The sequence below is a fragment of the Sphingobacterium spiritivorum ATCC 33861 genome, from assembly GCF_000143765.1.
Taxonomy (GTDB): Bacteria; Bacteroidota; Bacteroidia; order Sphingobacteriales; family Sphingobacteriaceae; genus Sphingobacterium; species Sphingobacterium spiritivorum.
Window position 1 is genome coordinate 1 of record NZ_GL379774.1, and the last position, 57,671, is coordinate 57,671.

The following is a 57,671-nucleotide window of genomic DNA, read 5'->3' on the forward strand; positions in this document are numbered from 1 at the left end:
CGCTATAAAATACGTTATAACAAAGAAGAGCGGGGCTAACCCCGCTCTTCTTTGTATAATTATGTCTTAATCCTGCATTATTTAAAAACCCAGAATCTTTGCAAAGGATAATTAAATCCTAGAGAAACGATCAGCTCTACCGCCAATCTTCCGATTTTATAATCAATATGGAGTAGATTAGAAACTAACGGGGTTCCTTCGGATTTAAGAAAGATACTACCTAATACAACCAAAATAAATTTCCAGATTTGGTTACCGACAGGACTGTCGCTCTTTTTGAATGCCCAATACCGGTTTAAAGTAAAATTGACAACTGCTCCGAGACTTCCGGATATACGAATAGCATTCTTGACATCAATACCGATTACTTCTTTACAAAAAACCATGACAGCATAATCGAATGCTCCTCCGATAAAAGCTGATGCCTGCGCTTTAATAAACGCTCCTATTTTTTGTTTCATCTCCAACAGAAGGGATTAATCAACCTTTTTCAAACGTTCCTGCTGCTCTTTGGCAGCTCTCTCTTCCATGTCTCTCACATCCCCCATCTTTAACAACAACCCTGTATCTCTGAAATTAATAAATACCAGAATCGCACAAATAGCTGCAACCAGATAATTGATTACTCCAGGAAATACAACTTCAAGTACCAGCACAAGGCTAATAATAACACGAATCTCAGTTGGGCCAACAAATCCGGCATCTATCGTATATTTATCGGTGACCTTATATCTCAATTGGGAAATAATCATACTCCAGCCATAACAGGCAACCAGAATATAGCCGATCACCTCAAAAACACCGGTTGCATATATAATATAACCGAATCCTATCATGACCGTACTTATCCAATCCATAATAATATCCAGAGAAAAGCCATACCATCTGCGGGATTTGTTACGGTAGAATGCCAGACGTCCATCCAGTGAATCGCCCAGCCAGTTGATCATAAAACCCAGAATTCCTAACAGTAAATATTCAACAGCAATATGTTTGGCTAAGATAAAGGCTAGTAAGATGAGTGCTGATCCAAATGTCCCTATACCCGTCAGCATGTCAGAAGAAATCCAGGAAGGTATTTTAGGCACTAAATAGGTAATCAACTTTTGTTCAGGATCGCTCAGAATATTTGTTCGCTTACGATCCTGAAACAATTTTTTATTTATTTTCAATTCACTCATACAACCTCAAATTATAACCACTTATGCTCTTTATACCAAAATAATGTTTCTTCCAATCCTCTTTTCAAATCGAATTGCGGATCAAATCCCAGTTCTCTTCGTGCTGCCGTAATATCACAAGCCCAGTTTGCAGCCGTGAGTTCGTTCAATCGCTCCGGATATAAGACTGGTATTTTTGCAGAACGTTTATATGCCCACTCAAATAATCGTGCCACTAATCCAACTACTCTATTAGGAAGATGAATCCTAAAGGTTTTCTTTTGCAGTACATTATTAAAAATATTAGCCATTTCATAACGATCATAAACCTGACCATCTGTTATGTTATATATTTTAAACTGCGCATGAGTTGCAAAACAGGATTGAAGGATGGCTTGTACCAAATCCTTCACATAGATAAAACTGAGTTGCTGTGGAGATCGTCCGATATAAGCATCTACTCCACTGTTTAATGTCTTGAAAAGAACATATATATCTTTTTCCCGGGGCCCGTAAACTGCTGTAGGCCGGATAATCGTCAATGGTTTATCTCCGAATTGTTCTTTCACAGCCTTTTCAGATTCACGTTTACTGCGTCCATATGCAGTTACAGGATGATACGGAGATTGTTCAGAAATAAGACCTTGTTCGATAGAAATAGGTCCAACCGCAGCCAGGCTGCTTACAAAGGTAGCTCTTTTTAAAGGAATAGCTGCTTTGAAAACAGCGGAGAATAAGTTTAGCGTGTATTGTTTATTGACCCGGACCAGGTCTTCTTCCTGTTTAGCTCTTGTCATTGCCGCGGCATGAATCACATACTGGTATTGATGTTCTTCCAACAAGGCTACTAATTCGTCTGTATTTTCATAATCCGGATAAACGAATTTGTCAACAGCATGCTCGATTTGGGAAACGGCACTGGATTTACGTACTGCCGCATGAACCTCAAGGCCGGCGGATTTGGCTGCTTCAACTAAGTGAAACCCGACAAATCCGCTAGCCCCGGTTATTAGGACTTTTTCTTTCATATCGCTTTCTCGTAAAAACGATAACGCTTATATAATTTACCATTGATTTGCTCAATGGCATGATTCATCATGTAATTATGCTCTAACATCCAGGAACATTCCGCTCCTTTGATACCTGCAGGTGATGCATTTTTAATAATGCGTCCATACAGACAGGCTTCAATACCCATTTTTCTGTAATCATCTAAAACACCTAACATCAGTACGCGAAGAGTTTTAAGCTTACTTTTTCCAAAAAGGAGTTTGAAAATACCAGTAGGAAGTAATCTTCCACGTTTGACCTTGATCTGAATTTCATTGATATTTGGAATTCCCACTGCAAACCCTACCAGTTCATCCCCTTTCTCGGCTACTAATGCAAATCTGGGATCAACAATCATTTTCAAGTCTTTTGCCACATAATCAAATTCATCATCAGTCATAGGTACAAATCCCATATTCTGATCCCAGGCTTTGTTATAGACTTTTCTTATTTTGCTTGATTCGTTTTTAAAATCCTTAAGATTAATCTGGCGCAAAATAATACCTGACCGTTTTAAACGCTCTTCCAATTTATCCAGCAAGAGTACTGATCGCTGATCTGCTTCTGCAGTATTAATGTAATACGCAAGAAGATCTACACGCTTGGAAAGTCCGGCCTTTTCAATCAGATCGATGTAATAGGAAGGATTATAAGGCATCATGGCCATCGGCGGACGGTCAAAGCCCTCAATTAACAATCCACAAACATCGTTGGTAGAAGGATTAAATGGTCCGGCAATACAATCACCCCCTTTTTCTTTCACCCAGGTAATAACGGCACCAAACAACTTATCAGCGACTTCCTGATCATTGATGCAATCAAAAAAACCAAATGCGCCTTCGTTTACTTTGTTAAATTCATTGTTACGTACATTCCATATCCCAGCTATACGACCTACCAGCTTATTATCGCGATACGCCAAAAATGGTTGAACCTGTGAATGTTTGTAGAAAGGATGTTTGCCCGGGGTGAGTAAGTCCTCCTGACCTAAAAAGATCTCGGGGACATAATTTGGATCTTCCGCATGAAGATCATGCGGAAAATCAATAAAGATCCGTCTTTGTTTCTTTGTTTCAACGGGAATAATCTGAATCATAGGAGATTAGATTAAAGATTCAATTTCTGCCTGTTTAAAAACGCGAACCATTTTCTCTACGGCCTCATCGATCTGATCGAAAGTATGTGTTGCCATCAGGGAGAACCGGATTAAAGATTCTTCTGAAGGAACAGCCGGAGATACTACAGGATTAACAAAAACACCGTCGTCCTGCAACATTTTAGTCACCCAGAATGTTTTCTCATTGTTACGGATAAAGATCGGCAATATAGGGCTTTCCGTTGCTCCCAGATCAAAACCGCTCTCTAACAATTGTTGTTTCGCGTAATTTGTATTTTTCCAAAGATTTTCCATATGCTCCGGCTCGCTGATCATAATCTCTAACGCTTTTAACGTTGAAGCAACAGAAGCTGGAGTCATACTTGCACTGAACATTACAGAACGTGCATTGTGCTTTAAATAATCAATAACATCTGCATCACCGGCTACAAAACCACCCAGAGAAGCTAACGACTTACTAAACGTTCCCATAATCAGATCAACTTTATCTGTCAGCCCGAAGTGAGAAGCTGTACCTGCACCATGTTCTCCGATTACACCCAGACTATGCGCATCATCTACCATTAAAGCGGCATCGTATTCATCAGCAATCTTGACCATTTCAGGCAGGTTGACGATGTCACCTTCCATACTGAAAATACCGTCAGTGACGATAAGTTTAGCACTTTCTGAAGGAAGACGTGATAATTTGGCACGAAGATCGTCCATATCATTATGACCGTATTTTATTACTTTGGAGAAAGACAGACGGCTACCGTCAATAATAGATGCGTGATCTCTCTCATCCAGCAAAATATAATCATTACGTCCCATCAGACATGAGATCGGACCCAGATTGGATTGAAATCCTGTACTGAAAAGGATGGAAGCTTCTTTACCCACTAATTGAGATAATTTATGTTCCAATTCAATGTGAATATCCAGTGTTCCATTCAAAAAGCGAGATCCGGCACAACCTGTTCCATATTTTGAAAGAGCGTCTTGAGCCGCCTCTATAATACGCGGATCAATTGTCAATCCCAGATATGAATTGGAGCCAAACATCAGCACCCTTTTGCCGTCAATCATCACCTCTGTATCTTGTTTCGACTGGATAGGTCTAAAATAAGCATACAGACCTTTCGACTTCAGCTCTTCGACAATATTAAAATGCGAAATTCTCTCGCTTAACTTTCCTTTGCTCATGCGAATAAAAGGCTTTTTCTATTTTAGTAAAATCTATATAATTCTTATTTTTCTCTTTGATAATTTACCATTTTGGACAAATGTTCAACAAATAAAACAGTTTATTTGAAACAAAAATCTCAAAAAATAATGACATTTCCCTCTTTAAAACCCTCATTATCAATAAATTAAAAAGAACGGAGCTCCCTGAAGGAACTCAAAAACTCGTGCAAACATACGAAACTAAATCCAGCATTCCTTGTTTGTAACTACAATTTTTTGACATGTAAATATCATAAATTTAATTTTATTTTAACACTACGTACATAAATAATCTCGTCAGGTCTCGAAACGGTTAGGCCGTAATTGATTACCTTTGTAAAGCAATTAATAAGCAATATACAAAATAAAATGACATTAGCAGCAAATATAAATATCAAAAATAAAAGAGCATCTTTCGAATATCATCTATTAGATAAATATGTCGCAGGACTTCAACTCCTGGGCACAGAAATTAAATCTATACGTGAAGGGAAAGCAAATATTAATGACAGTTTCTGCGCTTTTTTCGAAAAAGGCTTATACATCCGCAATATGCACATTGCAGAATACTCCCATGGCTCATTCTATAATCATGAAGCAAAGCGCGATCGTCAACTGTTACTTACAAAGAGAGAACTCAAAAAGCTCAGAGCAAAAGGTGATGAGAAAGGATTTACTATAGTTCCTTTACGTATTTTTGTAAATGAAAGAGGATTTGCAAAAGTGGAAATCGCACTGGCACAGGGTAAAAAAGACTTCGATAAACGTGACACGATCAAAGACAGAGATGCTAAACGCGAGCTTGACCGGGCTATGAAAAGATAAGAACTTACGACATCGTTAAAAAAACTCCCGGAGTGATACCCTCTTGTTTTTTAAACATACGTACAAAATAGTTGATATTACTGAAGCCGCTTGCATAGCAGGCTTCTTTAATACTTTTTGAGTTTTGCAGTACCTTTTTAGCATTCTTTATACGCTCCCGGATGACATATTCCATGGGGCTTATACCTGTTTCCTCTTTAAAGGTCCGGTAAAAACTAGGCTTACTCATATTCGCTTTTTTACTCAGGTGTTCTACCGTAATATTTTCGTGAATATTGTTCTGAATAAATTCTGTCACTGCCTGAAGCCTGTTATTGGAAGACAAAACGGGCCCGTCTACGACCAACAGATTCTGGGTCTGCATAATACGGATTAGCAGTTCTTTAAGTGTCAGATCGGCCAGTACATCTTTGTGTAATTCTTTACTTAAAGATATATCAAAGAGTTTATTAGTCAGATAAGCAAGCTCGGCATTATTATAAAAGTGATATTGGTCGTAATGAAATCTCCACTCCTGTTCACCATACTGCCTTGGAAAATACTCATTCAGGTAGTTAATCGTTTCCTGTATTTTTTGATGTCCGATGGCCAGAGCTGTACATTGGGTAGGATCACTTTCCTTAGCCTCCGGAAAATCAATCTTCATTGACAGTGACGGGGGCACTACAATCGTTTCGCCCGGGAGATAATCAAAATGAGGACGATCAAAAAGGTGCATTACCTTTTTACCTTTCAGCATATTGATAATCACCAGATCATTAAATTTAAGGGGCACAAGCTTACTTTCCTGATATGTCTCATATACATTCAACTCAAAATTATTTAAGGTGAAGGCACGTCTGTTTTCTACCAGAGTAGTAATTTCTTTTTTATCTGTAAATGGCAGATGATTGAGAAGATGTTTCATGCCTGTAAGATTTATAATCCAAGAATAACAAGTTAATTAAAATAACGATCAAAACCAAACTCTGGTATCCCGACCGAGTGATTTTAAGATCAGCGTATCTTCCCTCCTCTTTAATTAAAATTCTTCTGTTATACCATACATTTCTCCGGATGATAGCATAGTGCTAAAGAATGATAGCATAATGCTAAAACACTGAATACCATATTTATATATTTGAAAATAGCCAAATATAAGTATTTATTTAAAATCATAATTAATATGAGTGTAATAGAAAGACCTGCGTTCAAAGAGCGCTATGACAACTACATTAACGGAAAATTTACCGCTCCCGTTCAGGGCAAATATTTTGATGTTATCTCTCCCTTAGACGGTAAAGTTTTTACACAAGCCGCCCATTCGACTAAAGATGATCTGGAGCTGGCTGTAGATGCCGCAGCAAAAGCATTCGAATCATGGGGTAAAACTTCTTCTACCGAACGTAGTATTATTCTTAACAAAATAGCGGATCGTATAGAAGAAAACCTGAATTACATTGCCGCTGTTGAAACAGTTGATAATGGTAAGGCTGTTCGTGAAACGCTAAATGCGGACATTCCCCTCGCTATTGATCATTTCAGATATTTTGCAGGAGTAATCCGTGCCGAAGAAGGTTCGTTATCGGAACTGGACGCAAACACGGTATCACTGATTGTACATGAACCGATCGGTGTGGTTGCTCAGATTATTCCCTGGAATTTCCCTATTCTGATGGCTGTATGGAAACTGGCTCCAGCATTGGCAGCCGGCAACTGTGTGGTGCTGAAACCTGCCGAAAGTACGCCTATCTCTATTCTGGTACTATTAGAGCTTATCGGAGATTTGTTGCCGGCCGGAGTTGTTAATATTGTAAATGGATTCGGGTCTGAACTGGGGCGTGCTCTTGTGACTAATCCAAAAGTCGCAAAAGCGGCTTTCACGGGATCTACAGCAACCGGACGTCTTGTTATGCAATACGCCACTGAAAACATTATTCCTGTAACATTAGAACTGGGTGGTAAATCGCCTAATATTTTCTTTAGTTCGGTTATGGATGAAGATGATGCTTTTCTGGACAAAGCCATTGAAGGAGCTGTTCTGTTTGCACTCAATCAGGGCGAAATCTGCACCTGTCCTTCCCGTCTCCTTATTCAGGAAGATATTTACGACAGATTTATTGAAAAAGTAATTGACCGTGTGAATAAAATCAAGGTCGGAAATCCGCTTGATCCGACAGTAATGATGGGTGCACAGGCATCACAGATACAAAAAGATAAGATCGTATCGTATATCAAGCTTGGTAAAGAAGAGGGTGCTGAAGTATTGACTGGAGGGGATGTAAACCATCTGGGCGGAGATCTTGAAAACGGTTATTATATCAAACCTACACTATTCAAAGGTCATAATAAGATGCGTATTTTCCAGGAGGAAATCTTTGGTCCTGTACTGGCTGTCACCACCTTTAAAGATGAGGCCGAAGCGATTGCTATAGCAAACGATACGATATACGGACTGGGTGCGGGTGTATGGACACGTGATGCACATCAGCTCTACCAGATACCTAGAGCGATTCAGGCCGGACGGGTATGGGTCAATCAATATCATAGTTATCCTGCAGGAGCTCCTTTCGGAGGCTACAAGCAGTCTGGTGTTGGTCGCGAAAACCACAAAATGATGCTGGGACACTACAGACAGACAAAAAATATGTTAATCTCCTACAGCAAAGAGAAATTAGGTTTTTTTTAAGAAGCTTTTTAAAATTAGGCTCTTTTTTATTTATCTGATAATAAAGAATTATGATTCCAAAAACCATGAAAGCGGCAGTGGCCAGAGGTTACGGTCAGCCATTAAGTATAGAAGAGGTTCCGGTCAAACAACCTGGGCGAAATCAGATATTAGTCAAAGTAGTGGCATGTGGTGTCTGTCATACAGATCTTCACGCCATCGAAGGTGACTGGCCTGTAAAATCAAAAATGCCACTGATCCCGGGGCACGAAGGAGTAGGATATGTGGTTGCTACGGGTCCGGATGTGCAGAATGTAAAGGAAGGAGATGCGGTAGGCGTGCCCTGGCTCTATAGTGCCTGCGGATGTTGCGACTTTTGCATTACGGGATGGGAAACCCTTTGTGAAGCTCAGCAAAACGGAGGATACAGTGTTGACGGAGGATTTGCTGAATATGTTATTGCGGATGCCCGATATGTAGGCCATTTAAAATCCAATGTCAACTTTTTAGAGATTGCTCCTATCTTGTGTGCCGGAGTGACAGTATACAAAGGACTCAAAGAAACGGAAACAAAACCTGGTGAATGGGTAGCGATATCCGGAATCGGCGGACTGGGACATGTAGCTGTACAATATGCAAAAGCTATGGGTATGCATGTGGCAGCAATAGATGTAGCCGACGATAAGCTGGATCTGGCGAAAAAACTCGGGGCTGATATTACAGTAAATGCAAAAACTACAGACCCGGGCCAATATATTCAGAAAGAAATCGGTGGAGTACACGGTGCGCTTATTACTGCTGTATCTCCCATCGCATTCAAGCAGGGGATAGATGTCTTACGACGCAAAGGTACGATTGCTCTCAACGGACTTCCTCCCGGGTCATTTGAGTTACCTATCTTTGAAACTGTACTCAAGCGTATTACCGTCAGAGGATCTATTGTTGGTACACGAAAAGATTTACAGGAGGCTTTGGATTTTGCAAATGAAGGCCTCGTTAAGGCGACTGTCACAGCTGCAAAATTAGAAGATATCAACAGTGTATTTGATCAGATGAAAGCCGGAAAAATAGACGGACGAATTGTATTAGATATTGCAGGTTAAACCTATGGAGAGGGATGTGGCCATTTTTCATCCCTCTTTTTTTTACTTTACAAAACTCTTCAGCAATGACAAATCGAATAGATGTAACGGATACAGCAAAAGCACTTATAAAACAGCTTGCTGCTCAACATGGTGATCTGATGTTTTATCAGGCAGGAGGATGCTGTGAGGGAACACAGCCTCAGTGTTTTGAAAAAGGAGGATTCTTTCCCCGGATGAATGATGCGATGATCGGACTGGTGGAAGGATATGAATTCTGGATTGACCGGGACTTGTTTGAATACTGGCAATACTCACATTTCACCCTGGATGTACTGGATGGATTTGGTCCGGGTGGATTCTCACTCGAGACACCTTTAGGTAAGACATTCAAAGTTCATTACAGGCTTTTTACAGCAGAAGAGCTAGATAAACTAGCTCCTGTAATTCGAAATGAATAATATAATATGATATTGAGTATTAAGCCTCAATGGCGATACCTTGCAGGACAGGCACTGGTTTTTTATTTTCATCCAGAGCCACAAATGTAAATAATCCGCTGATAGCCAATTCGCGTCCCTCTTTATACATATCTTCAAGGTAGATTTCTACCTTCACCTTTAGACTTGTCCTCCCTATGCTATCGACACGCGCAATGGCTTCAATAATACTTCCGGAAGGAATAGCTTTTGTAAAATCGATTCTATCTGTTGAAACGGTTACCAGGGTTTTACGGCAAAAACGGGTAGCTGCCATAAAAGAAACTTCATCCATGATGGCCATTGCCTTTCCTCCAAAGAGTGTGTCATGATGATTGGTGAGAAATGGAAAAACAGTTGTACAAACACGGGTCTCTGCTAGATTTATACGTTCTTCTAAAGTCATGTATTAGTTATTGTGAATATTGAAATAAATTAGTTTTCGATCTCAACTCCTATGCCTTTCAGCAACATGGAGGCATTAAATACTTTACACTCTCCATCTTTCAGTTTATAGTCGAATAGCATTTCTCCTTCCTTTACCTGAATATCGAAATGATAATTCCGGACTATACCGGGATACTCTGCTTCCAATGTAGATAATTGCAGGTCATGCGTAGCGACCATTCCTTTTCCATCCATGCTGATCAATTTTTTAATAATTGCACGTGACCCCAGATATTTATCTACAGAATTGGTTCCCCGAAGCATCTCGTCAATCAGAAAGAAACTGTCTTTATCCTGGTAAACTGTATCCAGGATATATTTCATACGGTCAAGTTCGGCCTTAAATGTGGAGGTACTTTCATTAAGATTATCTTTGATCCGCATATACGTAATCAGTTTATAAATAGGAAGCTCTAGAGAGCTTGCGCATACAGGAGCTCCGGAATATGCCAGCACAGCATTAATACCTATCGTCCGCAGGAATGTACTTTTGCCGGCCATGTTGGAGCCTGTCACAAGGGCTATCCTGTGTTCATTTGCATCATAATTGTTGGCGACAGCATATGCTTCATTAATCAGGGGATGATTGATAGCCTCACCTGTAATTTTATTTTGCTTTGTATCTTCCAGAATCACCGGGAAAGCCCAGTCCGGATAGTTACGCTTTAATGTCGCAAAACTCAGTAATGCTTCATATTCGGCTATAACATCAAAAGCTTCCAGAATATTCTCTTCATACCTGGATTTCCACTTGACAATAGCCATCACCTGTTTGAAATCCCACAACAGAAACATGTTAAGAACTGTTCCTACCAGAATATTATTGCGTGCATCCAGTTTATTGATTAATCCTCCCAATTCTTTAAATGCTGCAGATAATTTTCCTTTATTCCCTTGTACTGATACTCTTTGCTGTAATGAATTCGTAAGTGCGGATGACCACTGACGCTCTTCTACCAAACGTATTCCATCAGCGTACGCATTTAGTATTCCACCTACTTTGTCGATCTTGCTGGAAAATACAGATACCCTGCCAGCCATCGCTAATGTCCAGAAAATATGTACTAATGCAAGAATAAAGACATAGCCAATAACTTTGACTCCTGATAATGCAAGGATAATACCTGCAAGCATTACAAAAGGTACTATTGTCACATAAATCCGCATAAAGGCATTGCCAAAGGAGAAGTCTCCGCTTTGAAAATACTTACGAAGAAACGCTTTGACTTCAATTTGCTGATCCAGATTAAAGATAAGTGTAGTCTGTAGTTGCTGACACCAATGGAGTTCGGCGGACAGTTCTTTTACAGCATCCTGGCGTTGCTGAATAATCTCCTTATCTGCCGGGGCTGAGAGCCATTTCGCCAGCTGTTGTATTCCCAGCTTAGTAGCAGCACGATTAACCAATGTAAACAGTGAATACCGGCCAAATATATCCAGGTCAGAAAGATAGGGATGCCGCCCATCTTCAAACTCCTGACCTTCTGAATAACAGTTTATACGTTGGTCACGCAGGAGGATTTCGTTCTCATTGACCCGCAAAAAAGCCTTGAGATTATCCCTCTCTTTCTCCAGACGGCTTTGTCTTCGGATAAGAAAGGCAAATAATAAAATAATAAGAGCAAACAGAAGGGATACCAGCCAAATCTGCTTCTGCTGAAAACTCCAGAAAAGAAGCCCTCCTCCTCCCAGAATAACGGCCAACCGGCCAAAACTATTACTATTAATCTTTTTATCTAAAATCTGTGTTGCGACTTTTGTCTGCTCCACAGCATTTGCATACGTGGAGTAAATCGATGTATCCATAAGGCGTCAAGTTATAAAAAAAGCCTGGAATTTACCAAGCCTGATCTCCTACTAAAGGAACAAATCTAAATGTATCTAATTCTATTCGTTCAAAATCATTCTCTCCTACCCGAAGAATGGTCACCATCTTCTGGGCTTTCTCATCTCCTACAGGGATCACAAAAACTCCTCCGATCTTCAGTTGCTTCAGCATAATCTCCGGAACGAAAGGCGCACCTGCAGTCACAATGATTTTATCATAGGGAGCATTTCCGGGAATACCTTTTGAACCGTCTCCCAAAAAGAACTTTGGATTATATCCCATATAAGGCAGTACTTGTATGGTACGGTTGTAAAGACTTTCCTGGCGTTCTATTGTATAGACATCAGCGCCTAGCTCCATCAGAATACAGGTCTGATAACCGGATCCTGTACCTATTTCCAATACTTTATCTCCTTTTTTCACGTGGAGCAATTCGGATTGGTATGCAACAGTATAAGGTTGGGAAATCGTCTGACCATCACCTATAGGAAAAGCAATATCCCGGTAAGCCTGATTCCAAAATGTCTCATCAAAGAAAAAATGCCGGGGTACTTTACCTATTGCCTTTAATACCTGCTTATCCTCGATCCCTCGTTTTTCTAAATGTTTGACAAGTTGTTTCCTTGCTCCTCTCTCTCTGTAATTATCTACGAATTTGTACGCCATTGCTGTCCAAAAATACCGTTAAAAACGCATATTTAAGCTATTTAAATGCAAAATGTTTGCACTCAAAGGAATACCAAATCAGGAAGGATCCACATCGATCTGTATGCGAACTCCTGTATGAGATTTGTCCAGTTCAAAACTCAGAATAGCTTGCTGCATGAGTTCCTTCACTTTAGCTATACTGACATTATTACGTTCGATCTTTAACGTGATTGTTTGAATAAAATAATTACGTACCCGGCTTACAAGGGGTGGTTCCGGACCAATGACTCTGCTACCCAGTGTACTTCTCAATCCCGAAGCGAGATCCCTTGCTGCATCAAAACACTTTTGAATATCCGGATGTTTGACATCAATCTTAATCAACCTGTAAAACGGGGGGTATTGATAATTTTTACGTTCTGTTGCTTCTTCCAGAAACATAGCATCGTAGTCGTGTGCCACGACCTGTTCTATCACCCTGTGATTGGGTGTATAGGTTTGTATAATTACTTTACCGACCGAATCTCTCCGGCCAGCTCTTCCGGACACCTGCGAGAACAGCGAAAATGCACGTTCATATGCCCGAAAATCGGGGAAATTTATAATAGTGTCTGCATTAATAATTCCGATAAGACTTACTTTTCCAAAATCCAGTCCTTTTGCAATCATTTGGGTTCCTATCAGAATATCATATTCATGTTCATCAAAAGCTGTTATAATCTTATCAAATCCATGCTTTCCTTTGGTTGAATCGAGATCCAGCCTTCCGATACGGGCATCAGGCATCAACAGTTCCAGTTCTTCTTCTATACGTTCGGTACCGAATCCGCGGCTTTCCATATGTGTGGTACCACAGGCAGGACAAATTTGTGGTGGAGCTTCATGATGTCCACAATAGTGACAATGCATTCTGTTTGTGGTCTTATGATAGGTCAGACTGACATCACAGTTTACACATTTCGCTACATATCCACATGTATTACACTGAATAATCGGCGTATGTCCCCTTCTGTTCTGAAAGAGTATAACCTGTTCTTTGCGTGCTATAGTTTCTGCAATTTCTTTCAGCAGAATACCACTGAAATAAGAGTGCATATTATCTTTCCGCTTTTCTTCGGAGATATTCACAATTTTTATTTCCGGTAACTGTGCAGTACCATATCTTTTCAGGAGCTGAACCAACCCGTATTTTCCGGCTTTTGCATTGTAATAACTTTCGATAGAAGGCGTAGCTGAACCGAGAAGTATTTTAGCCTGATGAATATAACCTAAGTATATCGCTGTATCACGGGCATGATACCGTGGAGCTGGATCATATTGTTTGTAAGAACTCTCATGCTCCTCATCTATAATTACTATTCCGAGCTCATGAAAAGGGAGAAATAAGGAAGAGCGGGCACCTATAACAACTTTATATTCATTCTTCAATACTTTATGCCATACTTCTGCTCTTTCATTATCATTGAATTTGGAATGATAAACGCCGAGCTGATCGCCAAAATATAACTTGAGCCGTTCTGTTATCTGGGCTGTGAGCGCAATTTCGGGCAATAAATAAAGTGCACTCTTTCCCTCCGCAATAGCCTGCTCAATCATACGTATGTAGATCTGCGTTTTACCGGAAGCCGTTACTCCGTGTAAGAGCACTACATCTTTATTATGAAATAACTTATTGATCTGATCAAAGGCCTCCTGTTGTCCTTCATTAAAGGTAAAAGAAGCTGTGAGTTCAATATCTTCTCCTTCGAAACGGCTGACGACTTTCTCCTTTACCAGAAAGACACCCTTATCAATAAGTGCCGTAATACTTGCAGGTCCGCAGCCTACAGCCTCCATAATGGCCTGACGTGTAATCTCAGAACTGGTTTTGGAAAGCTGAAGATAAGCCAACACCGCATCCTGCTGTTTCGGGGCTCTGTTCAGCGAATCCAGCAGTTCCCGTTTCCCTTCTGTATCTGTGTATTCTGCATTCAGAATAAGGTAGTTTTTTTTCTTCGGCTTATACCGCTCGGAGATTTCTTCGGAAATCATCAGGAAACCATTATCGAAAAGTTGCTTGAGGATAGGAAATACCGTTTTCTGCCCCAGCAATTTGACAATATCGCTCACGCGTAATTCTCCGGCAATCTCCAGCGCTTCCATAATCATATACTCTTTATCCGAAAGTTGGCTTTTATCCAATCCTTCCTGATCTGAAGCTATGATTTTAGTTTCACTGGCTAATTTCAGCGCTGCCGGAAGAGCGGCCTGCATCACTTCTCCCAGCGTACACATATAATAGGATGCCATCCATTCCCAAAGCTTGAGCTGTGCGCCGTCTACAATAGGCTGCTGATCTAAAATATCCAATACATATTTTGCTTCATAGCGTTCAGGAGCCATTTCAGTGACTTCCTTTACTATGGCAGAATAGATTTTATTCTTTCCAAATTGTACAATAACACGCATACCTACAGCGATCTTATCACTCCACTCATGCGGGATACGATAGGTATATGTCTTGGAAATAGCCAAAGGCAGGATAACATTCACAAAACACGTATTGCGTACAGCTGAAAATAAAGATGGGTCCATAGACATATTGCAAAAATACAAAAAAGCCCCCGAAAGGACATGCTTTCGGGGGCTTGATATTTTATTATCAAAAAGGTTCTATGATCTGTTTTTCAGAGCTGCGACAAAGAGTCCAACCCATCCTATCATATAACTGAGTCCTCCTAATGGTGTAATGGGACCTAATATTCTAGGATTTCCGAAACCTGTTATTTCACGCACACTCAATATATACAAAGAGCCTGAAAAAAGTAAAATACCAATTGTAAATGCAAAGAAAGCAACGCGTATAGATGTATTTTTAGCTCTGGAAAATGTGGAAAGGAATAAGAGCGCAAAAGTATGGTAGAAATGATACTGGTTTGCGGTTTTCCATGTACCGATATGATCTTCACTGATTTTCCCCTCTAATCCATGCGCACCAAAAGCCCCCAATGCCACAGCTATTAATCCAAAAAAGGACGCTGTGAGAATAATTTGTTTGTTCATGAGTTTAAGTCAATATTTTTATGCTCAGTATTACGTTTATAAAAGTATAAAATATACTCCACAATGTTGATTTTTTTATGGAAATAAAAGGAAGAGAGCCCCGTCAACGCATAAAAGTTTCTATTTGAATGTTTTTTTAGTAGGTTTGTTTAGTCATGAGAAATACGATTATTGTTACTGTCTTGCTCTTCATTGCCGTGATCGGAGCGTCTATATATTACTTTTCAGATTTGAATCAGGATCATAAAGACGCAGTAAAACCGCTCAAATTTTTACCTAAGGAAACCTATCTGATCAGCTCTTTCAAAAATGATGAAACTACCGATAATATTTTCAAGGATTTCGAAATCTTTGATGCGCTATTGGGAAAGAAAGAAACCGGTGAGATCCGTAAATTAAAAAACGTATTATTAAGAAGCGCCTCCATACAGCCGTATACGCTGAATGAAGAAATTTATATTTCTCTGCATCCTGAAGATAAAGAAATCAAACCTGTCTTTATTATTCCCTTCTCTGCAGACCTGAAAAAAGAAGAATTATCCACCCTGTTCAGCGGACTCAGCAAACAATTTCGTGTAAGTAAACAAGATACACTTGGTAAGACCATTTATGCTTTTGACGAAGGAAAGAAGGATACGGTATTGTATGCAGCGTATGATCATCAGATTGTATTTGCAAGTTATTCGAAAAAACTGATAACGACCATATTGGATGATAAGGTCGTCAAAATGGATCAACACCAGATTGACTTTTTTATCAAACACAATTCTAAGAACTCACCAATGAGTGTGTATTTTGACCACAGACAGATCAATCCTATCGCAAAACAACTGACAAATCGAAAATCAGGATTTTATGTGAATATGTTTGCTGATCTGAGAGGAGAATCAGCCTGGAACATCAACTATAAGAATGATGCCCTCATGCTTGTCGGAGAAAGTGAAATAACCAATGACTCTAGCTATCTCGCTGTATTCGCAAGTCAATCGAAAACAGACCAGACACTATACAACTATTTCCCGGCTAACACGGCTACATATATCGAATATTCCATTAGTGATACCGCTTCCTTTGGTGAAAAACTCATGAAGTTCTTTGAGAAGAAGGATGATGTAAAAAAATACAACAACCATATCCGGAATATAGAAAGCAACACGAAACTGACCTACGCAAAGGATATGCGACAGATCTGGGGAACAGACTTTGCAACAGCAGAGCTTGACAATGGAGATCTGCTGGGATTTGTTCAGATTGCAGATTCCGTATCTTTCAGCAAGACTATTTCCAGGCTGAGCAAAGCTTTAGGAGATTCCATCTATCAGTTAGATTTTTCCAACACGCTGTATTTTGCTTTCGGAGACGCTTTTAAACAATTTCAGCGGCCCTACTTTACCATTATTGATAAACGTACACTTGTCTTTGCCAATAGTCAATCTAATCTGCAGGAATATCTGCGATCATGGAATGCACAACGCCTGCTTACGGGAACGCTTGGTTTCAAAAACTTTGAAAAGCTTCAGGGAAACAAAGCTAATGTTACCTTTTTTCTGCATAGCAAAAATGCCAGCGGTATTATCGCTAATTCTCTGGCCTCCTCTTATTTAAAAAATTACAGAGAAAAAGAGAATTTTGGATTTCAGGATTTCTATTCCTGGTCCATACAGCTTGGTGGCAACAACGGAAGCTTTCAATCCAGCATCTATGGTATCTATAAAAGCAAAAATGCTCTTGGAGGAACACCAGACTGGACTTATCAATTTGACGGGAAGCTGATTGGTCACCCCTGGGTATTTGAACATTCGGATACCAGCAAGATGATTCTGGCACAGGAGCAAAATCATACTATACATGCTATTCATCCTAAAGGCACAAAACTATGGTCTGCAGTCTTATCCGGGCGTGTAATAGGCTCTCCTATTCAGCTTCCTGACCGGTCAGTTGTACTGGTAACGGACAACCGCAGGCTATACAGATTTGATACATCCGGTAAAGTACACAAAGGTTTTTCGCTTGGCATCCCTCAACAGGCAAATGACGGACCTTCAGTAGCAAGTTTTGACAATAATATACTGCTTATTCCTGCCGGAAACACCATTCTGGCTTATGACCTGGAAGGAAAGAGTTTAGCAAACTGGAAAAATGTGGACCTGGATGGAGAACTATTGTTTGACATCAAAACTATACATTTCAAAAACACAGATTACCTCATTACTTCCACTAAAACAGGTTCGGTGTACTTTATAGGGAAAAATGGAGAAACTATTAAAAAGATGCAGAACCCAACCGGGTCTTCTTTCCGGAATCCTATACACATCACCGCAAGTGCTGATGGTAATGATTTGCTGGTAATGGCAACAGATGCGGGTGGTAATTTGGTGACATTCAGTCTTAACGGAGATGCTAAAAGCAGAAAAATAGGTGACTGGTCATCCGAATATTATGCCGATATAAGAAATATCACTGCAGATAGTAAAGCCGATGTTATTATCATTGATAAGAATAAGCTGGCGGTATACAGTACCACAGACACGACGATGTATTTTCAATATACATTCACCAGAGACATTGAGGAGAGACCATTATTTTTTCCTCTGGAAAAGGATAGGTTTACATTGGGTATAGGTTCCCGGAATAACTATCTGATTGGCCTTTTTAATGAAAACGGAAATCTGATGGAAGGGTTTCCTTTGGAGGCTTTACCAAACTTTTATTTTGGCAAGATTAACTATGCCGGCGGCAACTTTTTACTCTGTACAAAACGGGATCATAAGTTGTACGCTTTTCCTTTTTAATAATTTGATTTCCATTATTTTAAATTCATTTATTAAAAAAGGTTAAAATCAAATAAATCATTCAAAAAATAGTTCCAAATACTAATTTTTTATAGTAGGTTTGCAATCTTAAATTGGCTATGCTGACACGAAACGAGAATAAGGAAATACTATCCAAATCAGATAAAATAATTATCACGACCCATCATAAACCCGACGGAGATGCACTAGGCTCTTCATTAGGATTATACCATTGGTTAAAAAGCCAAAATCATGATGTCCATATAATTGTATCATCTGACTTCCCTACATTTTTGGACTGGTTGCCCGGTCGGGATGCGGTATTGATTTATCCCGATGATATGGCATTGTGTCAATCTCTTATAGATGAGGCTTCTCTTATCTTTTGTCTGGATTATAATGCGCTTTCACGTACTAATGTTATGGAAGGCGTACTTCGTGCATCTACAGCAAAAAAATATATGATCGATCATCATTTAGATCCTGAGGGATTTGATGATTACCGGTTATGGGACCCTCAGGCTGCTGCGACAGCTCAATTAATCTATACATTTATTGAAGATTGTGTTGATGAAGTTTCCGAAATTACTCCTGAGATTGCAACCTGTCTTTATGCAGGGATCATGACAGATACCGGTTCTTTCCGATTCAGATCGACCACAGAGCAGGTACATGAAATCATTTCCAAACTGATCCGCTCAGGCGCCCGCAATTGGGAAATCCACGAACAGATCTATAACAGTTCTACTGAAAACAGATTAAAATTTTTGGGACATTGTTTATTGAACCGTTTAGAAGTCATTCATGAGTATAATACAGCTCTTTTTGCGGTTTCAAAGCAAGACCTTGAGCAATTCCAGGTAACAACTGGTGATACCGAAGGATTGGTTAATTATGCCCTTTCTGTAAAAGGAATTCGTTTAGCTGCATTAATTATTGACAGAACTGAATTAATAAAATTATCTTTGCGTTCAATCGGTGATGTGCCTTGCAATGAGATCGCAAGAAAACACTTCAACGGAGGCGGTCACTTTAATGCGGCAGGCGGAAGTTCCGAGGGAGATTTGCAAAGTGTAGTACATAAGTTTAAATCCATATTAACTGAATACAACGAAATATTAATAAAATAACTATAGTGAATAAACAGAAATGAAGAAATCAATTCTATTATTATCAGCAGTTGCATTATTATCAACTGCTTGCCAGAACTTTAAAAAAGGTGACGGTGGTCTTGAATACAAAATAGTAAAAGACAACGCTGGCGACAAAGCCAAAGCAGGTGATTTGTTATCTGTAGATATAGTCGTTACTTCTGACAGAGACTCTGTATTAAACAGTACGTACGAATTAGGTTTACCGCAAATCATAACTATTGCACCAGATAGTATCCCTGGACTTTACAAAGGAGATTACAACTCCATGTTCAAATTCTTAGGAGAAGGTGACAGTGCAGTATTCCGTCTGAATGTAGACACTATGGCAGCTAAAACAAACCAGCCTAAAGTTGAATTTGCAGATAAATATGTAACATTCACAATCAATGTCAGAAAGCATTTCAAAAAGGGTACCCTGACGGATTCTGCTCTTTACGCACAAATCAACAAATACTTTGAAGGTGAACTGGAAGGTTTGAAAAAATCTGAGGAAAGTAAAATTGCCGGATACATCAAATCTAACAAATTAGAGCCTAAGAAATCTGCTTCCGGTCTTCAGTACGTAATCAAAGATCAGGGTAAAGGTGTTAAACCTGCTATAGGTGATACTGTAGTTGTAAACTACACAGGATCTCTGACTTCAGGAAAAGTATTTGACACAAACAATGCTGAAACGGCTAAAAAGAACAAACTTCACAATGCAATGCGCCAATACGAACCCATCCGTTTCCGTATTGGTCATGATCCGGTAATCCAGGGTTGGACAGAAGGATTGCAGTTATTGAATAAAGGTGGTAAAGCTACTTTCATCATTCCTTCTCAATTAGGATATGGCGAGCGTGGTGGTGGCGGTGCTATTCCTCCATATGCTCCTTTGATTTTTGAAGTAGAGTTAGTAGATGTTGTACCGGGACCTAAAACAGAACCGGCACCTGCACAGGCAGCCCCTATAAATGGTGCTCCTGCTACACAGGCAGCTCCAAAAACAAAATAGAAATTTAAAATTTTATTAATAAAAACACGATTTGGTTAACCAAATCGTGTTTTTTCGTTTATAATTAGGTCTTCTGTTCACAAAATGCTAAATTTAGTCCGATTTAACAGCATCTTAACATGCCTACTCCTTATATTTTAACAGACACACATACCCATCTTTATTATCATATTGGAACTCCGCTAATGGAGGAACAGATGCAACGATGCTTCGACCGTGGTATTGAACGTATATTTTTACCGAATGTAAATACCGAATCCATTCCAAAAGTAATGGATACAGTGCATGCTTATCCTCAAAACTGTTTTCCAATGCTGGGTCTTCATCCCTGCGATGTAAAGAAAAACTATAGAGAAGAATTGTTGTCCATTGAAAAGGCATTATCCACACATAAAGTATATGCTATAGGCGAAATCGGACTTGACTTATATTGGGATAAAACGACACTGGATATTCAGAAAGAAGCATTCCGTATTCAGGTACAATGGGCCAAAGATTTGCGATTGCCTATAGATATACACTGCAGAGAAGCCTTTGATGAATTATTTGAGTTACTCGATGAACTTAAAGATGATAAGCTCTTCGGTGTCTTACATTGTTTCACAGGCACTTTAGATCAGGCCAAAAGGGCTATTGATCTTGGATTTGCATTAGGGATAGGTGGCGTAGTCACTTACAAAAAATCGGGTCTGGATGCTGTGGTAAAAGAAATCGATCTGGAACATATTGTCCTGGAAACTGACGCTCCATATCTGGCTCCAGTTCCGTTCAGGGGCAAGCCAAATGAAAGCAGCTATTTACATTATATAGCTGAGAAAGTAGCCGATCTACATGAAGTCGGCATCGAAAAAGTAGCAGCTGTCACCACAGCAAATTCAAAACGTATATTCGGAATATAAAATAAGACATGCATAATATCTTTATTATCTATACAGGCGGTACTATCGGAATGGTCAAAGATGAGCAGACCGGATCATTTGTACCTTTCGACTTTGAACTGATTGCCCGGAATCTGCCGGATCTGAGCAGACTTAATTATAAACTCACGGTACATTCTTTCACACCAATCATTGACTCGTCTAATATGAATCCAACAGTTTGGATTGAGATGGCCAATATTGTGAAGCAAAACTATGAACACTATGACGGGTTTGTGATTCTTCACGGATCAGATACAATGGCATTTTCTGCTTCTGTATTGAGTTTTATGCTGGAGGGATTACAAAAACCGGTTATTCTTTCGGGATCGCAGCTTCCTATCGGGGAAATCCGTACTGATGCCCGAGAAAATCTGATGACTGCTTTGGAAATTGCATCTGCTCAGGTGAACGGGACTTCCCTTATTCAGGAGGTCTGTATCTTATTTGACAACAAATTGTTCAGAGGAAATCGTTCTTTCAAATACAATTCAGCCAAATTTGAAGCTTTTCGCTCTCCAAACTACCCTGTACTTGTAGAGGCTGGTATACACCTTAAATATAACAATGAGGCCCTATTAGATAACAGATATAAACAATTTATCCTGCACACGAAACTGGATGACAGAGTGGCCGTATTGAAGCTCTTCCCCGGAATGAATGCCAATACTATCCGTACCATCCTGAATTCGGATGTCAGATCTATTGTCATGGAAACCTTTGGATCCGGTAATACGACTACAGATGAATGGTTTCTCGACCTGTTAAAGGAAGCGATAGATAAGGGTAAAAATATTCTGAATATCTCTCAATGTAAAGTGGGATCTGTCGAACTGGGACGCTATGAAACAAGTCAGGGTCTGAAATCAATCGGAGTGCTGAATGGGTATGACATGACCTTTGAAGCAGCAGTAACCAAACTTATGTATCTGCAGGGAGAATTTGAAGATCAGAAAGATGTAGCATACTGGATAGAAAAAGATATCCGGGGTGAGTTGACTGTAAATGATTAGGAAAATTATACGATGATATCTTAAAAAGGAGTTGCTATTTGTGTAGCAACTCCTTTTCTTATGCTTTATTTTCAAGAGCAGTCAAAACCTCTGCCACCACAAAATTACTACCTCCTATAAAAACCAAATCCCCAGCCTGATAAGCCTGTTTTGCAGCAGTGAACGCCTGCATCACACTGGGGTAAGGTTTTCCCTTCAGACCATAGCTTAAAGCCGCAGCAGACAGTTCTTCTGCAGGCATCGCTCGGGGCATATCGGGGCTGGAGAAATAATATATTGCTTCTTTCGGAAGTAAAGGCAGAATATGTTCCAGGTCTTTATCTTTCATCGCTCCCATTACAATATGAAGTACCTCGTAAGGCGTAAGCTGCAGATTTTTAAGAACTTCACGAATACCATCTTCATTATGTCCGGTGTCACAGATGATCAACGGCTCTGTAGAGATTGTCTGCCATCTTCCCTGCAATCCTGTGTACTGCTGAACATGACTGAGACCTTCCCGCAGCCGGTCAGAAGGAATAGTAAAGTTTATATGGTTTAACTCTTCAACGGCCGTCAAAACTCCTATTACATTCTTTAATTGATATGAGCCTGTAAGGTCCAGATCATATTGTTCTGTCAGAGAATTCATTGTGTCAGTGACAGATACCTTCATCCCGACAGGATGGCGGGACGTAATCGTAGCTTCCATTGTATCCGATGCAAACCGGATCGGAGCCTGTTTTTCTTCAGCGATCTCTTCAAAAACCTGTGCTGTACGCGGGTCTCTTTCAGAAATAACAACCGGGGTATTTGCCTTTATAATGCCTGCCTTCTCCCCTGCTATTTCCTGCAGGGTATTTCCCAAAAGATTCATATGGTCCATACCGATGTTTGTAATAAGACATAGCTCCGGACGAATAATATTTGTACTGTCCAGACGTCCGCCTAATCCTACTTCGATAATGGCGACATCTACCTGAGCTTTTGCAAAGTAATCAAATGCCATGGCGACTGTCACTTCAAAAAATGAAGGCTGTACTTTTTCTATAAGAGATTGCTGTGATTCTACAAATTCAATAACATTCTGTTCGGGGATAACTTCTCCGTTGACCCGGATCCGCTCTCTGAAATCAACTAAATGCGGGGAGGTATAGAGACCGGTTTTGTATCCTGCTGATGCCAATACCGAAGCCAGCATATGGGAGGAAGAGCCTTTGCCGTTTGTACCTGCAATATGTATAGATTTGAATTTGTCCTGAGGATTGCCTAACGCCTGGCAAAGTGCGATGGTATTATCAAGGTCTTTCTTATAGGCAGAAACACCTTCACGGGTAAACATAGGTAATCGAGTATAGAGATACTCGATTACCTCTTTATATGCTTTCATAGCAAATGAAACTTATCTAACTCTGAAGTTGAATACAATAACTCCTGTCTGCGAATCCGGGGCTTTTTCCAATTCATTCAGTCGGGCACCACGTACAGCTCTTTCACATTTCTCCCACAGCGAGCGGTCAGGTAAAGTAGTCCCTTTAACGCCTGCACGTGCATATGTAATCGTACCGTTAGGCGCTACACGAATTTCTACGGCAACTTTTCCGGACTGCTGACCTTTGTCATCTATATTTGGTCTTACAACGAAACGTCTGTTGGCAATCGATAACATCATATTGCCATCTCCCGAACCTCCTTCACCATAATTGGGTGCCAGAGGATCACCTAACTTGCTTCCCTGATTACCGGGAGTGGATCCGGTACCATCACCAGAGCCTGTTCCATTATTTTTCTTTCCTTTATACAAGGCATTCGGGTTGACAGCTGGGGTACTGTTTTTCTTCTCCGTCGTTGTCTCAGTCGCTCTTACTTTTACAGGTTTCTCTGTCTTGGTAATAGCAGGAGCATCATCTATATCCTGTGTCGCTACAGCATCATCAGAAACCTGCTGCGTAGGAGTTGGTGTAGGTGTTTCAGTCGGATCTATTTTATCCGGCTTTACATTATTAGCGTTTGGATCCATGGAAGGTTCCTCTACACTCATATAATCATCTCCCATCCCTTCTTCCGAAGTACCGTAGTTGACTATAATACCCCCCATACCAATCTTTGGCAACTCCTTATTGAACACAATGAAAAAACCGATAGCAACTAATATCCCCATGATTATGGAGGATATTCCTAATGCTTTAGGGAGGTTATTTTCTTCTTGAAGATGATAATGCATGATATAATCAAAATTAAAAAATCAAAATTAAACAGTCAAAAATCAGGCCTTTTGACCAGATAATAAGTAACAATACTATTTATCTTTTCTCGGCTCTGTTGCTAATACTAACTTAATTTTTAACCTGTTCGCTACATCCATGACAGAAATTACATTCTGGATAGGAACACTGCTGTCTGCATAAAGCATAATAGTCAATTCTTCTCCCGATGCCATTCTTGATTGTATTAACGGTTCCAGACTCTCGTATGGAACTATCTGTTTATCTACATGATACTGCAAATCACTTGTAATGGATACTGTCATGGTTTTCTTGGCCACGGACTGTTCCCCCGCACTTGATCTTGGTAAAAGTAATTTCACGACCTGAGGATTGGACACGGCAGAGGCCAACAGAAAGAATAACATCAGGAAGAACATGATATCATTCAATGCTGCAGTATGTACCTCGGCAGAAGGTCTGTTCCTTCTATTACGAATATTCATAATTAAATCCTTTCTATAAGAGCCTTATAACTTATGCTCCCGGTTCGTCTAATAAGTCAATAAATTCTACTGCATCCGTTTCCATTCTAAGGATCAAACGCTCTACCATCATGTTAAGTGCATGATATCCGATATATGCCAGGATACCTACTGTCAATCCGGATGCGGATGAAATCATCTTAACATAAAGACCTCCTGATACCGAACCGATATCAATACCTCCTACAGCCTCTACATCACGGAAAATCTGGATTACCCCGAAGATCGTACCTACGAAACCAAGCATCGGTGCGATACCTGCAATAATCCCCAAAATATTGATATTCTTCTCTAGTTTAGATACTTCGATCTTACCGATGTTCTCGATAGCTCCTTCTATATCTTTGATAGGACGACCTACACGTAACAATCCTTTCTGCAACATTCTTGATAATGGTGTATTACTCGAACGGCACACCGCTACAGCGGCATCCAGTTTACCTGACATCACGTTACTTTTGATTTGTGACATCAATCCGTTATCAAATTTAGACGCTTTACGAATGGTAATATAACGTTCCAGAAAGATGACCAATCCCAAGAAAAACAAAAAGGCAATAGGCCACATAATCCATCCGCCTTTCATCAAAAGCTGGATCAGATTTGTTTCTTCCTGTGTCGCCATCTGTATAGGTTGCTGTGCTGCCTGACCTAACGAGTCTAATGCTAATGCTGTGTCTTGAATCAATGACATAATGCTATTTAAATATTTAATGTTCTAGTTTTCAGTTTAATTCTTTATCCGTTCGTAGAAGGCCTGAGGTTCAATTGTCTCCTGAACATGCTTCAATTCCTTCTGTGCTTCTTCAAGTGTGGAAAATGATTTCCAGACTACTTTTTTCCATTTCTTGGACTTCTTGCTTTCATGGATATAGACTTGTGTATATCCTTTCTTATGCATGGCATCGACCTGTTCTTTTGCCATTGTCCATCCCGCATGTGATCCGATAACGATCTGGTATTCATGACCAGCTTGTGGTTCTTTCTCTCCGGGATGTATATCTACACTATCCTTCGCCGGCAGCTCATGAACCGTTGTATCTAAGGGTACTAATCCTGCAACGGTATCTTTTACCGGAGTCGAAGGAGTTGTCTCTCTCAATGTATCCTGATTTACAACAGGAGCGGGCGCTTGCGGCTTATTATAATAAGTATCCCAATAATACAGTCCTCCTATCAGACCAATTGCTATTACTGCTGAAATAATATACCAAATGGTATTACTCGATCTTCGCTCATCCTCAAATACAAACTCTTCTCTGATCGTATTTACAGGCTCCTGTACTACAGGTTTTGTTTGCTCTCTCTCTACAGGTACTTCCGGTACTGGTATTGCCGGAGGCAGTACTTCTGCCGGTATTGTCTCCTGCGACGGAATAATCTCCTTTTCTAAACTCCGGATCTTATCGTCTACGTCCTGTATGGGTTCGAAATGAAATCCGGTAAGGTCTAAAGGCTTAAATACATAGGTATTTCCATAGTTTACCAGATATCCAAGATCATCCAATTTGGCCTGACCGGATTGCAACAACTCTTCTTTGATCTTGTTAACCTCTGTTTGAACAATGGACTCTGCCTGATTACGGTCTACCTGTTGCTGACGCTGTACATAGGTGACAAAGTCATAGCCGGTATCCGCCTGCGTATCCAGTTCCAGATAATTGATAGGCGGTAAAAAAGCATTGCGACTTTGATCAAAAGTCGCAGGAGTATGTTTTCGCTTAAAGACACCTATTCCATCCACCTTTACTTCGGTGTGTCTTTTCAGTACATGATTTATGCTTTTTCCTAAATTCATCCTTATCAATATCGTTGGGACGCAAAGTTACTATTTTAAATTAAAAGGAGTAATTAAGCCCTCCCAGTATATTAAATCCTAAACGCGGATAGTACTGGTAGCGTTGGTATTCTTTATTGAATATATTATTTGCTTTCACAAAGATTCCTAAATGTTTAGTTGCACGGTACTCTGCTCCGGCATTCAGGTCAAAGAAAGATGGTAATGTCACTTTCTTATATCCTTGAGAAATATCTACTGTACTTCCATTGACGGTGTAAGTATATTCACGGGCATATGTATCTCCCTGGAACAATGCCTCTGCATCGATATAAAGTTTTTCAGAGATATTGAAACGTGCGTTTGCTGCCAGTTTCATTTTAGGCATATGCCATGCTTCTTCTTCCTGTTGCATAGTGTACTGATCAATATTCAGACGACCACCTAAATTGACCACATCCGATAAACGAACATTGATCTCTCCCTGTAAGCCGAAATATTTAGCAGCATCTTCTCCCAATCCGTCGTAAACAAGATCAAAACGGTAAGGTGTTTCTCTGTTATTGACAAATAAAGGAAGTCCTTCGATTTGTTTGTACATTACCTGTACCTTATAGCCAAATGTTGCTCCGGCATTTCCTTTGATACCTCCGAAGAAATTCAATCTTTCTATAGTATTGATCATACTCAGATCCGGGCTCAGGTAAGGGTTCTGATTGGTGAATGAGCGCAAAGACGCTTTTTTAACATTTCCATTTACACCCCCGAAAAGATGAATATATTCCGGAACTAAGGAGAAGTCTACTTCCGCAGAAGGAAAGACATTGAACCGGGAAGAATCCCCGAACTCTGAAACTAAATTAGCTCCTAATGTAATTACATAATTATCTCCTTTGAAGCTGATGTACGGATTGATACTAGCAACGGAATTCTTTGTTTTTCCATCTACATTATCTGTACCGTTAATGCTATTTACATCTACACTAAGATTGGCTCCGATATTGAATGCGCGCATTCTTTTGTTCAGGTAACCAGACAATGCAATAGAGTTTTCCTTAGCCGCAAACTGGTCTTTGTATGTATAAGCATCTGCTTTTGCGGAGTAGCTCAGTGCATTTTCATTGTTCGGATCGTAGTTGCTGGTGAGCTCTCCGGTAAAATAGATATCATTGAAAGCCTGTTTCTCCGGATCCGGATTCAGTGATACACCATTTACATCTAACGGGTTTCCGTAGAATCGGGTTGCATAGCGATTATATCCGACCAATCCGTCAACGGTAAATGCATCATAAACACGTCTTCCAAATACACCTACTTCTTGTTTTGAAAAGCGTTGGTTTTCGATATCACCCTTTTGGCTCAGATGCTTCACAAAACCACCGATTCTTACATTTTCGTATTGATCGTAGGAGAAATACCCCTCTCCAAGAATAGTATTAAAATTACCGATACCTAATTTCACATAATTGCTGGTCTGATCATTAATCTGAGAAAAAGGAGTTTCCTTTACATCCAGTTTGTAAAGACCAGTATTGATGTCCAATTTTTTATCTACCACATTTCCATATGTTAATTTTGGCATGTAGCTTCTTTTATTGGTCATGTCAGGACTACGGCGGATTTTCACCGCATCCGCAAGAATAGGCTTATAATCACGCACAACATCAAACGAATCAATCGTTACTGGTTTTTTGTCTGTAGGCTCTTGCTGAGCAAATCCATTAAAACCTGCGCCTAATAACAAGGTTACCACGGCACATTTCTTAAACACAGTATTTTGCAACTTCATCATTATTTCCTATTTCTTTGTTGTATTTAATTTTTGTAATTTTTCTTTAGCAGTTTTCAGGATACCATCTTCCTTATTTTCGTAGTTATCGATGATACTTTCTAAAGTTGATTTTGCCTGGAATGCATCTCCTTTACCGGTATATGCATCTGCCATCAAAATAAATCCTTTTGCTACCCAATAGTCATACGAAGAAAACGTATCTGAAATATCAAAAGCAGATTTAATTGCTTTATCGTATTCTTTCGCTTTCAGCTGCTGCTCAGCTACCAGGTATCTCGCTTCTGCTCCTGTTGCTGTTTTACTTTTCAACGCAGCAAGATTCAGCTCTTTAGTTGCTTCAGCAGGCTTGCTTGTTGCCAGATATGCTTTTGCAGCATAAAGATGTGCAGTAGCGATTTCCTCTTCTGAGGACTTTTCGTAGTTTTTGACCAACGCAGCATAGTTCAATGTCTCTTTGTAATCTCCGATGTTGAAATAACTAATCAAAAGATTGTTGATCGCATACGCATAATTAGATTTGTATTCTGAAGTCAGTTCCAGCTTTTTCAATTGCTGTACGGCTTCATTATATTGTTTTTGCTTCAAGTACAACTGAGAAACACTAACTAATGCACGTTCTGTATAAGCACTTGTCCAGTCATTCAGAATAATGTTGTAATCGTGCAATGCTTCCTGATTTTTACCCAAAGCTGCGTTACTTTCTGCACGGATAAATCGAGCATATTTCTCCTGAATAGGTTTCGGGAATTTATCAAAATATGCATTCACTGCTTCCACCGCTCCCTGATAATTACCTCTGGAGAATAGTGTAGTTGCCGTAGAGAATGCACGAGAATCTTGTTCTGATGTCGATAGATCTCCGATATTAGTACCTGTTGCATAACGGATATATCCTGTTGCATCTCCTTTATCCAGGTAAATATTTTCAATCGAACGCATCGCTTGCTTAGCCTCGTCCGTAGTAGAATACTGATCTACCACACGTTGGAACGTTTTTAAAGCGGCATCGTTATTATCCTGATTATATTGTACCAGACCGATAGTTACCAAAGCACGTGGAACATAGCTGCTTCTCGGGTATTTTTCCACCATCGATTGCAGTCCTGAAATTGCATGATCATACTGTCCCAGTGTAAAGTAGGTGTACGGAATCTCAAAAGCCACATCATCTGCATAGTTTGACTTCGGATACTTTTGTACTACAGATTGCAGGGTAGCAATCTTACCGCTGCTATTCCCTTGTAATCCCTGAATAATTCCACGCTGGAATAAAGCGTAATCCTGGCTTTGTGCCTTGGAATTGATCAGCTTGTCATACTCAGTCATAGCACGGCCGTAATTCTTTAGTGAAAAGTACGAATCTGCCAGACGGGCAATAGCATCATTACGGGTATTAAGTTCGATCCCCTCTTTGCCGCCCATGGAAAGAAAACGTTCAAAGTAGTTTGCCGATGTATTGTAGTTTTCATTTCTGAAAGCAGCATACGCTAAGGCATAATTTGCATAATTATAGACATCGGTATTTCTGGCTGCAGGAAGACTCAGAAACTTATTGAAGTTAGCAGTTGCCTCTTTATATTTTCTGACTTCATACATGGCTTCTGCTTTCCAGTAAATGGCCAATGCATTGATCTCTTCATCATAACGGTTCGCTTCAGAACGCATAAACATGGATATCGCATTTTCAAAAGCACGCTCATTGTAATATTCCAGTCCACGGTAATACGTTACCTTCTGGTAAGCTGCATTAGCTTCTTTACCTCTTTTCTTAACCGACTCCAACACATCCACCGCAGCTCTGTAATTCTTGGTACTCAACAGAATCTCGGCATACAATGTCTGTGCTTCTTCATTACGCACATTATTCGGGTAGGTCTTTATATATTCCTGAATGGCATCCAAAGCAACCTGATGGAATTCCAGTTCATAAGACAGCTTAGCATAATTGAAAAGCCCTTCTTCCTTCAGTTGCGGATCAAAGTCTAATTTCGATGCACGGAAAAAAGCATTACGGGCACTTTGTTTATTTCCTTTTTTCAGGAATGCATCTCCCAATGTGATCATCGCACTTTGGTAATAGGCATCCGGTTCGGTCATTTTTTCCAGCTCCGTGATTGCCTTGTCATAATCACCTAGCTTGTAATTTATATAACCGATCTGGTAACTGTCCTGATTATTCTGTGTTTTACCCTGATCCTGAGACTGGAATTTATCGTAATATTCTTTAGATTTTTTCAGATCACCCTTGATAAAATACGTTGCTGCGATAACACGGAACATATCTGTTTCGTTATCTTGTTTCGTTGTCTGCAGAATAGGTAACGCATAGTTCAGTACATCATCATATCGCTTGTCCAGGAAGTATAAAGCAGTGATGTAATACGGATAACTGCTTTCATAGGTTTTTGATCCCTGAAGGCGTTCAAATTCGTTAAGTGCAGTTTTATATTCCGCATCCAGGTAACACAAGTATGCGTAGTAATAGATAGATGCTTCCTGATATTCACTTTTCTGGTCTTTCAGTGATTCGAATACGGGTTTTGCAGAAGTATAGTCTTCTGTCATAAACCGGGAATACGCTAATTTAAAACGGTACTCTGTATTTTCGGCTCCGGCCAGATTTTTACCATCGATCTTCGTAAACCATTCAATGGCTTTTTTATAGTCTTTTTTTGCGTAATACGAACGACCGATCTGGAAGTATGCGGCCTTGGAATTAGGACTCGCCGGATAATCTTTGATGTACTTTAAAAATCTTCCCTCAGCATCAGAGTCTCCAAGCTCTAAGGCACAGATTGCCTGATAGTAGCGTACATTCTCTTTCAGCAGAGTCAACTCCTCATTTTCGTCTAATTGCAAAGTAGATTTGGTCCTGATCTCTTCCACTTTATCAAACTGTTTGGCTGCTGAACTGAATTTTCCTCTTTCAAAAAGCTCCATACCGGACTTGAAGGCTTTATTCAGATCTTGCCAGGCCGTCTGCTGCGCAAAAACCGGCGTGGTCATTAAACTCAGAGCAATACCTACTTTGTAAATATTTTTATTCATAATAACGAAGTAATCTTTTTCTATTAAATCTTCTTTTTTGCGGGTGAAATACGGCTTTAAAAGTATACTTTTTCTGAACACATACTTACGGGATACACCTATTTCAAAATACTAAATTAGAACTTCATAAGCAAGTTTTCCTCAAAAGTTATTAACACCTGTTAGGAACTGATACTATAACGTACTTTTAACAAAAAAAATATACCTTCTCAAAAAAAATCCGGCTGTATATTTCTTTTCCTTTCCAACTCCCCTATCGCCTTCTATGTAAAGACAGTCACAGGATTAACTACCCTTTAAACGGTGTATTTATATGCTGGGAAAAGCTGATATTAAGATGGTAGAAAATATAAGTTGTATATCTGTAAAATCAAACGCCACTGACTTCAGGTCAGTGGCGTTTGATCATATCGTTAGTTTTAGTTTTACTATCCTCTTTTTCCGGCTAATAAATAGAGTACAGCCATACGTACTGCAACTCCGTTTTCGACCTGATCAAGGATAATAGAATGTTTACTATCTGCCACATCAGATGTAATCTCTACTCCGCGATTGATGGGACCGGGGTGCATAATGGTAATTTCTTTATCCAACGAATCCAGAATTTCTTTATTTAATCCGTAAAGCATGGAATATTCACGCAGAGATGGGAAGTAAGCAATATCCTGACGTTCCAGCTGTATACGCAACATATTGGCTACATCGCACCAGTTGAGGGCTTTCCTAAGATCATGTTCCACTTTTACGCCCAAAGACTGTATATATTTAGGAATCAATGTCGTCGGTCCGCATACCATTACCTCTGCACCTTGTTTCTGAAGACAAAGGATATTAGATAAGGCCACACGGGAATGCAGTACATCTCCTATAATCGCCACTTTACGCCCGGCAACGTCTCCGTAACGTTCACGAATAGAGAACGAATCTAACAACGCCTGTGTCGGGTGTTCATGTGCTCCGTCTCCGGCATTGACAATCTGTGCATCCACATGCTTGCTCAGGAATATACCAGCCCCCGCATAAGGATGTCTCATAACAATCATATCGACCTTCATCGCCAAAATATTATTGACTGTATCGATCAGTGTTTCTCCCTTACTTACGGATGAAGATGAAGCTGCAAAATTGATCGTATCAGCAGAAAGTCTCTTTTCCGCCAATTCAAACGACAGCCTTGTGCGTGTTGAGTTCTCAAAAAACACATTGGCAATAGTAATATCTCTAAGAGAAGGCACTTTCTTAATAGGCCGGTTGAGGACATCTTTGAAGTTCGCAGCGGTATCGAGAATCAAATTAATATCCTTTTCATTCAGATCTTTTATTCCTAAGAGGTGACGTGTACTTAGTTGTTCTGCTGAAGATGACATTTATATCAAGTTATAGAGTTGTAATATTTATTTTTTTTCTGTCAGTAACGTAATGCTGTCCATACCGTCGACCTCTTCCCAGTTTACTGCAACTTTCTGCGAGTCGATAGAGTCGACCTGTATACCAATATAATCGGGTTCGATAGGAATCTGACGGGAAAAACGACGGTCTACCAATACCAGTAATTCGATTCTTTTGGCCCTTCCGAATGCCTGAATAGCATCCATAGCAGAGCGGATGGTACGCCCTGTCCATAGCACATCATCGATAAAAATGACATTTTTACCTTCTACAATAAAATCTATCTCTGTACTGTTGGCAAGGAGTGGGTTAGAACCTTCGCGTCTGAAATCGTCACGGAAGAATGTTATATCCAAAATACCCGTCGGAACCGGATGGCCCAACATAATTTCCAATTCTTTGGATAAACGTTTAGCTAAATACGTGCCCCTGGGCTGAATACCCACCAATGCTGCATTTGAAAAATCACCGTGATTTTCAATCAATTGTTGGCAAAGTCTCTTGATTGTAATTTGAAATTTGGGACCGTCTAATAAAATCGACTGTTTCATTAAAGGAATATTTAGGCAAACCTACCATTTTTTTTGGAAAAAGAGGAATCTGCTCTTGTTTTTTCCTGCATAAAATCAATCGCTGTAAAAAGGTTACACTTATCCGACATCCACTTTTTTGCGTCTGTTAATAAAATAATACACCGGTACACCGATTAATACCAGAATAAATCCCGGCCAGGTATACTGTGGTTTGAAAACGATCAACAGTATACAGAAAGCAGTTCCTATCAGTAAGTATAAAACAGGTGTCAACGGATAAAGGAAAGTTCGGTAAGGTCGTTCCAGATTTGGCTTTTTCCATCTTAACCACATGACTCCAAATACAGTCAGCATATAGAATAGCACAATCACAAAAGATATCATATCCAACAGATCTCCATATTGTCCACTCAGACACAATAAGGAAGCCCATATCCCTTGAATCCAAAGTGATTTTTCAGGAACACCATGCTTATTATTGGAGATTGCCAGACGTAAAAAAAGACCGTCTCTGGCCATAGTCTGGAATACCCGTGCACCGGAAAGAACGATACCATTGACACAGCCGAATGTAGAGATCATAACCAGAATCGCCATGATAATTGTTCCACTATGGCCCAGTATCTTTTCAGCTGCTGCTACCGCAACCCTGTCATTCTCAGCAAAGGCTATTTCATCGCGCCCTAAGGCCGCCAGATAGATAAAATTACAGAACAAATAAAGCACCATTACCAATGCCGTACCCAAAACCATTGCACGGACAACATTGCGCCTGGGATTATCAATCTCTCCGGCCACAAATGTCACATTTTCCCAGGCCACACTACTGAATACCGCACCCACCATGGCTGCTGCCACTCCACCCATAACCAGGCTCCCTGAAATCTCTCTCCACCCCTCTCCTTTAAGATTCTGAAATGCCTGAAGACCAGATGCCAGATTTTCAGCAAAAAAGTTTTGCCGGATCATAAAGATGCCTCCAACAATCAGGACGACTAAAGCCAGTATCTTGGAACTCGTAAAGATAGATTGTACAATTTTTCCGCTCTGCACTCCCTTTGTGTTGATAAAGGTAAGCAGAAGAATAATAGAGATCGCTATAATCTGAATCCAGGTAATTTTAATCTCTCCATACTGCAATACTGGAGCAGCATTATTTAACTCCGGAATCAGATAGGCTGTAAACTTACCAAAAGCCACAGCCACAGCTGCAATAGTACCTGTCTGGATAACGGTGAACAGGCTCCATCCATATAGAAAGCCGGTCATTTTCCCAAAAACTTCAGTAAGGTAGGTATATTGTCCTCCGGCTTTAGGGAATAGTGCAGATAATTCGCCATAACAGATCGCTGCTGCAACAGTCATTACAGCTGTGATCAGCCATACAATAATCATCCACCAACCAGACCCCAGTTGTCGCATAATATCAGAAGAGACAATAAAAATACCGCTACCGATCATTGATCCCATAACGATCATGACAGCATCCCAGAGCTTCAGTTGATTTTTCATTTCGTAGGTTTATGGAACTAAACTTACAAATATTCTGCAATTAATCTCCAACTTTAGTTTATTTTCTCATACCGGATATTCTCCTTTCCGCTTTAAACTCCGTAAGTTGGCTGCTGTGATCACAAAGAGCGATATCATGTAAATCCTTTTCATACTTACACTCTTAGAGAGTGAGATCGAACTGAATAACAAAAGACCCGGATTCTTTAGGAATCCGGGTCTTTCCATTTCATTAATAAAGTGTCAAAATATCATTCTGACAATCTGCTATTGCTGTATATGATACTGCTGTGTCAACTGATTGATCAAGCCGTCTACTTCTTTTGCCAGCGGATTATTGCCTTGTGTTGCTAATATATCTTTATACCTTGATAACGCATAGAATCCGTATTGTATATTACGTCCTTCCAGATCCGGTTTTGTTTCCGCAATAGCCTGGTAGTAAGCGATATTCTCTTTAATGAATTTCAGGTTACGTGACAGGATCTCATCAGCTTTTTGTTTTTCACCCGTTTTGTACAATGCTTCGATTACCGTCCAGTAACTCAATGTCTCCGGCATACCATAGACACGTTTAGGCATATTCTTGTATGCATCTAATGCCAGGTTTTTGGCTTCAGCCATTTTTCCTTGCGCCTCCAGACGGGAGATTGCATCACCATAGATACTTCCTACATACAACGAAATGTAGCGGTAAGAATCCGGATCGATATAAGATGCATTTGCAATATTACCCCACTTAAATTTATTCAGTACATTATTATATACAGCTGCAGGATCTATAAGTGCACGGCCTCCTCCTTCTTTTATACCCATATCCACAGGCATTAGGCGAAGTGCAAATCCTTCTGAAACCAGATACCGGTCTAATCCCATATAGTTATCATCAGGAACAGTAATAGTAAAGTAGACAGGTCTCTTCCAATTATTATTGGCAATCACGGCCATCATAGCCAGTTCTGCTCTGGAAACGATATTTTTATTATACGTCCACACGAGTGAATCTGTAATGGCTTCATTCCAGTCCTGAGGCACGACTTTATTAGCCAGTACCGCTTGTTTATCTACCGGCAGGAACATTTTCTTTGTTGGCAGATAGTTGACCATCTCCCCACTCTGTAACTGCGCCTGATACTGAGGATCGTCAGACAACATAATTGTCAACAAGTCTTTAACATTTACATATCCCGGAATACCGGCATCCTGATAGTAAATAATATCACGGACACCGTCTTTGATCTTTTCGGGATCAATATTCATCGGTAAAGCATCCGCATTATTTACTTTCTGCATCATCTGCTTCATGTACCAATCCGAGCTTAATAAACTCAGGTTGACCACTCTTACATCTGTACGGAATCCTTCTACTTCCTGTACATACCACAACGGATATGTATCATTATCCCCGTAGGTAAATAAGATGGCATTTGGCGCACAAGACTCCAGATAATTGCGGGCCATATCACGGGCCAGATACTTTTCTGATCGATTATGATCATTCCAGTTTTGTGCAATAAGAATAACCGGACCTCCAATGATACAGATTGCTGTGGCAATATATCCGGCTAGTTTAGGATTCACTTTCTTTCTCAGGAAATCAGCTATAGCCACGACACCCAATCCTATCCATATACTAAACGCATAGAAAGATCCTGCATATGCATAATCACGTTCACGCGGTTGCAATGGAGATTGATTCAGGTAAAGTACAATAGCCAGTCCTGTAAAGAAAAACAAAAGTCCTACAATACCTGCATCACGTTGTCTTCTGCCAAAATGCCAGAATGCACCGATCAGACCAATGATAAGTGGTAGGAAGAAATATTTGTTGTAGGACGGATCGGTAATTACAGAGGTTGGCAAAGCTTTCTGACCACCAACATGCATCTGATCTACTGGCTGCTTGATACCTGAGATCCAGTTACCTTCCGTAAATGTACCGTTACCCTGCTGATCATTCTGTCTGCCTGCAAAATTCCAAAGGAAATAGCGGCCGTACATATGACCAATCTGGTAACCGAAGAAAAATTTAAGATTGTCTCCGAATGTAGGTTGTTCATTTTCACCTAAATTAAGGTAATCACGATAATACATGGGATGGCCACCTCGGTCACTGTATATACGTGGAAAAATTGTTTCCCGGTCATACTCATAATCCACTTTTTTCTTAGCCACTACATATTTATTTCCGTCTTTCCGGTATACATTGCCTGTCTCTTTGGAACTGATTGGCTGTGCATCGAAATATTTACCTTTCATCAGCGGCTCATCTCCGTATTGTTCCCTGTTAAGGTAACTCAGGAATGTAAACGCATTCTCCGGATCACTGTTGTTCAATGTAGGATTTGCCTTTGCACGTACCATGATCATGGCAAATGAACTATATCCGAAGATCACAAATGCCGTACATAGCAATGCTATATTTAATAAAGGTTTTATTTTTTTGATAGAATACCAGATTCCGAAGACCAAAGCTCCGATCAGTAATAGCAGGAAGAATGTAACTCCTGAACCGAATCCAAGTCCTAATGTATTGACAAAGAACAGATCGAAGTATGCTGCGAATTTAACGGAGAATTGTATAATTCCCCAAAGTATAAGTCCTAATATCACAACACCTAATAACAAGGCGGAGATTGCTCCTTTAGAAGTCGCTTTATTTGTCCTGCGGAAATAGATTACTAATGCAATAGCAGGAATAGCCAATAAATTCAATAAGTGAACACCAATGGAAAGTCCCATTACATAGGCAATAAATACCAGCCATTTATCTGCACCCTGCTCATCTGCATGATGTTCCCATTTCAAAATAGCCCAAAATACTACTGCAGTACACAGGGATGACATGGCATATACTTCAGATTCTACAGCTGAGAACCAAAACGTATCTGTAAATGCGTATGCCAATGCTCCTACTACACCAGCCCCCATAATCTGGATCAACGCAACCGAAGATATCTCCTCCCCCTGGGTGACCAGCACTTTACGGGCTAAAGCCGTTACTGTCCAGAATAAAAACAGAATAGTCAATCCACTGGAAACTGCAGAACCGATATTCATCCAGAATGCAATCCGCATCGTATCTCCCATTGCAAGGTTAGAGAAGATGTTTTGAAGCATTAAGAATAAAGGAGCTCCAGGTTGGTGAACGATCTGAAGTTTGTACGCTGAGGCAATAAACTCACCACAGTCCCACCAACTCACCGTTCTTTCGGCGGTCATCACATACACTACTGTAGCAATAATAGCGCACAGCCACCCTAGCAGGTTATTAATTTTAGTATAGTTCATAAATTTATGCTGGTATTTTGATAATACGCTCCGAAAATAAGGAATACAAACGGACTTAGGAACAATATTATGCTTTTTTAACACAAAATTTCAATTTCTGAAGGCTATATTAGACTCAGTACATCCTCAAATCAGATCTTCGACAAAGAATGAAATAAATTATTTTACTGAAAATCAGACCCGATATAGAAATTCACAAAAAAAGTTTTGGAGAAATAAAAAAGCCACGTATATTTGCATCGTCAAAATGAAAAACAACGTTTCAAGACGTGATTGTCCTATAGTATAAGGGTAGTACGACAGTTTTTGGTACTGTTTGTCTTGGTTCGAATCCAGGTGGGACAACTCAAAAAAAGAGAGAATTGCAAAAGCAGTTCTCTCTTTTTTTTATCCCCTCTACAGCTCCGACAGACAGTTTTTTGATCCGGTTTAGTTTTGATTATTTAAAACATTTGCCTATCTTTGACACATATTAGCAAGCTATGCTGATAAGCTTGTCCCATAGTATAATGGTAGTACGACAGTTTTTGGTACTGTTTGTCTTGGTTCGAATCCAGGTGGGACAACAAAAAAAGAGAATCGCAAAAACGGTTCTCTTTTTTTGTTATGCGTTGCTCCTCCACTCCTTCGAATTTCATACGTACAGCCATCTCTGAAATTGATTTTTAAAGGTTTTTTTTGGAATACTTTAAATTTGCATAACGTGATCTTTGCGATTATAAAACATTTACATAACTTTGCCCCAACATCAGCAAGCGCTTTTGCCACGATTGTCCTATAGTATAAGGGTAGTACGACAGTTTTTGGTACTGTTTGTCTTGGTTCGAATCCAGGTGGGACAACTTTAAGTACATTATAAAGAAATTTATTGAAGTAAATTCTATTCTAATCCTTATACAAAAACACTCACCATGCCTTTGCAATTTAACACCGTAAAATTATTTGCTGGTTCCGGCACACAGGAATTATCAGAAAAAATCGCAAAATCTTACGGAAAACCTCTTGGGGACAAAACATTATCAAAATTCAGTGACGGAGAAATCCAGCCATTCTACAATGAATCAGTACGTGGCAGCGATGTTTTCCTGATCCAATCTACCAATCAGCCTACTGACAATCTTTTGGAGCTGTTGTTGATGATTGATGCTGCAAAAAGAGCTTCCGCTCACTACATTACTGCAGTAGTTCCTTATTTCGGATTTGCCCGCCAAGACCGCAAAGACAAACCACGTGTAGCTATCGGCGCTAAAATGATCGCAAATCTGATCACAGCATCAGGCGCTCACCGTATTATGACAATGGATTTACACGCTGCACAGATCCAGGGATTCTTTGATATTCCGGTAGATCATCTTGACGGATCTGTGATCTTCGTACCGTATATCAAATCATTGAATCTTCCCAACCTGACAATTGCATCACCAGACATGGGTGGTTCGTATCGTGCACGTACATTTGCTAAATTCTTCAACGCTGAAGTTATCATCTGTGACAAACGCCGTAAACGTGCTAATGAGATTGAATCAATGTCTATCATCGGGGATGTAACGGGACAGGATGTGGTACTGATCGATGATATCTGTGATACAGCAGGGACTCTGTCAAAAGCAGCAGCTCTGATTATGGAAAACGGAGCAAAATCCGTACGTGCGGTATGTACGCATGCAGTACTTTCAGGAAAGGCTTACGAAACCATAGAAAACTCTGTCCTTACAGAAATGATTGTGACAGATACCATCAAACTGGATGCTGATAAAATGAATACTTGCAGCAAGATCAAAGTATTATCTACAGCAGACCTGTTTGCCAATGCAATCAAAAATGTGAATGAGCACAGCTCTATATCTGATCTTTTTCAGGTAGACTAAGATATACCGGAGCAAAAGATAAGGAGGGAAAATAAAGTATTATCAGATCTTCAGATTCCTGCGACACACAGTAAGTCAGGCATTTTGAATTTTTAATTTTGACTTTTAATTTTTTAATTTCTATCTTTGCACCTCAAATTTTAATAAATTAAAACATGAAATCAATTGCTATTAGCGGTTCTGCAAGACAGAACGTAGGGAAAAGAGATGCAAAAGAATTGCGTTACGAAGGTCAGGTACCTGCAGTTCTTTATGGTAGTGGTACTCAGACACACCTATCTGTATCCGCAGCTGATTTGAAACCAGTGCTTTATACTCCGGAAGTTGTATTCGTAGAATTAAACATCGACGGAAAAAAATCTAAAGCAATCGTTCAAGACGCTCAATTCCACCCTTTGACAGATTTAGTTATCCACGTTGACTTTTTAGAGTTGAATGATGATAAAGAAGTTTCTGTTAATATCCCTGTAACATTGACTGGTACTTCTCCAGGTGTTAAAATGGGGGGTAAATTAGTTCAAAAACTGCGTAAACTTCGCGTTAAAGCTACTCCTAACAACTTGCCTCAGTCTATCGAAGTTCCTATGGAATCTTTAGAAGTAGGTAAATCAGTACGTGTTGCTCAGGTTCAGTTGAAAGATGCTAAAATCTTAAACAACTCTGATGATACTATCGTTTCAGTTGTTATGTCACGTGCATTGCGTCAGGCAGAGCAGGAAGCGGCTAAGGCAGCTAAAGGTGGTAAAAAATAATCGTTAACACGATTATCAACCATATTGCAAAAAGGCATCGGAAAATTTCGATGCCTTTTTCTTTACCATCTGAATTCATCTTTATTCCACCCGAATCCTATAGTTTATAGCAGAAAATCCACTTTCAAAGTAGGATTTTATTATTTTTACAGACAAAGTTTAAGAAAGAAATGAATTATCTAATTGTAGGCTTGGGAAATATAGGACGTGAATATCAGGATACACGTCACAATATTGGTTTTATGGTCGCAGATGAATTGGTGGCTCAGGCCGGAGGATCTTTTTCAACACTGAAGCATGCATATTATGCTGAATATAAGCAACGCGGACATAACGTCTATGTTATCAAACCAACGACTTACATGAACCTTAGCGGTAAAGCTGTCAATTTCTGGATGCAGCAACTGAAAGTACCGATCGCTAATCTTCTGGTTATAGTGGATGATCTGGCACTTCCGTTTGGCACCATACGTCTCAAACCTAAAGGTAGCAGTGCGGGACATAACGGACTAAAATCTATAGAAGCACTTTGCGGAGGACAAGCCTATCCAAGACTTCGCTTTGGAATCAGTGATAACTTTCCAAAGGGGCGTCAGGCAGATTATGTACTCGCTCCATTTGATAATGATGAGCAGAAGGAATTACCGGCTCTTATAGAACGCTCTGTACAGATGGCCAACAGTTTTATCAATATTGGTATAGAACTGACCATGACCAATATGAATAAATAAAAAAGACCGGAAGAATTTCCGGTCTTTTTTATGTGATGGCAATAGCAGAACAGGCTTACCCTACCTCTATTTTTTCTCCGTCTCTTCTTCTATTTGTCTCTTCTTGGTCGTAATCTTAATGACTCCATTCTCCCCCTTGTTTCCATGTAATACAGTTGCTGCAGCATCTTTTAAAATTTCAATGGATTCTATGGAATTAGGGTCAAGATTCTTTAAACTCTTACTGCCTTCCTGAATTTCATTATCAATGATTACCAGGGGGTCTTTACCTTCCTTCAACCCACGGATGTGTAATTGAGAAGCTCCTCCAGCCTGATTGTCACTTCTTTTTAAAATCGTCGCACCTGTTACTTTTCCTCTAACGAACTTATCCACACTATCTTTCTTAAAAGTAGAAGCATTACCTGTACTAATAACCCCGGAATTGCCGTTTTTAAGTGTTATCATTACGACTCCGTTTTCACCTTTCGCACCATAAAGAGATGTAGCAGAAGCATCTTTCAATACATTAATAGTGGTTATATCATCCGGTCGGATATTATCTACATCTTCCTTTGTAATTTCCTTACCATTCACCATATACATAGGTTGTTTACCTGACGAAGCCGAGCGAATAATAATCTTATTGATGGTGGTATCCTTTTTATTAATGATCACTTTCTCCCGGACTGTATTACCTGTTCCAATTTTCATCACTTTTATAGTGTCCTGCTTAAGTGCCGGAAGGCTAACATCTAAAGCTGTCGCTTTAGTCACTGATACAATCTTTTCGATTCTGGCTTCTGCTTGATTAACGGTTAACGCTGCGCCTGCAAAAATAAACACAGGTAATAAGAACGCATATTTGCTCAATTGCAATTTTGAAGAGCGTTTTTTGTTCATCATCATAATTCTTCGCTTTAGCGTCTTGAAATTAAATTGATTACTGATACCAATAGCAGCCCCCTGTTTGGTAACATGCAGCAAACTGTACTGATAGGTCATACGGTCAGCACCATTATTCAGGACTTGCTGATCGGTAAGAAATTCCAGATTCTGACGAATGGCTTTCCGCATCAACCAGACAAACGGATTATACCAGCACAAGATCAATGTCAGTTCGCTCAGTAAAATATCAAAACTGTGCTTTCCTTTGACGTGAATTTCTTCATGATGGAAGATATCTGCCAGTTCCAAATCTTCATGAAGGCTCTTATTGACATAGATTTTATTCAGGAATGAAAAAGGTACAATAGGTATCCACACATTCCTGAAGATAAATGTTCTCCACTGCGCAGGCCGGCTGTACATATGTATACGTAGAAGACTTGCTAACTGCACAAGAAAACGTATCAGCAGCATGCTCGCTCCGGCCACTAAAACTGCGATAATGATATCATTCAGACTCAGCTCTTTTACAGTAGACTCCGTCATTTGAGGGAGAATCGTGATATAGTCGCCTATTGCTATGATTGGCTTTGAAAACCAGCTCTTGATATCCAGAAAGGGATAGCTAAAAGAAAAGATAATACCCGTTAAAAAATATACTCTGTTCAGGGCATAGAAAGTAAGATTTTTTAACAATCCGATGTAGCTTACATATACAATGATCAACAGGAGATTGATCTGTATACTATAATAAAGTAGATTTTCCATGGCACTAGCTCTTATTATTCTTGATCATATCCATAATCTCTTCCAGCTCGGAGGCGGATAACTTATCTTCTTTTACAAAGAAACTGACCATCTCTTTGTAAGAATTTTTAAAATAATCACCTACAAATCCGCTCATGAATCGTTTCTTATATTCTTCTTCCGTGATCAATGGTTCATAACGTTTGGCATTCGCATATTTTACAGCCTTTACATAACCTTTGCGCTCCAGATTTTTGATTGTCGAAGCCAGTGTGGTATACGGAACTGCAGAACCTTTAATATTGTCCAGCACCTCTTTGATAAATCCGCCATTCAGCTGCCAGATAGATAGCATAGCCTCTTCTTCCTGAATCGTTAATTTTTCCATATCTGTGATTTTAGATTTAAACACAACACAATTTTACGAAATATTCGTAGATTAACGATAATTTTAGAAATATTTTTCAAATGCGTGTGAAAATCAGGTTTGTATAGCATCATAGCTTGCTTTTAAGAGAGATATAATTGTAACAAAGTATCTGCTATCTCCATAATACTCTACTAAGTCTATTTATTATCTTTATTATAACAATATTATCGGTTGACTTAATTTTTGATTATTTTTGATAGCTTTGCGTTCATTAATTTGACTAAGCTCACTCTGCATATATGGAATTTGATTATAGACTTAAGGTATTTTACGTAGCTGCTAATACGTTGAATTTTACAAAAGCAGCAACAGAATTGTTCATATCACAGCCTGCTGTAAGTAAAAATATTCAGGAAATAGAGAATACTGTAGGTACACCTCTTTTTGAACGGCTAGGTAACCGGCTGATACTGACCAAGGCAGGTTCTATACTCTATCATCATACTCAACTTATATTTGAACAATATAATCAGGCGTCATATGAAATCAACAAAATCATCGGAAAAGGAAACGGCAGTTTATTTATAGGTATCAGTACAACTATCTCTCAATACGTCATTCCCAAAATACTGGCGCAATTCGTTGCTTCCTGTCCGCAGAATGATATCAAGGTATATGAATATAATTCTAAAAGAGTTGAAGAACTCTTACTTCGAAAAGAAATACACCTCGGAATCACGGAAGGACTTACAGACAACCGCTCCTTAAAATTCACTCCTTTTCTTAAAGATGAGATCGTATTGGTCACCAACACCCAAAATCCCTTATTCAATAAAGAAGAATTCAGCCTTAAAGACCTTTATTATATCCCGTTGGTGATTCGGGAGACCGGCTCAGGCACCAGAGATATTATCGAAGAAAGATTACGTCAGAAAGGGATTGCGACTCACAAACTGAGGATTGAGATTACACTCTCTTCTACCGAAAGTATTAAGGAATACCTCAAATACAGCAAGGCTGCAGCATTTGTATCTATTCATGCGATCAGCAATGAACTAAATACTAATCAGCTCCGAATAATAGAATTGACAGATCTGAATATAGAACGTAATTTCTACATCACACATTTGCACGGAGGATTGACAGGGCTTCCTGAAACATTTTTAAAGTATATACAGAAGCATAAAAACCACATCTACTCATAACATTTCATTATACCATATAATAATATGATATTATAACTCCATTACTTGTTCCGCTAGATTTGTACAAAATCTAATAATTATGGAGGAAGAATTAAGAAAATCAGGAAGAATAATCCGTTATGTGATCGGTTTAAGCATCATACTGGTCTGCTTCATTGTGCTAAGTCTGTATTTCACTATTCATCCGCCCATATCTCAGGCAATGGCAACGGAACACCCGGATAGTATATTGACCCATGTTGATCAGTACGAAGGAATCTCCTTTGGGGATAATACGGAAGGCAAGCTGGCTGCTGAAGGTGAAAAACTGATTAAGGAAACCTACAATTACTTCTATAAGGATGGACAAAAGATCGGTAACCGGCTGGCTTGTACCAACTGTCATCTGAATGGCGGCACAAAAGCATTTGCAGCTCCTTATATAGGATTGAGCGGAGTATTTCCAATATACATCGGCAGGGAAGATAAGATTGAATCGCTGGAAGAACGTATCAACGGATGCTTTGAACGCAGTATGAACGGACAGGCTATCGATGTAAACAGTATGGAAATGCGTGCTATTGTGACTTATATCAAACAAATAAGCACAAAAGCGCCCATAGGCAAGCGAATCGCAGGACAGGGATTTGTGAAAATCGTCGTCCCTGAACGCGCCGCTAATCCAAAGACGGGAGCTGTCATCTTTCAGAAACAGTGTCAAAGTTGTCACGGAAATACGGGGCAGGGTGTCAAATTAGCAAATAATAAGGGATATCAATATCCGCCATTGTGGGGTGAGGATTCGTACAATGACGGTGCAGGAATGGCCAGATTGCTGACTGCAGCTAAATTTATTAAAGCGAATATGCCATTGGGCGCGACTTATGAAGCACCTGTCTTATCGGATGAAGAAGCTTATGATGTGGCGGCGTATATCAACTCCTTTCCGAGACCGGTAAAGGCAAATAAAGAAAAGGATTATCCTAATCTGGAGAAGAAGCCTAAAGATTCGCCTTATCCTCCGTTCAATGATCAAATAAGTCAATTACAACATAAATATGGACCTTATAACTTTTAAAATGATGAACAAAAAACTAATGTTGATGATGCTTATACTGGTAAGTATAACGACTGTGTATGCCCAAAGCAAAGATTCTTTACAACACAACAAAGAATATACGGGTGCGGAAGCGCAGCTTAAAAGCTATAAAGCTATCTATCAATTGGACAGCAATGATCCCAAGATTATTGAAAAAGCTATCCGAAACATCAATAATGCACTGGATGATCCTCGTTTGCAAGGTAAACTTCAGATTGAACTGATCACTTTTTCTGGGGGAACGGAAGCGTATCTGAAAAGCTCGTCCAAATTTGAGGAACCGTTAAAAAAACTGATCCAACGTGGTGTTATTGTGGCTCAGTGTCTCAATTCTTTAAAAGAACGTAACCTAAGTAAAGATCAACTGTTTGATTTCGTTGCTTATGTACCTAGCGGAAACGGAGAACTGATTATCCGTTCTCTGCAAGGCTGGACAATTATTAAACCTTAATTTTATTCTTATGCACAAGTTAGTTATTTACATATCCGCATTTATCGCTATCCTTTCTAATGCGCAGGCGCAGGATCACCGCTTTGATCCTCCGTGGAATACGCCTCCTGAATCCGCAGTCAATTTCACCATCCCCGGAATAGACAATATTCCTGATCTGTACGGTGAAATAGAGAATCCGCAATTGGTGATTTTCTTTGCAGGCAATCAGTTTATGGTAATTGATGATCTGATCAAAGGGTTCAAAAAAGAATATCCTCAATATGAACGCATTTTTGTAGAAACACTACCTCCCGGAATTCTCGCCAAACAAATACAGGGTGGTTCACTGACTATAGGCAATCTGAAACTCACCCATACAGCAGACATCTATACTGCAGGACAAAGACGCATTACTGAAATGGCTGATTATTTCGATCAGACTATTGAATATGCCCGTAATAAACTCATCCTTATGGTTCCGGAAGGGAACCCCAAAAATATCCGGACGTTAGAAGATCTGCAACGCAAAGATGTACGGATAAGCATGCCAAATCCGGCCTGGGAAGGTGTAGGTGAACAGATCAAGACAGCATATAAAAAAGCAGGAGGAGAACAGCTGGTGTCTGCTGTAATGGATATAAAAACAAAAGATCAAAGTACATATCTGACTCGCATTCACCACAGGGAAAGTCCTTTGCGTATATTGGAAGGAAAAGCTGATGTCGCCCCGGTATGGTATTCAGAAGTTATATTTCAGAAGCTCATCAACCATCCGGTAGACGGTATCGAAATACCTGCAGAACATAATATTACCGCTAAGTATATGGCCGGAAAACTGAAAAAAGCAAAGAATCCGGAAGCTGCTGCAGCATTTATGAAATACCTGCAGTCTCCTGTAGCTAAAGCTATTTATAAGAAATACGGATTTGAAGTATAATAGCTCCTATTAACAATAAAATACCCTGTTAATTTTAAAAATTAACAGGGTATTTTACCACTTTCTCCACTCATTCTCCTATAGTTACAAAATTCTGATATCTTTTAATTATTGATTTTTGGATGCTTCTCAGCTCTTGCCCTAATGCAGTTTAGTCTTTAAAAAAGGATGCTTTAAGATCCTGGCTACCACCAAAATTTTCATACTGTCTGATATGATCACTGATTTTTTCAAACTCATATATACCACAATTGAAAGACATGCTCTTGTTATTGCTAAACGTAAAAACCAATATTTCATCTTTATAATCAAATCGTATATTTTTAATGCTTTCCATTCCTTTATAAAAGATGTTCTTACCTGAAATATTAAAATTGATCTTTTCTGAAATGAAATCAACAGATCCACATTTCTGATTACTACTTTCTATATAACATCTAAGATGTGCTTCTTCTATGATAGCACATGATTTTATTGCCACTGCATTCGTAAAGAAAGAATTAACCATTATATTTTAGTATTAATAGATACCTGTTGACTCCCCATATTTTTCCACACAAACTTCATCTGCTATTCCATAAAGAATCTGATCGGTAAAATCGTTAACATTATTTGGTATTTCACCGGGATTGTTGAGGATATGAAAATAGAATGCTTTTCCATTACTTACAATCCAGTTTGCTATATCCTCAACTCCATCTTCAGATTCTTCCATATAATCTGTAAAAGGAGCTTCCTGTAATTCTACTGAAGCATCAATAAATTCTTCCTGAAATTTTATAAGATCATCTTTTGAAAAATTAGCTAAAAGTCCCCTAAGCGTATCCCTGTTTAAATTTGCATTTTTAATGAGGGACCAAAACCATTCTGATATTTCTGCATCTTTCATTCGTTCTGACTTTTACTTGTGAATTACTATTTGTATACTTTAAATGATTTTATGGAGATTAATCCTATCCCCTGTCAGTCTTTTACCTGCAAGATATCACCGAATATCTGCATCAAATAATTTATAAAATTCTCAGGCAATATGACATGCTCAATGTCTATAGATATTTCACTCTCTTCTATATGTAATATCATTGTCGTATTGCTGATCGATATATGTGTACAACAATTGATGCATTGGTCTCCATTACATTCAATAAAAATGTCTTCTGACTCTTCCTTATCATATGACTTCTGAAATAGAATGTACTTCTCATAGTCAAACTCATCTTCAGAAAGACCAACCATAAAATATTCCTCATCTTCCTCTTTGGAAGCATAGGCAAATTTTGCCTTAAATGCTACTTTATACATATATCCTGGAGCAATACACCCTACTTATAATGGTTTCTATTTTTTAAATCAATAATCTGTATGTCGGATTCTTTTATTTCTTCTGTGCATTTAGCCGAAATATTGCATCATATATTTACTATTTTCCGACCAATGCGTTTACTGCACTTTTCAATTTATCTGCATCTTTGGTGCTGAAGTTTACAACAAATTTCAGATCCGGAACGTTGTTTTGAATTATTGGATTTTCTATCGTAAAGTGAATAGAAGTTTCTGCAAATTCGTACTTAAAACCACTTTTAAGTGCACTTATACAATTTGTCTGATCATTTATCTCTATCCCTATTTCATCTTCATATGCTAAAGAACTAAGGGAAAGATAATTCTCAGCATTAACAAATGTAATACTGACCAGTTCATCCCAATTATCTTCCAGACTGTAAACAATCTGCTGACTTTCAAATATCATATACATTTCTAATAATCATCTATCAGAATAACATCCGGATTATAAAACTTCCTGTAATATTTCTCAATCAGACCTACAACTCTTAGTCTTTCCTTTTTGCTCATCTTTTCATCAGAACTATCCCATTTTTTTACCGATCTGGTAAATATAGCACCATGTTCCGCATCTATCGTACAGATCAATCCCTTCTCATTTTCTATAAAGAGCAAATTTTCACCCCGTCCCAAAACCCGGATACCATACAGGTTACCGGCTTCATCAGTAATCCGGTGTATATCTTCCCGCTGCATTAATTCTTCAAGGTAACTATCCATTACATTTAGCTTTATTACTTTAAATTTATCCTTGGAAAAACCAGCAATCAATCTAACACAACTATCTATTATTATGTCACTTAGTCCAAATACTTAATCTCTCTCTTTCGGACAAACTGCAATTTATCTTTGAAGTCCGTTATTTTATTATTCATTACTTCCTGCTTCTCGACCCAATTATTTTGACTATCATAATGATATGTATTGATGTGTATGGTTATCCAATCTCCACCATTATAGGATTTGTTGTTGCTTTCCTTTCTCGTGAGATTGCCAAACGTATCATAGGTGTAAGTATCCCTTTTTATATAATTATCCTTTTCCAATTCTTCATCCGATGCAAACACTTTTTCATCCATAAGCTTACCGTCCTGATCAAATGTACTTTGAGTAATATCGAAAAGCTGGTTAAATGAATAGTAGCGGGTAGTTCTTATTTTTTTTCCGGACTGGTCAATGACTTCTTTACTATCCCAATTTTCATTATAAGGATCTTCATTTACGGCTTCATCGACTTCCAACTCAATCCCATTTTCAAAATTTCTGATAACATTTCCATCATTATCGTAAATCTCTTTATAAGAAATACCTTGTCCGTAATCATACTGTTTTTCCAATAATGCCCCATCTTCTCCGTAAATGTTTTGACTGAAATATTTACCATCGCTTTGTTTTAGCGTATCTTCTACCATGATCTGGTCAGCATTATATGTTTTGGTCAAGGTTTTCGTCAGTCGTCCATCGCTATGGTATACTTCCCACCTAACGATATTGCCAGCATCATTAAAGTGTGTTATCTCAAATCCTAACAAGACTAAATTTTCATTTTCAGGTTGAAACGTCAATTCCTTTATCCAGGCAATCTTCCCGGATATATTAGCACTTTTCAGATCGTTATTTCCTATCATATTCTGCCAATCCATTATATTTTTCACAAAAAAGGGCACCACTTATTTTTCACATAAAACTTCTTCCGCAAATCTCAAATCCTCCGCATTATTAGCCACACATTTTAGCATATTACTTTCATTCTGGATATATAAGACCGATTTATGATCCTTTCCAAGCCATATTTTATTGGGATAGGAAAAAGGATTAAAAAACTGATTCCAATATTTTTTAACAGGCACATATATCCCGTATCCTGGCAATTGAAGTTCAAATTTATATTCTGCCTGCTCTGATAACCAATCTGTATATTCTGTAAGGAGTAAAGTAGAGAGCGTAAATTCATAAGACTCCCATTCTCTCTTGCCTTTGATATAAGGGATCGGATCTTTATCACTTTCCAGTTCATTCTTTCTCAACATAAACAGATCTGCATTCCGGCCGTATATACTAAATTCTATGCTGTCGATAGTATCCTCCAGATAGGCTAAAAAAGGATAACTATTCTCTGGTAAGGCACTATTAAAAGAATACAGCACATCGACATATGTTCCTGCCGTATTGCGGTCTTCATTCAGCCTGATACTAGACAATGTTTGGTGAATAGTTTTTAGGTTATCTTCAAATTCAGAAACTTTCATTTTTATAAGATACTTTCATTTTTGCATATTCACTTCTATCCTTACAAACCGACAGGTAACGTTGCTTCATCCTAATCTTTATACTGCAAGTAAATTCTCACGTTTTTCATCAAACACTTCCGCTACATCATTTTCGATTAACAGGTCAAAAAATCTGCTGTAACCATGCTGTATTTTATACTCCATTTCGTTCTTATATAATGGAAACAGACTGTAAAAATTTATTATTCTGTCTTCGCAGGTGATCTGCATAAAATCTTCCCCGAAAGTAGCGGAAGGCAATAATATACAACCTGTAAAAAGTGTATGCTTATCGTATGGGTCAGCTATATCATTCCATGCCTGCAAGGTATGTCCTTCGGTCAAAAAGGTATCCTGATGATGCGGAAATCTCGCCATATCTTTCATCATACCTATTATCCAATCATTTTTATCATCGCTCGGATAGGTTTTATTAAATTTTATGTCTTTAGGAATCAACAGCATTAGCTCGGCAAATGTATAATCCGCTCTATCCTGAATAGTCTCGGGAACATTCATTTCCAGCAGACTCATACCGGAAGTGATCAGCAGGTTAAACTCCTTGTCTTTTGGCTGAATAAAATATACATCCAGATGAAAGTCCAGAGAAAGCATCTCGTGAAAAACAGTCATGTCCTCACTTTCGAAATACTCATCCAGATGCTTTTGCAATGCTTCCACATGTTCATAATAATGCTTTCTATCCTGTATTTTCCTGATTAGTTCTTTGTCCATATTTTTTTTATCTCCATACGCTCTGTCGTGCATTAGAACAAATTTTGTTCTGCGAAGATCGGCTATTTAAATATAATGCTTTTCTTTTAAACTATCGATGGGAAAAAGGAATTTGAAATTTCATGAAAACCTGTAAATAAGAGACTTACACATGTTTAAACATATTAAAATAACCCGTTTTGAGCTGATTCTGAATACACAACAGGATTTTAAGTTTTTATTCTGTCTATCGTTTTTTTTTCAAAAAAGTTGAATTTTCTGATTATTTTGAATATTTTGGAAAGTATTGTTAACGCAACGCAAAATTAGTTTTAACCCTATATCAAATTGTCCCTATATGACTTAAATATGGCATTTTAATTCATTTGGACATATTGATTTACATTTCAATTTATTTACATTTGCATAATACAAGATATTCAAACTATGTCTGAAACAGTTAAACTTACTTTAAACGATTCATCATATGAGCTTCCTGTAATCACAGGAACTGAAAATGAAAAAGCTATTGACATCTCCAAACTAAGAGATCAAACCGAGTATATAACTTTAGATCCGGGATTTAAAAACACAGGAGCTACAAAAAGTGCCATTACTTTCTTAGATGGTGAAAAAGGTATTCTTCACTACAGAGGTTATCCTATTGAACAATTAGCTGAAAAATCTACATTTTTAGAGGTTGCTTATTTATTGATCTTTGGTGAATTACCTTCAGACGAGACTTTGAAAAAATTCAGACATGACATCAGCAAGCATACACTGATTCATGAGGATATGAAGAAATTCTTTGACGGATTCCCTTCAAAATCCCACCCAATGGGACAACTGTCCTGTTTGGTTGGAGCCCTGTCTGCTTTTTATCCTGAATCCCTGAATCCTAATGCTTCTGAAGAAGAAGACAACCTGACAATTGTAAAATTACTGGCAAAAATGCCGACAATTGTTTCCTGGATTCACAAAAAATCATTGGGTCATCCGGTGATCTACCCTAAAAACAATCTTAACTATGTACACAATTTCCTAAGCATGACTTTCGGTCAGGTAACGGAAGATGTGACTATAGACCCGATCGTCATTGATGCGATGCACAAATTGCTGATTCTTCATGCAGATCACGAACAAAACTGTTCAACTTCTACTGTACGTATCGTAGGTTCATCCAATGCGAATCTTTATGCGTCTGTTTCCGCAGGTATCTCCGCTTTATGGGGTCCGCTTCACGGAGGAGCTAATCAGGCGGTAATCGAGATGCTTGAGGCGATCAAAAATGACGGTGGTGATGCAGATAAATATCTGGCTAAAGCTAAAGATAAAAATGACCCTTTCCGTTTAATGGGATTCGGTCACCGTGTATATAAAAACTTCGACCCGCGTGCTAAGATTATCAAAAAGACATGTGATGATATCTTAGAAAAGCTAGGTATTAATGATCCTGTCCTGGAAATCGCAAAACGCCTTGAAGAAGCTGCATTAAGCGACCAGTACTTCATTGACAGAAAATTATATCCAAACGTAGATTTCTATTCCGGTATTATCTACCGTGCATTAGGTTTCGATTCGGAAATGTTCACTGTATTATTCGCTTTGGGTCGTCTTCCGGGATGGATTGCTCAGTGGAAAGAAATGCGCGAAAACAAAGAACCTATCGGACGTCCGAGACAGGTTTATACAGGTTCACAAAAACGCGACTACGTAGAGCTGAAAAACAGAAAATAATTCATTTTGAATATAGAATTAAAAGGCACTCTCTACGGGTGCCTTTTTTAGTTCAAAAAAAATCTACTAAATAAGTATAACTTCACGGTTAGATGCTTAAATAATGGGGAGTTTTCCTTATGTTTGCAATCTAATTAAGAATTATTCTAAAAAACTTGACCAACCTGTTAATCGATATACTGGTACCTGTAGCAATTTTTAGTTTTATTGCTATTTTCACGCTGTTTGCGGTATATGCGGAGCGTAAAATTGCCGGTTTTGTACAGGATCGTCTCGGCCCTATGGAAACAGGAAAATTCGGAAGCCTGCAGACAATAGCAGATATTCTGAAGCTCCTCCAAAAAGAATTTATTACTCCCTCTGCAGCAGACAAAATATTGTTCGCCGCAGCTCCTGTTATTATCTTTATTGCTGTTTTTATTGGTTTTAGTGTAATGCCCTGGGCTCCGGGATTTATTCCTGCTGATACACATACCGGACTGTTTTTTATTATGGCGGTTGTTTCTATTGATGCAATAGGTATACTTATGGCTGGCTGGGGATCAAATAATAAGTATTCCTTATTAGGCTCTATCCGCGCCATAGCACAGATGGTATCGTATGAGATTCCGGTAGGATTATCTCTGATTGCAGCTGTGATGATTACGCAGACGCTGAATCTCAATGAAATCGGTATAAACCAGGGAATCCTGTCTTCAGAAAACATTAAGTTTCTTGGATTCTGGGAAGTCAATACAGTCGGAGGAATATTTGCATGGAACATCTTTCAGGCTCCGCACCTCTTAGTGGTTTATGTTATCTTCTTTATAGCCACATTAGCAGAATGTAACAGAGCTCCGTTTGATATTCCGGAAGCAGAATCTGAACTGATCGGAGGTTTTCATACCGAATACGGGGGAATCAAATTTGCATTTGTCTTCCTTGCGGAATATGCCATGATGTTTTTAGTAGCCATGCTGGGGGTTGTTATTTTCCTTGGCGGATGGAATACGCCTCTGCCTAATATCGGAGCACTGAAATTGGCGACCTGGACCACCGGATTATGGTGGGGAATCTTCTGGACGCTGGCCAAATCACTGCTTATCGTCGGTGTACAGATGTGGATCAGATGGACACTGCCAAGACTCAGAGCAGATCAATTGATGGCCTTATGCTGGAAAATACTGATCCCTGCAACATTTGTCTGTATAGCGATATCAGGAATATGGAGATTAGTTGTTATGAATTAATATGATGTTGATAAAGACGACCATAAATGCATTACTCACGGCTGTCAAAGGACTCTCTTTGACTGTAAGACACCTCTTTGGTGCCCGTCGTGCACGTCATGAGCTCGACATCACAAAAGATCATTATTTTGACAAGCAGGACGGGGTAGCTACGGTACAGTTTCCAAAGCAGAAAATGCCTATTCCTGAAGTCGCCCGTTATCAGTTGGAGGTGGAGATAGACGATTGTATCGTATGTGATCTTTGCGCCAAAGCCTGCCCTGTGGATTGTATAGATATCCTGGCTATTAAATCACCTGAAGCAATCGGAAAAACTTCCGACGGAAGTGTAAAACGTCTTTACGCGGAGAAATTCGATATCGATATGGCCAAATGTATGTATTGCGGTCTTTGTACTGTTGTATGTCCTACAGAGTGCATCACCATGACCAATCAGTATGACCGCAGCACATCCAAACTGACTGACCTTATCTATGGGTTCTCGGATATGTCAGACACAGAAGTAGCACAACGTAAAGAAGAGTGGACCAAATTTCAGGCAGAGAAGGAGGCTGCGAAAAAACAATCATGACACTTGAAGAACTTTTGTTTTATGCCTTCGCAGCACTGGCTATCGGCTCGGCGCTGTTGGTTGTTAACCTAAAAAATACCGCAAGGGCACTTTTCTTGTTTTTCATTGTCTTGTTTGCTATGGCCGGACTTTACCTCTTTGCTCTTGCAGATTTTGTAGCGATCACTCAGATCATGGTATACGTAGGTGGTGTACTGATCCTGATGATCTTTGCATTCATGTTGTCCAACAAGGAATTGCTCAAAGATCTGCAACATGCTTCCGGTAAGTTTCTGACTTTGCCTAACTGGCAGTCTTTGATTCTTAGTTCGGCTTTTTTGATTATTATGATCACAGCCGTAGTAGAATGGCAGTCCGAGGTACCTGCATGGATTGAGCAGGCACGAATTAACAACACTTTCATCCGTCCATCGGACAATAATATTCAACAACTTGGATTCAAGTTTATGACACAATATATTCTTCCTTTTGAGCTCATTGGTATCTTCCTTATGATGACACTGATCGGTGCAGCTCATTTGTCGAGAAAGGAGGATAAATTTTGATTACTTTGACTCATTTCCTGATCGTCAGTGCCTGTATATTCTGTATTGGTCTGTATGCAGTCCTGTCGAAAAAGAATGCGATTATGATTCTCGTGGGTATTGAACTGATGATCAATGCCGCGATTCTTAATTTTGTAGCATTCGGTCGTTATGATAAAATCAATTACGGCGGACAGGTTTTCGCATTATTTGCTATCGTGCTCGCAGCTGCAGCGGTAGCTGTAGGTCTGGCGATTATTCTGAATGTCTATCGCCATTATAACACCATCAATCCGGATCAGGTACAGGAATTAAAAGATTAGTATTGAATTATTTTGCTGACATATCGCCCGTTACCACTGCACTGCTTACTTTAGCATTGCCTTTTGTGGCTTTTCTCTACCAGGCACTTTTAGGAAAACGTGCACAGTCCGGTATTATTCCGGCTATTGCAATAGCCTTGAGCGCTCTCTTTGGTCTTCTGACATTTGTTGAAATCTGGAACTACCGTACATTACACATTCAGACCGATTGGTTTACAATAGGCAATAAAACATTTACAGTAGGTATTTTGCTTAATAACCTCACTGCACTGATGCTGCTGATTGTACCTGTTATAGCACTTCCGGTACATTTATACTCCAGATCATATATGCACGGGGATAAAGGTATTCATCGCTACTGGATGTATCTGAGCTTATTTTGCTTTGCCATGTTGGGTCTGGTGATGATGAACAATCTGCTGCTGATGTACATTTTCTGGGAGCTGGTCGGGTTTGCCTCGTATCTGCTTATCGGATTTTGGTTTACAAAAGAGTCAGCAGTTCAGGCAAACAAAAAGGCATTTATTATTAACCGGATCGGTGATCTGGGCTTTTTAACCGGTATTGCTATTGTATACAGTCAGTTTGGCACATTAAATCTCGTGGAATTATTTGGTTCCGATGGTTTGGCCCATCAGGCCATATCAAGTGATGGCCAATGGATATCTCCAATGAATACTATGCCTGCAGGCTGGTTGACAGCAGCCGGGATAGCATTCTTTATCGGAGCTATGGCTAAATCTGCTCAATTTCCCTTACACGTATGGCTTCCGGATGCGATGGAAGGTCCTACCTCTGTATCGTCTCTTATTCATGCGGCTACTATGGTTGCAGCCGGCGTATTTTTAATGGCGACACTGTTTCCCTTATTTAATGAAACGGTATTACTTGTCATTGCTGTAATTGGAACCCTGACAGCAGCAAGTGCGGCATATTTTGCATTGGCACAATATGATATCAAACGAATTCTGGCCTTTTCTACTATTTCTCAGCTGGGATATATGATGGTGGGTATAGGTATAGGCGCATGGGATGCGGCAATTTTCCATCTGGCGACACACGCATTTTTTAAATGTCTGCTATTCTTATGTGCAGGGGCGGTAATCCATGAAATGGTGCATCTTAAAGAAAAAAGTCAACAGGATTTTGATGCGCAGGATCTTCGAAATATGGGAGGACTCCGCAAGTATATGCCTAAGACATTTGCACTTATGGCACTCTCCTCTCTCGCTTTATCAGGATTCCCGCTGACATCGGGCTATCTGTCCAAAGACAGTATTGTTATTTCAGCATTCGAATGGAGCAGTACACATAGAGCAGTCTATCATATTATTCCTGTAGTATTAATCGTAGTCAGTATCCTGACAGCATTCTATATCGGCAGATTAATTTTTAAAGCTTTTTTCGGACAGCTACGGGTGCCTTCATCGCTGACAGCACCTGTGCATGAAGCACCAAAGATGATGCTTATTCCCATGTTTTTTCTGGCACTATGGTGTT

The 57,671-nt window shown here is 39.3% G+C and carries 54 protein-coding genes and 1 tRNA gene (1 of these 55 running past the window's edge); 23 read left to right on the plus strand and 32 right to left on the minus strand.

All coding sequences use genetic code 11. From position 1 onward, the window contains the following. Positions 1-77: 77 nt before the first annotated feature. From HMPREF0766_RS17820 to spt, 5 genes are read right to left on the minus strand one after another with little or no spacing between them, the layout of a single operon-like run. Positions 78-461, minus strand: a complete 384-nt coding sequence (locus tag HMPREF0766_RS17820; protein WP_003000354.1) for a GtrA family protein — start codon at positions 459-461, stop codon at positions 78-80. Positions 462-476: 15 nt separating this feature from the next. Continuing rightward, positions 477-1,181 carry a CDP-alcohol phosphatidyltransferase family protein gene (locus HMPREF0766_RS17825; protein ID WP_003000359.1) on the minus strand — a complete coding sequence of 235 codons (705 nt, stop codon included), beginning with the start codon at positions 1,179-1,181 and terminating at the stop codon, positions 477-479. 11 nt (positions 1,182-1,192) lie between these two features. Further along, positions 1,193-2,188 (minus strand): NAD-dependent epimerase/dehydratase family protein, encoded by a 996-nt coding sequence (locus HMPREF0766_RS17830; RefSeq protein WP_003000362.1) that lies wholly within the window; start codon positions 2,186-2,188, stop codon positions 1,193-1,195. Continuing rightward, positions 2,185-3,306, minus strand: a complete 1,122-nt coding sequence (locus HMPREF0766_RS17835) for a hypothetical protein (RefSeq protein WP_003000365.1) — start codon at positions 3,304-3,306, stop codon at positions 2,185-2,187. The genes HMPREF0766_RS17830 and HMPREF0766_RS17835 overlap by 4 nt, the downstream gene beginning before the upstream one ends. Positions 3,307-3,312: 6 nt before the next feature. After that, the gene (gene spt, locus HMPREF0766_RS17840; protein WP_003000371.1) at positions 3,313-4,512 is read right to left on the minus strand and encodes a serine palmitoyltransferase; all 1,200 of its coding nucleotides are present in this window, start codon (positions 4,510-4,512) and stop codon (positions 3,313-3,315) included. A gap of 390 nt (positions 4,513-4,902) precedes the next feature. Between spt and smpB the strand changes: the two genes are divergently transcribed. Further along, positions 4,903-5,358, plus strand: a complete 456-nt coding sequence (gene smpB / locus HMPREF0766_RS17845) for an SsrA-binding protein SmpB (RefSeq protein WP_003000374.1) — start codon at positions 4,903-4,905, stop codon at positions 5,356-5,358. A gap of 4 nt (positions 5,359-5,362) precedes the next feature. Here smpB and HMPREF0766_RS17850 read toward each other — a convergent pair whose 3' ends face one another. Continuing rightward, complete coding sequence (locus HMPREF0766_RS17850; protein WP_003000376.1) at positions 5,363-6,265, minus strand: helix-turn-helix domain-containing protein; 903 nt, start codon at positions 6,263-6,265, stop codon at positions 5,363-5,365. Between the two features lie 258 nt (positions 6,266-6,523). Between HMPREF0766_RS17850 and HMPREF0766_RS17855 the strand changes: the two genes are divergently transcribed. The 3 genes from HMPREF0766_RS17855 (at position 6,524) to HMPREF0766_RS17865 (ending at position 9,548) form a co-directional block, all read left to right on the plus strand. Continuing rightward, positions 6,524-8,026, plus strand: a complete 1,503-nt coding sequence (locus HMPREF0766_RS17855) for an aldehyde dehydrogenase family protein (protein WP_037460813.1) — start codon at positions 6,524-6,526, stop codon at positions 8,024-8,026. Positions 8,027-8,076: 50 nt separating this feature from the next. Continuing rightward, positions 8,077-9,108 (plus strand): alcohol dehydrogenase AdhP, encoded by a 1,032-nt coding sequence (gene adhP, locus HMPREF0766_RS17860; RefSeq protein WP_003000382.1) that lies wholly within the window; start codon positions 8,077-8,079, stop codon positions 9,106-9,108. A 65-nt stretch (positions 9,109-9,173) separates the two neighbouring features. Continuing rightward, complete coding sequence (locus tag HMPREF0766_RS17865; protein ID WP_003011044.1) at positions 9,174-9,548, plus strand: DUF779 domain-containing protein; 375 nt, start codon at positions 9,174-9,176, stop codon at positions 9,546-9,548. 19 nt (positions 9,549-9,567) lie between these two features. Here the strand turns inward: HMPREF0766_RS17865 and HMPREF0766_RS17870 are convergent, their stop codons facing one another. From HMPREF0766_RS17870 to HMPREF0766_RS17890, 5 genes are all read right to left on the minus strand, one after another. Further along, positions 9,568-9,972, minus strand: coding sequence for an acyl-CoA thioesterase (locus HMPREF0766_RS17870; protein ID WP_003000388.1), 405 nt, complete (start codon positions 9,970-9,972; stop codon positions 9,568-9,570). Between the two features lie 29 nt (positions 9,973-10,001). Further along, entirely contained in the window at positions 10,002-11,819 is a 1,818-nt protein-coding gene (locus HMPREF0766_RS17875; protein WP_003000390.1) for a MutS-related protein, read from the minus strand. A 31-nt stretch (positions 11,820-11,850) separates the two neighbouring features. After that, positions 11,851-12,507 carry a protein-L-isoaspartate(D-aspartate) O-methyltransferase gene (locus tag HMPREF0766_RS17880; protein WP_003000393.1) on the minus strand — a complete coding sequence of 219 codons (657 nt, stop codon included), beginning with the start codon at positions 12,505-12,507 and terminating at the stop codon, positions 11,851-11,853. 78 nt (positions 12,508-12,585) lie between these two features. After that, positions 12,586-15,063 (minus strand): replication restart helicase PriA, encoded by a 2,478-nt coding sequence (gene priA, locus HMPREF0766_RS17885; RefSeq protein WP_003000395.1) that lies wholly within the window; start codon positions 15,061-15,063, stop codon positions 12,586-12,588. A 78-nt stretch (positions 15,064-15,141) separates the two neighbouring features. Then, the gene (locus HMPREF0766_RS17890; RefSeq protein WP_003000399.1) at positions 15,142-15,531 is read right to left on the minus strand and encodes a DUF423 domain-containing protein; all 390 of its coding nucleotides are present in this window, start codon (positions 15,529-15,531) and stop codon (positions 15,142-15,144) included. A 155-nt stretch (positions 15,532-15,686) separates the two neighbouring features. Between HMPREF0766_RS17890 and HMPREF0766_RS17895 the strand changes: the two genes are divergently transcribed. From HMPREF0766_RS17895 to HMPREF0766_RS17915, 5 genes are all read left to right on the plus strand, one after another. Then, complete coding sequence (locus tag HMPREF0766_RS17895; protein WP_003000402.1) at positions 15,687-18,323, plus strand: KH domain-containing protein; 2,637 nt, start codon at positions 15,687-15,689, stop codon at positions 18,321-18,323. Positions 18,324-18,442: 119 nt separating this feature from the next. Next, positions 18,443-19,453, plus strand: coding sequence for a DHH family phosphoesterase (locus tag HMPREF0766_RS17900; protein WP_003000404.1), 1,011 nt, complete (start codon positions 18,443-18,445; stop codon positions 19,451-19,453). 19 nt (positions 19,454-19,472) lie between these two features. Beyond that, complete coding sequence (locus tag HMPREF0766_RS17905; RefSeq protein WP_003000406.1) at positions 19,473-20,471, plus strand: FKBP-type peptidyl-prolyl cis-trans isomerase; 999 nt, start codon at positions 19,473-19,475, stop codon at positions 20,469-20,471. A gap of 119 nt (positions 20,472-20,590) precedes the next feature. Then, complete coding sequence (locus HMPREF0766_RS17910) at positions 20,591-21,370, plus strand: TatD family hydrolase (RefSeq protein WP_003000408.1); 780 nt, start codon at positions 20,591-20,593, stop codon at positions 21,368-21,370. A gap of 8 nt (positions 21,371-21,378) precedes the next feature. Beyond that, on the plus strand, positions 21,379-22,401 hold the full coding sequence (locus HMPREF0766_RS17915; RefSeq protein ID WP_003000412.1) for an asparaginase: 1,023 nt from the start codon (positions 21,379-21,381) through the stop codon (positions 22,399-22,401). Positions 22,402-22,459: 58 nt separating this feature from the next. On the opposite strand, the gene HMPREF0766_RS17920 is transcribed toward HMPREF0766_RS17915, so the two are convergent. The 11 genes from HMPREF0766_RS17920 to HMPREF0766_RS17970 form a co-directional block, all read right to left on the minus strand. Next, entirely contained in the window at positions 22,460-23,770 is a 1,311-nt protein-coding gene (locus HMPREF0766_RS17920) for a bifunctional folylpolyglutamate synthase/dihydrofolate synthase (protein ID WP_003000415.1), read from the minus strand. 12 nt (positions 23,771-23,782) lie between these two features. Continuing rightward, entirely contained in the window at positions 23,783-24,604 is an 822-nt protein-coding gene (locus HMPREF0766_RS17925) for a hypothetical protein (protein ID WP_003000418.1), read from the minus strand. 75 nt (positions 24,605-24,679) lie between these two features. Beyond that, positions 24,680-25,090 carry an ExbD/TolR family protein gene (locus tag HMPREF0766_RS17930; RefSeq protein ID WP_003000420.1) on the minus strand — a complete coding sequence of 137 codons (411 nt, stop codon included), beginning with the start codon at positions 25,088-25,090 and terminating at the stop codon, positions 24,680-24,682. A gap of 31 nt (positions 25,091-25,121) precedes the next feature. Continuing rightward, positions 25,122-25,823, minus strand: coding sequence for a MotA/TolQ/ExbB proton channel family protein (locus HMPREF0766_RS17935; protein ID WP_003000423.1), 702 nt, complete (start codon positions 25,821-25,823; stop codon positions 25,122-25,124). Positions 25,824-25,859: 36 nt separating this feature from the next. Beyond that, a complete protein-coding gene (locus HMPREF0766_RS17940) occupies positions 25,860-26,927 on the minus strand; it encodes a hypothetical protein (RefSeq protein ID WP_003000426.1) in 1,068 nt (355 codons plus the stop codon). 40 nt (positions 26,928-26,967) lie between these two features. After that, positions 26,968-28,698, minus strand: coding sequence for a TonB-dependent receptor (locus HMPREF0766_RS17945; protein ID WP_003000429.1), 1,731 nt, complete (start codon positions 28,696-28,698; stop codon positions 26,968-26,970). A 6-nt stretch (positions 28,699-28,704) separates the two neighbouring features. Further along, the gene (locus tag HMPREF0766_RS17950) at positions 28,705-31,746 is read right to left on the minus strand and encodes a tetratricopeptide repeat protein (protein WP_037460858.1); all 3,042 of its coding nucleotides are present in this window, start codon (positions 31,744-31,746) and stop codon (positions 28,705-28,707) included. A 428-nt stretch (positions 31,747-32,174) separates the two neighbouring features. Beyond that, positions 32,175-33,113 (minus strand): aspartate carbamoyltransferase catalytic subunit, encoded by a 939-nt coding sequence (locus HMPREF0766_RS17955; protein ID WP_003000435.1) that lies wholly within the window; start codon positions 33,111-33,113, stop codon positions 32,175-32,177. A gap of 27 nt (positions 33,114-33,140) precedes the next feature. Then, complete coding sequence (gene pyrR / locus HMPREF0766_RS17960) at positions 33,141-33,686, minus strand: bifunctional pyr operon transcriptional regulator/uracil phosphoribosyltransferase PyrR (RefSeq protein WP_003000438.1); 546 nt, start codon at positions 33,684-33,686, stop codon at positions 33,141-33,143. A gap of 99 nt (positions 33,687-33,785) precedes the next feature. Then, complete coding sequence (locus HMPREF0766_RS17965; RefSeq protein WP_003000441.1) at positions 33,786-35,180, minus strand: APC family permease; 1,395 nt, start codon at positions 35,178-35,180, stop codon at positions 33,786-33,788. Positions 35,181-35,447: 267 nt separating this feature from the next. Next, a complete protein-coding gene (locus HMPREF0766_RS17970) occupies positions 35,448-38,471 on the minus strand; it encodes a glycosyltransferase family 117 protein (RefSeq protein ID WP_003000444.1) in 3,024 nt (1,007 codons plus the stop codon). Between the two features lie 495 nt (positions 38,472-38,966). Here HMPREF0766_RS17970 and HMPREF0766_RS17980 point away from each other — a divergent pair. The 4 genes from HMPREF0766_RS17980 (at position 38,967) to pth (ending at position 41,822) form a co-directional block, all read left to right on the plus strand. After that, positions 38,967-39,037 (plus strand) — tRNA-Gln (locus HMPREF0766_RS17980). A 345-nt stretch (positions 39,038-39,382) separates the two neighbouring features. Continuing rightward, the gene (locus tag HMPREF0766_RS17990; RefSeq protein ID WP_003000448.1) at positions 39,383-40,339 is read left to right on the plus strand and encodes a ribose-phosphate pyrophosphokinase; all 957 of its coding nucleotides are present in this window, start codon (positions 39,383-39,385) and stop codon (positions 40,337-40,339) included. A gap of 155 nt (positions 40,340-40,494) precedes the next feature. After that, positions 40,495-41,091, plus strand: coding sequence for a 50S ribosomal protein L25/general stress protein Ctc (locus tag HMPREF0766_RS17995; RefSeq protein ID WP_003000451.1), 597 nt, complete (start codon positions 40,495-40,497; stop codon positions 41,089-41,091). Between the two features lie 170 nt (positions 41,092-41,261). After that, a complete protein-coding gene (pth, locus tag HMPREF0766_RS18000; RefSeq protein WP_003000455.1) occupies positions 41,262-41,822 on the plus strand; it encodes an aminoacyl-tRNA hydrolase in 561 nt (186 codons plus the stop codon). A 66-nt stretch (positions 41,823-41,888) separates the two neighbouring features. Here the strand turns inward: pth and HMPREF0766_RS18005 are convergent, their stop codons facing one another. Then, positions 41,889-43,457: a M56 family metallopeptidase gene (locus HMPREF0766_RS18005; protein WP_003000458.1), complete on the minus strand. Its 1,569-nt coding sequence runs from the start codon at positions 43,455-43,457 to the stop codon at positions 41,889-41,891. A 4-nt stretch (positions 43,458-43,461) separates the two neighbouring features. Then, entirely contained in the window at positions 43,462-43,824 is a 363-nt protein-coding gene (locus tag HMPREF0766_RS18010) for a BlaI/MecI/CopY family transcriptional regulator (RefSeq protein ID WP_037460817.1), read from the minus strand. 281 nt (positions 43,825-44,105) lie between these two features. Here HMPREF0766_RS18010 and HMPREF0766_RS18015 point away from each other — a divergent pair, with 281 nt between their 5' ends. From HMPREF0766_RS18015 to HMPREF0766_RS18030, 4 genes are all read left to right on the plus strand, one after another. Beyond that, a complete protein-coding gene (locus HMPREF0766_RS18015; RefSeq protein WP_003000464.1) occupies positions 44,106-45,011 on the plus strand; it encodes a LysR family transcriptional regulator in 906 nt (301 codons plus the stop codon). Positions 45,012-45,090: 79 nt separating this feature from the next. After that, the gene (locus tag HMPREF0766_RS18020; RefSeq protein WP_003000467.1) at positions 45,091-46,068 is read left to right on the plus strand and encodes a c-type cytochrome; all 978 of its coding nucleotides are present in this window, start codon (positions 45,091-45,093) and stop codon (positions 46,066-46,068) included. Positions 46,069-46,072: 4 nt separating this feature from the next. Next, complete coding sequence (locus tag HMPREF0766_RS18025) at positions 46,073-46,540, plus strand: DsrE family protein (protein ID WP_236590575.1); 468 nt, start codon at positions 46,073-46,075, stop codon at positions 46,538-46,540. 10 nt (positions 46,541-46,550) lie between these two features. Further along, positions 46,551-47,459, plus strand: coding sequence for a molybdate ABC transporter substrate-binding protein (locus HMPREF0766_RS18030; protein WP_003000473.1), 909 nt, complete (start codon positions 46,551-46,553; stop codon positions 47,457-47,459). Positions 47,460-47,610: 151 nt separating this feature from the next. Here the strand turns inward: HMPREF0766_RS18030 and HMPREF0766_RS18035 are convergent, their stop codons facing one another. The 8 genes from HMPREF0766_RS18035 to HMPREF0766_RS18070 all read right to left on the minus strand — a co-directional run bounded on the left by HMPREF0766_RS18035 (position 47,611) and on the right by HMPREF0766_RS18070 (position 51,808). Next, positions 47,611-47,967: a hypothetical protein gene (locus tag HMPREF0766_RS18035; protein ID WP_003000476.1), complete on the minus strand. Its 357-nt coding sequence runs from the start codon at positions 47,965-47,967 to the stop codon at positions 47,611-47,613. A gap of 12 nt (positions 47,968-47,979) precedes the next feature. Beyond that, the gene (locus HMPREF0766_RS18040) at positions 47,980-48,348 is read right to left on the minus strand and encodes a DUF4240 domain-containing protein (RefSeq protein WP_003000479.1); all 369 of its coding nucleotides are present in this window, start codon (positions 48,346-48,348) and stop codon (positions 47,980-47,982) included. A gap of 74 nt (positions 48,349-48,422) precedes the next feature. Continuing rightward, positions 48,423-48,761, minus strand: coding sequence for an Imm10 family immunity protein (locus tag HMPREF0766_RS18045; RefSeq protein WP_003000482.1), 339 nt, complete (start codon positions 48,759-48,761; stop codon positions 48,423-48,425). 118 nt (positions 48,762-48,879) lie between these two features. Then, on the minus strand, positions 48,880-49,209 hold the full coding sequence (locus HMPREF0766_RS18050) for a hypothetical protein (protein WP_236590576.1): 330 nt from the start codon (positions 49,207-49,209) through the stop codon (positions 48,880-48,882). Positions 49,210-49,217: 8 nt separating this feature from the next. Continuing rightward, on the minus strand, positions 49,218-49,523 hold the full coding sequence (locus tag HMPREF0766_RS18055; protein ID WP_052646460.1) for a hypothetical protein: 306 nt from the start codon (positions 49,521-49,523) through the stop codon (positions 49,218-49,220). An 80-nt stretch (positions 49,524-49,603) separates the two neighbouring features. Next, on the minus strand, positions 49,604-50,431 hold the full coding sequence (locus HMPREF0766_RS18060) for a hypothetical protein (protein ID WP_248676778.1): 828 nt from the start codon (positions 50,429-50,431) through the stop codon (positions 49,604-49,606). 42 nt (positions 50,432-50,473) lie between these two features. After that, a complete protein-coding gene (locus HMPREF0766_RS18065) occupies positions 50,474-51,052 on the minus strand; it encodes a hypothetical protein (protein ID WP_003000495.1) in 579 nt (192 codons plus the stop codon). 78 nt (positions 51,053-51,130) lie between these two features. Continuing rightward, complete coding sequence (locus HMPREF0766_RS18070; RefSeq protein WP_037460860.1) at positions 51,131-51,808, minus strand: suppressor of fused domain protein; 678 nt, start codon at positions 51,806-51,808, stop codon at positions 51,131-51,133. A 426-nt stretch (positions 51,809-52,234) separates the two neighbouring features. Here HMPREF0766_RS18070 and HMPREF0766_RS18075 point away from each other — a divergent pair, with 426 nt between their 5' ends. The 6 genes from HMPREF0766_RS18075 to nuoL all read left to right on the plus strand — a co-directional run. Continuing rightward, positions 52,235-53,524, plus strand: a complete 1,290-nt coding sequence (locus HMPREF0766_RS18075) for a citrate synthase (RefSeq protein WP_003000502.1) — start codon at positions 52,235-52,237, stop codon at positions 53,522-53,524. A gap of 155 nt (positions 53,525-53,679) precedes the next feature. Beyond that, positions 53,680-54,753: an NADH-quinone oxidoreductase subunit NuoH gene (gene nuoH, locus HMPREF0766_RS18080; RefSeq protein WP_003000503.1), complete on the plus strand. Its 1,074-nt coding sequence runs from the start codon at positions 53,680-53,682 to the stop codon at positions 54,751-54,753. A gap of 1 nt (position 54,754) precedes the next feature. Beyond that, positions 54,755-55,324 carry a 4Fe-4S binding protein gene (locus HMPREF0766_RS18085; protein WP_003000506.1) on the plus strand — a complete coding sequence of 190 codons (570 nt, stop codon included), beginning with the start codon at positions 54,755-54,757 and terminating at the stop codon, positions 55,322-55,324. Beyond that, a complete protein-coding gene (locus HMPREF0766_RS18090) occupies positions 55,321-55,869 on the plus strand; it encodes an NADH-quinone oxidoreductase subunit J family protein (RefSeq protein WP_003000510.1) in 549 nt (182 codons plus the stop codon). The genes HMPREF0766_RS18085 and HMPREF0766_RS18090 overlap by 4 nt, the downstream gene beginning before the upstream one ends. Then, positions 55,866-56,171, plus strand: a complete 306-nt coding sequence (nuoK, locus tag HMPREF0766_RS18095) for an NADH-quinone oxidoreductase subunit NuoK (protein WP_003000513.1) — start codon at positions 55,866-55,868, stop codon at positions 56,169-56,171. The genes HMPREF0766_RS18090 and nuoK overlap by 4 nt, the downstream gene beginning before the upstream one ends. Before the next feature lie 2 nt (positions 56,172-56,173). Next, positions 56,174-57,671, plus strand: partial view of an NADH-quinone oxidoreductase subunit L gene (gene nuoL / locus HMPREF0766_RS18100; RefSeq protein WP_003000516.1) — the 5' portion only. It continues 539 nt past the right edge of the window; 1,498 of the gene's 2,037 nt are visible here — the first part of the coding sequence; it begins with the start codon at positions 56,174-56,176; the stop codon falls past the right edge of the window.

Bases quoted from the DNA above. Each gene is read 5' to 3' on its own strand.
- HMPREF0766_RS17990 (WP_003000448.1), top strand. From the start codon at position 39,383: ATGCCTTTGCAATTTAACACCGTAAAATTATTTGCTGGTTCCGGCACA.
- HMPREF0766_RS17895 (WP_003000402.1), top strand. From the start codon at position 15,687: ATGAGAAATACGATTATTGTTACTGTCTTGCTCTTCATTGCCGTGATC.
- smpB (WP_003000374.1), top strand. From the start codon at position 4,903: ATGACATTAGCAGCAAATATAAATATCAAAAATAAAAGAGCATCTTTC.
- HMPREF0766_RS17850 (WP_003000376.1), bottom strand. From the start codon at position 6,265: ATGAAACATCTTCTCAATCATCTGCCATTTACAGATAAAAAAGAAATT.
- HMPREF0766_RS18030 (WP_003000473.1), top strand. From the start codon at position 46,551: ATGCACAAGTTAGTTATTTACATATCCGCATTTATCGCTATCCTTTCT.
- HMPREF0766_RS17855 (WP_037460813.1), top strand. From the start codon at position 6,524: ATGAGTGTAATAGAAAGACCTGCGTTCAAAGAGCGCTATGACAACTAC.
- HMPREF0766_RS17880 (WP_003000393.1), bottom strand. From the start codon at position 12,507: ATGGCGTACAAATTCGTAGATAATTACAGAGAGAGAGGAGCAAGGAAA.
- HMPREF0766_RS17835 (WP_003000365.1), bottom strand. From the start codon at position 3,306: ATGATTCAGATTATTCCCGTTGAAACAAAGAAACAAAGACGGATCTTT.
- HMPREF0766_RS17910 (WP_003000408.1), top strand. From the start codon at position 20,591: ATGCCTACTCCTTATATTTTAACAGACACACATACCCATCTTTATTAT.
- priA (WP_003000395.1), bottom strand. From the start codon at position 15,063: ATGGACCCATCTTTATTTTCAGCTGTACGCAATACGTGTTTTGTGAAT.
- HMPREF0766_RS18020 (WP_003000467.1), top strand. From the start codon at position 45,091: ATGGAGGAAGAATTAAGAAAATCAGGAAGAATAATCCGTTATGTGATC.
- HMPREF0766_RS17965 (WP_003000441.1), bottom strand. From the start codon at position 35,180: ATGAAAAATCAACTGAAGCTCTGGGATGCTGTCATGATCGTTATGGGA.
- pyrR (WP_003000438.1), bottom strand. From the start codon at position 33,686: ATGAAACAGTCGATTTTATTAGACGGTCCCAAATTTCAAATTACAATC.
- HMPREF0766_RS18050 (WP_236590576.1), bottom strand. From the start codon at position 49,209: ATGATATTTGAAAGTCAGCAGATTGTTTACAGTCTGGAAGATAATTGG.
- adhP (WP_003000382.1), top strand. From the start codon at position 8,077: ATGATTCCAAAAACCATGAAAGCGGCAGTGGCCAGAGGTTACGGTCAG.
- HMPREF0766_RS17995 (WP_003000451.1), top strand. From the start codon at position 40,495: ATGAAATCAATTGCTATTAGCGGTTCTGCAAGACAGAACGTAGGGAAA.
- HMPREF0766_RS17900 (WP_003000404.1), top strand. From the start codon at position 18,443: ATGCTGACACGAAACGAGAATAAGGAAATACTATCCAAATCAGATAAA.
- HMPREF0766_RS17925 (WP_003000418.1), bottom strand. From the start codon at position 24,604: ATGCATTATCATCTTCAAGAAGAAAATAACCTCCCTAAAGCATTAGGA.
- HMPREF0766_RS17970 (WP_003000444.1), bottom strand. From the start codon at position 38,471: ATGAACTATACTAAAATTAATAACCTGCTAGGGTGGCTGTGCGCTATT.
- HMPREF0766_RS18075 (WP_003000502.1), top strand. From the start codon at position 52,235: ATGTCTGAAACAGTTAAACTTACTTTAAACGATTCATCATATGAGCTT.
- HMPREF0766_RS17930 (WP_003000420.1), bottom strand. From the start codon at position 25,090: ATGAATATTCGTAATAGAAGGAACAGACCTTCTGCCGAGGTACATACT.
- HMPREF0766_RS17830 (WP_003000362.1), bottom strand. From the start codon at position 2,188: ATGAAAGAAAAAGTCCTAATAACCGGGGCTAGCGGATTTGTCGGGTTT.
- HMPREF0766_RS17935 (WP_003000423.1), bottom strand. From the start codon at position 25,823: ATGTCATTGATTCAAGACACAGCATTAGCATTAGACTCGTTAGGTCAG.
- HMPREF0766_RS18040 (WP_003000479.1), bottom strand. From the start codon at position 48,348: ATGAAAGATGCAGAAATATCAGAATGGTTTTGGTCCCTCATTAAAAAT.
- HMPREF0766_RS18045 (WP_003000482.1), bottom strand. From the start codon at position 48,761: ATGTATAAAGTAGCATTTAAGGCAAAATTTGCCTATGCTTCCAAAGAG.
- HMPREF0766_RS17915 (WP_003000412.1), top strand. From the start codon at position 21,379: ATGCATAATATCTTTATTATCTATACAGGCGGTACTATCGGAATGGTC.
- HMPREF0766_RS18070 (WP_037460860.1), bottom strand. From the start codon at position 51,808: ATGGACAAAGAACTAATCAGGAAAATACAGGATAGAAAGCATTATTAT.
- HMPREF0766_RS17920 (WP_003000415.1), bottom strand. From the start codon at position 23,770: ATGAAAGCATATAAAGAGGTAATCGAGTATCTCTATACTCGATTACCT.
- HMPREF0766_RS18085 (WP_003000506.1), top strand. From the start codon at position 54,755: ATGATGTTGATAAAGACGACCATAAATGCATTACTCACGGCTGTCAAA.
- HMPREF0766_RS17945 (WP_003000429.1), bottom strand. From the start codon at position 28,698: ATGATGAAGTTGCAAAATACTGTGTTTAAGAAATGTGCCGTGGTAACC.
- spt (WP_003000371.1), bottom strand. From the start codon at position 4,512: ATGAGCAAAGGAAAGTTAAGCGAGAGAATTTCGCATTTTAATATTGTC.
- HMPREF0766_RS17820 (WP_003000354.1), bottom strand. From the start codon at position 461: ATGAAACAAAAAATAGGAGCGTTTATTAAAGCGCAGGCATCAGCTTTT.
- HMPREF0766_RS17865 (WP_003011044.1), top strand. From the start codon at position 9,174: ATGACAAATCGAATAGATGTAACGGATACAGCAAAAGCACTTATAAAA.
- HMPREF0766_RS18065 (WP_003000495.1), bottom strand. From the start codon at position 51,052: ATGAAAGTTTCTGAATTTGAAGATAACCTAAAAACTATTCACCAAACA.
- HMPREF0766_RS18060 (WP_248676778.1), bottom strand. From the start codon at position 50,431: ATGATAGGAAATAACGATCTGAAAAGTGCTAATATATCCGGGAAGATT.
- HMPREF0766_RS17875 (WP_003000390.1), bottom strand. From the start codon at position 11,819: ATGGATACATCGATTTACTCCACGTATGCAAATGCTGTGGAGCAGACA.
- HMPREF0766_RS17955 (WP_003000435.1), bottom strand. From the start codon at position 33,113: ATGTCATCTTCAGCAGAACAACTAAGTACACGTCACCTCTTAGGAATA.
- HMPREF0766_RS18090 (WP_003000510.1), top strand. From the start codon at position 55,321: ATGACACTTGAAGAACTTTTGTTTTATGCCTTCGCAGCACTGGCTATC.
- HMPREF0766_RS18055 (WP_052646460.1), bottom strand. From the start codon at position 49,523: ATGGATAGTTACCTTGAAGAATTAATGCAGCGGGAAGATATACACCGG.
- HMPREF0766_RS17890 (WP_003000399.1), bottom strand. From the start codon at position 15,531: ATGAACAAACAAATTATTCTCACAGCGTCCTTTTTTGGATTAATAGCT.
- HMPREF0766_RS17870 (WP_003000388.1), bottom strand. From the start codon at position 9,972: ATGACTTTAGAAGAACGTATAAATCTAGCAGAGACCCGTGTTTGTACA.
- HMPREF0766_RS17905 (WP_003000406.1), top strand. From the start codon at position 19,473: ATGAAGAAATCAATTCTATTATTATCAGCAGTTGCATTATTATCAACT.
- HMPREF0766_RS18005 (WP_003000458.1), bottom strand. From the start codon at position 43,457: ATGGAAAATCTACTTTATTATAGTATACAGATCAATCTCCTGTTGATC.
- pth (WP_003000455.1), top strand. From the start codon at position 41,262: ATGAATTATCTAATTGTAGGCTTGGGAAATATAGGACGTGAATATCAG.
- HMPREF0766_RS17940 (WP_003000426.1), bottom strand. From the start codon at position 26,927: ATGAATTTAGGAAAAAGCATAAATCATGTACTGAAAAGACACACCGAA.
- HMPREF0766_RS17825 (WP_003000359.1), bottom strand. From the start codon at position 1,181: ATGAGTGAATTGAAAATAAATAAAAAATTGTTTCAGGATCGTAAGCGA.
- HMPREF0766_RS18010 (WP_037460817.1), bottom strand. From the start codon at position 43,824: ATGGAAAAATTAACGATTCAGGAAGAAGAGGCTATGCTATCTATCTGG.
- HMPREF0766_RS17950 (WP_037460858.1), bottom strand. From the start codon at position 31,746: ATGAATAAAAATATTTACAAAGTAGGTATTGCTCTGAGTTTAATGACC.
- HMPREF0766_RS18015 (WP_003000464.1), top strand. From the start codon at position 44,106: ATGGAATTTGATTATAGACTTAAGGTATTTTACGTAGCTGCTAATACG.
- HMPREF0766_RS18025 (WP_236590575.1), top strand. From the start codon at position 46,073: ATGAACAAAAAACTAATGTTGATGATGCTTATACTGGTAAGTATAACG.
- HMPREF0766_RS18035 (WP_003000476.1), bottom strand. From the start codon at position 47,967: ATGGTTAATTCTTTCTTTACGAATGCAGTGGCAATAAAATCATGTGCT.